The organism is Bradyrhizobium erythrophlei, from assembly GCF_900129425.1.
Classification (GTDB): Bacteria; Pseudomonadota; Alphaproteobacteria; order Rhizobiales; family Xanthobacteraceae; genus Bradyrhizobium; species Bradyrhizobium erythrophlei_C.
Map to the genome: position 1 here is coordinate 3,761,462 of NZ_LT670817.1, position 57,671 is coordinate 3,819,132.

The following is a 57,671-nucleotide window of genomic DNA, read 5'->3' on the forward strand; positions in this document are numbered from 1 at the left end:
TCCGACGCGCTCGCGTGCGCGACCTGGGCCGGCAAGGAATTGCCGACCGAGGCGGAGTGGGAATTCGCCGCGCGCGGCGGGCTTGACGGCGCCGAATATGCCTGGGGTGAGGAGTTCACGCCGCATGGCCGTCACATGGCCAATACCTGGCAGGGTGAATTTCCCCGCCAGAACACCAAAGCCGACGGTTTCGAGCGCACGTCGCCGGTCACCGCGTTCCCGCCGAACGGTTACGGTCTGTACGACATGATCGGCAATGTCTGGGAATGGACGGCGGACTGGTACTCGCCGCGGCACCAAGCCGATGCACCGAAAGCCTGCTGCATCCCGGAGAACCCGCGCGGCGGGCGCGAGGTCGACAGCTACGACCCAAGGACGACCAACGTGAAAATTCCGCAGAAGGTCATCAAAGGCGGCTCGCATTTGTGCGCGCCGAACTACTGCCGACGTTACCGGCCGGCTGCGCGGCATGCGGAGCCGGTCGACACATCCACGAGTCATCTTGGCTTCCGATGCATCCGACGAGCAGCCTCTGCTTCATGACGAAACGGGAGAATGACGCCATGCTTGATTGCAAACTCACAGATCCGACACCTGCAATCCCGTCCGCGCCGTGCAGGACGGAGGGATCGCGCAAACGATCCTGCGCCATGTTGCTTGGGACGACGATGTTGATGTCGCTGTGCGGACTGGTCAGCACGCCGGCGGTGGCGCAGCAACCGCCACAAAAACCCAACATCGTCTTCATCATGGGCGACGACATCGGCTGGATGCAGCCGAGTATCTACCATCGCGGCCTGATGGTGGGCGAAACACCCAACATCGACCGTATCGGGAACGAGGGCGCGATCTTCATGGACTATGTCGCCATGCAGAGTTGCACCTCCGGGCGCAACGCCTTCTTCACGGGCATGTACCCGCTGCGCACGGGCATGATCCCTCCGCAGCTTCCCGGCAGCCCATCCTACCTGCGGCCCGGCACTCCGGCTCTTGCACAATTCCTGTACGATCTCGGCTACACCACCGGCGAGTTCGGCAAGAACCACCTGGGCGACCATACCGCGGCCCTGCCGACCGCGCACGGCTTCCAGGAATACTGGGGCTACCTCTATCACCTCGATGCGATGCAGCAGGTGAGCTTCCCCGACATCAATACGACCCCGCTCGTGCAGGGCGTCGCTCCGCCATGCAAGAACACGCCCATCCCCGGTATCGCCGAAGTTCCTGGCGCCGTGGATCCCACGACAACGTTATGCCTGACGCCTCCGCGCCCGGTGCTCTGGTGCAAGTCGTCCGACGGCACGGAGAAGAACCAGATGTGCACGGACGAGGGCCCGCTGACGCTGGAGCGGTCGAAAACGGTGGACGAGGAAATCTCCACCAAGGTGGTCGACTTCATCGACCGCAACGACCCGAAGAAGACCAACAAGCCTTTCTTCGTCTGGTACAACCCGGCGCGCATGCACGTCACGACCGTATTGTCGCAGAAGTACATGGACATGGTCGGACAGCCGGGCGGCAAGGACTGGGGCGTCAACGAAGCCGGCATGAAGCAGATGGATGACAACATCGGCGTCGTTCTCAAGAAGCTGGAAGACATTGGCCAACTCGACAACACCATCGTCGTGTTCACCACCGACAACGGCGCCGAGGCGATCAGCTTCCCGGACGGCGGCGTCACCCCGTTCAAGGGCCAGAAGGGCGAGGCCTGGGAAGGCGGCTATCGTGCTCCGATGGTCGTGCGCTGGCCGGGCCACATCAAGCCGGGAACGGTCAAGAACCAGTTGTTTGCCGCGCTCGACTGGGTCCCCACGTTTGTCGATATCGCCGGTGGGCCCAAGGGCGATGGGCTGAAGACTCAGATCGAGGCCGGTTCGTACCCCGGCATCGTCAAGACCACGCTCGACGGCTTCGACCAACGCGCCTATCTCGAAGGCACCTCGGAAAAGTCGGCGCGCGATCACTTCTTCTATTTCTCCGGGGCGACGCCGTCCGCGGTGCGCTACAAGAACTGGAAGATGTACTACACGATGTCGCAGCCAGGGCCGGCCGGCTGGATCATGCCGCTCGTCCCCTTCCACTTTACCTTGGTCCAGAACATCAAGCGCGATCCATTCGAGCAGGCGGTTGGCATCGACCAGAAGACCGCCATGAGCCTCGGTGGTGCGCTCGGCGGTCCAGTGACTGCCTTCCAGTATGACTGGAACATGTTGCCCATCGGTCAGCAGCTGTGGCTGGGCCATCTGCTGTCGTACGAAAAATACCCGCCGCTGCAGGCTCCCGAGAGCTACAACCTCAGCGGGATCCTGGAGCAGGTCAAGAAGGCGAACGCCGGTCACGCGAGCGACTAGCCGAACAACGCAATTCGAGGACGCGGGCGCCCGACATAGGGCGCCCGCGGATTGCGCGGACACGGTTCTGAGAATGTATGAGTTCCAACCGTCGGAATATGCCGTCTAACATGATCAGCTTCCTCCGGGATCACCTCTTCACCATGCCCGTGCTTGCGAAGTTCGCGGTGGGGATGGTGATGCTTGTCATCATCCCTCGGTTTTCCCGCCGAGTGCATGTTCCTGTACCTGTAGGTTTGCTGCTTAGCGGCGTTATAGTCGGGCCGTATGTTCTGGACATCTTTGGCACGGTCCGACCGATCGCAGACTTCTTGGCGGAATTGGGCAAACTGCTGTTGATGTTTTTTGCGGGCCTGGAAATCAATCTTGAGCTGTTTCGGCGCGCCCGAAACCGCTCGATTGCTCTCGGCATCGCCACGACCGCATTTCCTCAGGTGCTCGGCACCATCGTTGGGCTCTCATTCGGCTACGCTGCGATTCCGGCGATCGTGATCGGGTCGCTGCTGGCTTCGCATACCCTGCTAGGGTTAAGTATAGTCAATCGGCTCGGCCTGGGCAGCCTGGAGCCGGTGACAGTAGCGGTTGGTGCCACGGTGATGTCCGACACTCTGTCGCTCGTGGTGTTCGCTATTTGCGTCTCGATTTACACCACCGGCTTTTCTCCGTCTGGTCTGGTGCTCCTGCTGGCCGAGATCGCTGGCTATATCGGCCTGGTTCTGTTCGGCCTAAGCCGCCTCGGCGCCTATGTGCTCAAGCGGGTCGAGGATGAGGAGGACGCTTACTTCGTTCTCATGCTAAGCATCATGGCAATCGCGGGCGTGCTTGCGGATGCGATCCAGCTGCCGGGCATCGTGGGCGCTTTCCTTGCGGGACTAGCCATCAACGCCTCGGCACAGAACGCGCCGGCTAGCGTCAAGCTTGAGTTTCTGAGTAAGTCGCTGTTCATTCCGATCTTCTTTGTCGTTACCGGATTCCTGATCAACCCGATCACCTTTGTTCACGGGATTTTCGACAACTTCTTGCTCGTTGCCAGCATCATCGGTGCACTGCTCGTCGGCAAGTGGATAGCCGCCTGGCTGGTGGGTCGCGCATTTGGCTACAACCGGAATGAACAGCTCACGATTTGGTCGCTCACGCTGCCGCAAGTTGCCGCCACGCTCGCCGCGACGCTGGTCGCGCATGACACGCTCGGCGCGGCCGGTCAACGGTTGCTCGACGATCGAATGCTCAATGTCGTGCTTGTGCTTGTGTTTGCAACATCAGTCCTTGGTCCGGTGTTGACTGAGCGGTTTGCGGCTCGTCTGACGACCAGCACCCCCAGAGCTGAACCCAATCGTTCGATCGGGTCTGCACCAAATGTAACCGCCGGCTAGTTTGATCGCGCATTCTTGCGCGTCTTGCGCCGGAAGAACATAGCCGACGGGTGGCCGACCGCCTGTCAGCCGTGAAATGGCGAAACTGAAAAGTGCATTTGGAGCCGATTTCCCGGTAGCGGCTGGTTGGTCGCCTTGAACGGAGCCAACTGCATCAAAACAGAGAGGAGAATGCCATGAGTGATAAGCATCCGCCTGGAGATTCCCGCGACGTCGTGCCGCAATCGGGCGGTGGAATGAAGCGACGCGATCTGTTGCTGAGCGGCACTTCGCTCGTCGCTGCTTCGGCGCTCACGGCCGTCAGCTTGGCAACCCCGGCGCAAGCACAACAGCCTGCAACGGCGCCGGCGGCGGCGGGCCAGCGGCCGAACATCGTCGTCATCATGGGCGACGACATCGGCATGTGGAATATCGGCGCCTATCACCGCGGCATGATGGCCGGGCGGACGCCGAACCTCGACAAGCTCGCCGCCGAAGGCATGCTGTTCACCGACTACTACGCCGAGGCAAGCTGTACGGCGGGTCGCGCCAACTTCATCACGGGCGAGCTGCCGATCCGCACCGGCATGACCACTGTCGGCCAGGCCGGCGCAGCCATCGGGATACCGGCGGAGGCGGTGACGATTGCCACCGCGCTGAAAGGCTTGGGCTACGCCACCGGCCAGTTCGGCAAGAACCACCTCGGCGACAAGAACGAATTCCTGCCGACGGTGCACGGCTTCGACGAATTCTTCGGCTACCTGTACCACCTCGACGCGATGGAAGATCCGGCCCACCCTGGCTATCCGCAGGAGCTGTTGAATGTAGTTGGCCCGCGCAACATGGTCCATTCGTACGCGACCGACGTCGACGATCCCACCGTGGATCCACGCTGGGGCAAGGTCGGCAAACAGAGGATCGAAGACGCCGGAACGCTCTATCCCAAGCGGATGGAAACCGTGGACGACGAAATCCGCGACTTTGCGCTGAAGTTCATTGACAAAGCCAAAGCCGACAACAAGCCGTTCTTCCTGTGGCTCAACCCGACCCGCATGCACATCGTCACGCACCTGTCGCCGAAGTACCAGGCGATGCGTAACTCCAAGAACGGCTGGTCGATTCATGAAGCCGGCATGGCGCAGCTCGATGACGATATCGGCATCGTGATGCAGAAGCTCAAGGATATGGGCGTGGATGACAATACCATTGTCATCTTCACCACCGACAACGGCACTGAGGTGTTTACGTGGCCGGACGGCGGACAGACCCCGTTCGCGCAGAGCAAGGGCACGGTCATGGAGGGCGGCTTTCGCGTTCCGGCCATGATCCGCTGGCCGGGAAAGGTGCCCGCCGGCAAGATCGAGAACGGCATCATCTCCGGGCTCGACTGGTTCCCGACCTTGTTGGCCGCCGCCGGCAACCCCAACATCGTCGAGGAGCTGAAGAAGGGCAAGCAGATCGGTGACCGCACCTACAAGTGCCATCTGGATGGCTACAACCAGATGGACATGATTACCGGCAAGGGATCGTCCAATCGGCACGAGATCTGGTATTTCGGCGAAAGCGAGCTCGGCGCCGTGCGCATCGACGACTTCAAATATCGCTTCATCGATCAGCCCGGCGGCTGGGTAGGCGACAAGACCAAGCCTGACGTACCCTTCCTGATCAACCTTCGTCTCGATCCGTTTGAGCGCACGGGCTGGCCCGATAGCGGGACCAAATACGGAGCCCAGCAATACTTCGACTGGTTCAAGTACGAATTCTGGCGTTTCGTGTTTGTCCAGCAACAGGTCGAGAAGCTGGCCATGACTGCCGTTGAATTCCCGCCAATGCAGAAGGGCGCGAGCTTCAACCTCAGTGCCGTGAAAGAGAAAATCGATGCCGCGAGGGCCTCGATCGGCAAATAATGGTCTGACCTAGTCATGCGGGCAGCCCGCATGTCGGCTGCCCGCTGTGAACCCCAGAGCGTCAATAAGAGGACGCAACCATTAAACTCACCCGCACACAAAATGCCTTCGCCGCCGCGCGGACACGGATCAAGGATCGATTCGAGAGTGAATCGCTAGGAGCGCTGGAGATCAAGGGTAAGGGCACCATTCCGGTCGTTGCCGTGCGGCGGGAAAAGCCTCGACCATGATGACAGGCGAAAACGCCGATTAATCAATGTATCCATTTGTGACAAAGGATGCAGACCGACTACCGCCTTTGGCATGAAGCCGCCGATCCGGTCGCTATCGGGGCTAAACCGGGCATGGCTCGGACATCGTCAAACCGTCGAAAATGCCCCGGATTCAGAGGTACATTTTATTAATGTCCACCGACGACTCGACACCCAATTTGGCGAAGTTTTTCGCGAGCCAGTCGCCCGCACATTTTCGCCCCTGGTCGCGAAGAAAAATGAGAAAGTCCCAATCGGCGTTGTACTTGCTTGTCGAACTGAGTGCACCCATGAATTCGTCGTCCGAGATGCTGTGGATCAGCACGTGTGGCAGCTCTTCGCCAACGATACGTTTTTCCCTGACAAGCCTGGTAACGAAGCTGACCGCCCGCATCTCCCGCATCAGGGAAGAATTGAAGCTGATCTCGTTGATGCGGTTCAAGATGTCGCCTGCCGCGCGCGGCACCTCCTTGCGGAACAGCGGATTGATATGAACGATGACAATGTCGGTGCTCTTGCAGTTGTAAATTAACGGGAAAAGGGCGGGGTTACCCATATAGCCGCCGTCCCAATAGGCTTCGCCATCGATCTCAACCGCATGAAACATCGTGGGGAGACACGCCGACGCCATCACGGCGGATACGCCAATTTCCTTTCCGGCGAAGACCCTCATTTTGCCCGTACGCACATTTGTCGCAGAGAGAAACAGTTTTACCGGGCAGTCCGGTCGTTGCAGCACGTCAAAATCGATCGATTGCTCGACCACATCGCGCAGCGGGTTGTAGTCCGCCGGGTTGAACTGATATGGGGATAGCACGCGCGTCACGAAGCCCATCAGGGAGAAAACCGGCGACCAGTTCAATGTGTGATCGCCCAGCAACCGGTCGAAGGGGCTTGGCTGCAGGGGCCCCAAGCTTGCCGCATCGCTCACGCGCTTCCAATAGCCGGCGAGCGCCTCGCGAGCTCCATCGCGTCCGTCGACCGCAAGTCCATAGGCAAAAACCGCCGCATTCATCGCTCCGGCGCTCGTTGCGCTGAGACCCTCGAAGCCGAGATCTTTCTCTTCCAGGAGCCGGTCGAGCACGCCCCAGGTAAAGGCACCATGCGCTCCACCTCCCTGGAGCGCCAAGTTGATGGTTCTGACTTGGTTTGAGAATGCCGACCCCTGACCGAAGCCGCCAGACGCCTCCGGCTTTCGCGCCGGCCTCCGCCCCGAAGTCATTTTCATGGCCGACTCCCAACCCGTTCGCCGCATGCGCAAAGCATTCGATGACAACAATCGGATCAGTCGGAGGTAAAGGAAGTAATTCTATCCACGTCAATTCCGTGGGCATGTATAACACAACAGGGCCAGGGCTACATGCACGTATTTCCACCTACCCGGGCACGTGTTGTCAGTGATGGTGCGACGCCGTTCGTCTTTCTAGTATCAATTGCCTGAACCACGGGAGCAACGACCAGCCAAGGGAGAACGACCATGAAACTTACGACGATAGCACTAGCTTCTGCTTTCGCGCTCTCAAGTACGTTCGCACTTGCATACACAAATCATCATAGGACGCACCACCACCGCTACCACGGCTACCACGGTACGGTCGGCATGAGTTCCGCCCCGACGTATAGGGGTTCGACGAACTACGGTGGGTATGGTGCAGGCAACCCGAATAACAGAGGCGGCTTGGTTGGCGGCGGCGACTCCGGTACCTACAGGCCCTAAGAGTAAGCGCCGCATTTCTGCGGGGCTTGAAGTAGCGCGGCGCCTTACGGTCCAGATTAACACCGCGCGGACCGATCCCGTGAGACCGGCGTTAAGTATTCACTCTTCACTCTTCAAATCATACGGAGGCGTAAATGAGTAAGCTTGAACGTTTTTCAGCAGCACTGATCGCCGTGGCCATGTTCGCTACTCCGGCCATGGCGCGCCAGCACCATGCGAAGTCGTGGCACGACAAAAACGGCGCAAACATCCAAGCCTCCCAGGTCGTTAACGTTGGCGGGAAGCACTGCATCCGGGCTCCAGACGTAGGCGCATTTGCCTCAGCTCCGTATGCGCAACCTCCGTGCGAACCGGCATACCGGTACTGATACATCGCAGTTCGGCGCCATCTGCTATTCGAAGCGCCGCGAGGTAGCGGACTCGGATCAGTATTGGCATGCCCCTGCGTGGCGGTGCGACGGACCTCAATGAGACGGGCGGGACTAACGTTCCTCGCTTCGCCGCCCGATCTCGTCGCTCCACTGCTATTTCGTAACCATCCGGGTCGTGGCGGGTGGAGGCGCTGCCGCGGGTGAGATGGCAAATGTCAGCCACGTGTTCCAGCCGGTGGGCCGATCCGAGCCGCCAAATTCTGCGTAGGCCTTGAGATTGATGTAACCCTGAAGGTCTTTGCTGAGCGGGATGACATAGCCAAACTGCGGCCCGATGCCGAACACCTGCGATTGGAAGCAACCGACGTGATCGCCTGAGCCGCTGTCGCAGCCGATGTCTTTGTACGCGTAGCCTACCAGACCCACCTGAATCTGTTTGGTCAGGAATTGTGATGCGCCCCAATCGAAGTGCAGGTCGACGCCACTCTGATACTGTGTTGCGGTATTGATGAAATTATAGGTAAACCCAAGTACACCCGAGAACTCGTGACCGGTCGCCGGATTGAAATAAGTGTAGCCGCCGCCGGCGTCGATCGCGCCGTGTCCGATGCCTATATTCGACAGGCGCGTGGATTGGTAGGCGCCAACAGGTATGTCGCCGGTGATATAGGTCATGTAGTTGTTAACGCCGGCATTCCAACGCAAAGCAAATTGCGGGATCAGATCGCCAAAACCCCACGTCGTATCGTTGATGCTGTCGGATCGCATGAACGGGATGCTACCGCCGCGTGGTCCGGTTATGCTCCCGGCCAATTGGCCTGCCAAAGTGGTGCTGACGACACCGTAGGCACCTATAAGGGACGCGGACGCCTGGCCTCCGAGTACCGGCGTTGCAAAGACATAGCTCGGAATGACAAAGCCGAGATCTCCGGTGGCATTCACGGTTGCATTCAGACGCGCCGTCGCCGTCAGATTGGCTGGGATCTGTCCAATTTGAAATTCTCTAGCCAAGGCAACGTTGCCACCTGCCTGGACCGAGGTATGATAGTAGATGTTGGCCAGCGACCAACCCGGCTGCTGAGGTGTCGCCGCAAGGCTTCCAAAGAAACCGGGGACCCAGAAACTCACGCCGCTTTCGTCGGCCGACGCACACTGGGAAAAGAGAACCATCGCCAACAATAACGGGCTTGCTGCAAGGCAGTGTCTGCGTCGATGACCTGAGATTGGCCGCCCGCTTTTCGCGGCGGCGAGTGCAGTTCTCGCTGTCATATTGCGCCCCGTAAGTGTGTCGCCTCCTGATGCACTTCGGTGAGATCGTACCCCCCGAGCCGCCGGGGCTCACCATGTAAATTCACCAAAGGTTCAATTGCCGCAAAGAAGATGAATACTGCGACCAAAGAGCCACAGTCGCTACAGCAGGGGATATGGGGGTCTGGGAACGTCCGCTCCGGCGTCCGTAGGTGATTAGGCACCGTCGGCAGGAGGTTGTGATAGCAGGCGCAGCGCCGAGTTCGGATGAGTGTCACGGCGGCTAATTGGTGGGTCCGGGATAACCAAGAGCAAAGTCGCCAGACCATGAGCGCGCGATCGCCGTTTGCAACCCCCACAACGTCGTGCGGTCAACTCCCCCTGGAAGCGGTATGGTACCATCGGCCACCTCAGTAGCTGACAAAGATTTTATTGGTGACGGCGCGGTTGTCTCTTATCTAAACAACAAAGGAGACAACCATGAAATTTACGGCAATAGCACTCGTCTCTGCGTTCGCGCTCTCCGGCACCTGCGCATTTGCCCACACAGTTCGTCAGGACTCGAACGTCACCATGTATAGGGATGCTGCGCCGTCAGTCGTCTCGCATTCTAAATATGGCAATCCGAACGGCAATTTCAGCGAGTATGGGAACCGCGATGTGTGGGGCCACTGGGGCGCCTACTATGGGCCCATGATTCCCGCAGGCGCCGGCGGTAGGTGAGAGCGCTCATGCGTGCGAGACAATAGCCGCCGCCGAACGCACCTGCACCACCAAGCACGGCACGACCGCGAAGAAACGCTCCTCGCGACCACCGACGGGGTGCTCGAATGAAGCGGTCGACGTCCGTTGTTGGCACACGTTGTTTTGGATTTAAGGGCTGTACTCTCAATGGAGGCTGCCCCGTCACGGCATTCCGCCTGCGTTTTTGCGTTGTGATGATAAAGTCCGGAATGTTCATCGTTTAACGCTCCCGTCCGGCAAGATCAGAAACACCGGCTTTCCCAGCTTCCGCGCGAAGCGACCGTCGTCATCGGCGCGGGCGCCGCGGGCCTCATCGCGATATCGACCAACCTTTGGCCTACAAGACCTACGGCAAGCTGAATGCTGCCAAGGACGATGTGATCGTTTATCCCTGCTGATATTCCGGCACGCACGCGGAAAACGAATGGCTGATCGGTTCCCCGCCTTTGTGCGCAGTTTCTGAACTGGAGCAGCCGCGGACGCGTCAACGTCCAGCGAGGAGCGGGTTTCGAATTCAAGCGGCACGGTCGTCTCGTTCTTCACCGGGGCCGGGCAAATAGCCGCCTTGCGCAGACACGGCTTTGCGATCTCGCGGCGTGAGTTGCCCGAGGTTTGCCGCTTATTTTCCTTGCCCTCCAGACAGAGGGCGCAGGGAATACCGGGTGCACGCTGCACCCGCGGTCTCGCGTGCAAAGGGAGAAGAGAAAACGCACACGAGCATACAGGTCAGCGGAGGCAATCCGGCATTCCCTGCGCAATGGTTTTACGGCTTATAACGCGCTCTCCCCGGCGATCGGGCTTTTTTGTCACCGTCGCCGGCGGTGTCTTAACCGCCGACTTGACGCCAGCATCGAGACGTCAGGACCACACGACTTTGCCGTCCGCGTTGGCAACGCCCGTCAAGCGCGCCGTCGCGTCCACCGCACCCCGCTCCGCGTTCGTGACGTTGCGCAACGCCCCTCTGTGTGGGGCGGGATGCAAATCATATAGCGCGATTTTATTTTCGGAAAAACAGAAATATTTTTTCAGATAGGGCTGGACAGGCGGTTAGCGGGGGGTGTCAGGTGATTTGCCCGCCGGGCGCGGTTTGACGCCATTCGTGGGCCGTCGGTGCGTTGGGGCTCGCCATGGTGCAGGATGGGCCGGGGGGTTCGGCAAGCTCATCGACAGCGAGAGCGACAAGTGGGGCAGGATCATTCGCGAGGCCGGAATCAACAAGCCGTAAGCCGTCATTGTCGACGCGTGAGGCCGCGGGCATGTTCGACCTGACCTTCCTCGGGACGTCGGCCAGCGTTCCCTCGGCCGAACGCAACCACCCGGGCCTTCTGGTGGAGGCGGGCGGCGACCGCATCCTGGTGGATTGCGGGGAGGGCACCCAGCGACAGTTGCTGCGGAGCGGGGCCGGTTTCCGCAGGCTTGATCGGCTGCTGCTGACGCACGGCCATTTCGACCACGTGCTCGGCATTCCCGGACTGCTTTCGACCCTGCGCTTGCAGCAGAGCGCCGACGTCATGCGGATTCATGGCGGTCCCGATACCCTCGACGTCGTGGCCCGGATGCTCGCGGGCCTGTGGGACCAGGGCAGGGCGCCGATAGCGCTCGAACTGCTGCCGCTGGCGGAAGGACGGGTGATCGACACCGGCGAATTCACCATCGACTGTTTTCCGGTTCGCCACCGCGACACCGACAGCTTTGGATTCTGCTTCGAAAGCCAGGCACGCCGGCATCTCAGCTCCGATCGCCTTTCAGCCCTCGGTATCCCGGACGGTCCGATCCGCAAGGGGTTGGCCGAGGGAAGGCCGGTGACACTGGAGGACGGCCGGACGATCGACTCGGAGGACGTTTTGGGACCACCTTCCGGGGGCAAAAAGCTCGTGGTCATTGGCGACACCGAAACCACGGAAGGGTTGTCCGATCACGTAGGGGATGCCGACCTGTTGGTGATCGAGGCGACTTTTCTCGATCGCGATTCCGCCATGGCGCTCGACTACGGCCATCTGACTGCGGCGAAAGCGGCCGACCTGGCGGCCAGAAGCAACGTCAGGCAACTGGTTCTCACGCACGTTTCCGGCCGGTATCCGGAAGAGGAGATACTGGCGGAGGCGAGGAAGTCATTCGCGAACAGCCGGGTTGCCGCTGACTTCGATCGCATCGTGGTCTGAGGCGCGTAGGGCCGTCTTGGCCTTTCCCGGGGAGGAGGACTATGCCTTTGGCGCGCGCTTTTAGATCCGGAACGGCGGATCGCGATCCGCCGGGGCTGCATCTATCCGGGCGGCGTCATCAACCGGACAAGTTGCGGATCATTCCGGAAGCGGTCGCCTTCGCCAAGGCCTTCTTCGGCGCCGGCAAGCCGGTGGCAGCGATCTGTCATGGACTCTGGACGGTGATCGAGACGGGGTTTACTCACGGCCGACACATGACGTCACTGCCTCGCTGAAGACCGACATCGAGAACGCCGGCGCCGACTCGGACTCTCAGGATGAGGCCGGTGCAAGCCTAATGGATCTCGCCGCTCGAACTCAAATCTATCACGCCCTGGGTGTCGCGTGTCCGTCTCCAAGGCCGGCATTTTCCGCGGCGAGCTGGGCCAGGGCGGACCAATCGCGATCGCCATGACCTTGCGCGATGGCGGTGAGGAAATGATCGTGAATTTGGCTCGCCAGCGGCAGCGGTACGGCAAGTGCCTCGGCGGCCGCCAGCGCCAGGCGGTTGTCCTTGAAGCCCAGCGTCATCTTGAAGCCGGCGGGCTCGAACTTCTGGTCGGCGATGATCCCGCCATAGGTCTTGTAGATCGGCGCAGCGAACAGACTGCTGGTCAGGATGTCGAGAAACTTGTGCGGATCGATGCCCGCCTTGCGCGTCAGCGCGACGGTCTCGCCCAGGCTCTCGATCACCACGGTGATCAGGAAGTTGCCGCTCAGTTTGACGAGATTTGCCGCCGAGGGCTTCTCGCCGAGCTCAAACGTCTTCTGCCCCATCGCGTCGAACAGCGGCTGGCATCGCGCGACCGTCTTTGCAGGGCCGGCCGCGACGATGAACAGCTTGCCCGCGGCGGCAGCATCGGGTCTGCCGAACACGGGAGCGGCGATATACGCGCGGCCGGCTTTCCCGTGGGCCTGCGACAGGCGGTCGGACAGAGCGACGCTGATGGTGCTCATCGAGACGTGAACGGTGTTTTGGCCGAGCGAGGCCAGGATATTGCCTTCGCCAAAGGTGACGCCTTCGACCGCGCCGTCGTCGGCAAGCATGGTGATGACAGCATCGCCACGGCAGGCGTCGCCCGGTCGATCGACGACCACGGCGCCCTCGGCGGCCAGCTTCTCCGCCTTGTCACGGCTCCGATTATATACCTTGAGCCGATGGCCGGCCTTGAGCAGGCACCGCGCCATGCCGCTCCCCATATGACCAAGTCCGATAAATCCGACGTCCATGTGTGAACTCCCTTCGGGATCAGGTGCGATAGACTACAGCAGCAGCTCGAAGACCCGCGTGGCGAGTTCCCACTGTCTGGTCTGCGGATTTTTCAAATCCGGCTCGATGATCTTCAATGTCCGTGCGACCGCGACGCCAAGTCCCCCGGCGAGGTCGGGCAGCATCGCTTCGGTCTCGTCGCTATAGCTGAATTGCAACGGCGGCCGATTGGCCAGACGATCGAGGATCGGCTCCAGCTCGATCGTCTCGTCCATTTTCCTGAATTGCTCGATGCATTCCTGCAGGCCGGCGGTAATCGGCAGGTTCCAGGGCTCGATCAGGACGTCGCCGCCAGCTTTGGCGTTGGCCTCGGCGCGCAGCAACAGCAGATAGATCCTGTGATCGATGAAATCTTCGTAGCGTTTGAGGTCAGCCTTGTCGAAGTTAAGACCAGCCGCCTCGCGAAATAATCGCTGGAACCGGGGAATGCCCTCGGGGCGAGGCGGCGGCATCCTGTCAGGAGGGAGTTGCGCGATCATAAGCCGTGTCTTGCATCTTGCGCCGCCGATCGCATTGACGGGCGTCATATGCGCGGCAGTTCGTTCGTCTCCGGCCGATTTACGACTGTCGAGTTCCTAAACGGGGCAGATGAAGACCCGAGCATCACCACGTCCAGCGAGCTTGCCAGTCCCGATTGCCTGAAATGCCGCCAGCCTATGCGTTTGGTCTATATCGGCGCGAATGGACAGTATCGCCGCAGCAACTGATCTCATCGCGATTTCCCTCCTGCCAGCGCGAGGAGAGATGATCTTGAAAGTTCATTCGACCATCAGTTTTCGATCCTATTCATGATCTCAATCTCAGTAGCGCCCGGAGGTAACAAGGTTCAAGCCGCGCTCCCGACCGGGGCTCCGCTGTTTGAAACCCCGAATTGGAAGCCGCCAGTGCGCCCCCGATGAACTCGATCGGGACATGCGCGACTAATTGCGTGACGGAATCAGGGAGCCGGAAAATGAAGGGCGGGACTTCCTGGATCGGCCTGTTCGTTGCCTGCAGTATCGGCATCTGCAGCGGGGCGGCCGCCGCGCCGCCGGAGGCTCCGCCCCCAGGTTACAAGATCGAAGAGAAATACACCCGGACATCGCCTGAAGGCGCGATAACGGTCGAGCAATACCTGGACGCGAGGGGCAAATCAATGGACGGGCGGCCCGATATGGACGAGCCACAAACGCCTTAAGCGTGGATAGCGGCGCCGACGTTTACGCCGGCAAGCGATGTTGGCCACCCGATTACCCCTTCTAGCTCATTTAGATCGATGAGAAATTCACAGCAGCGCTCATGAAGAAACCCGACGTGCGACGAATGCGCGCCGAGGCCCTCCCTTGGAGCATTGCGGGGATAAACGCTCCACTCGCCCTCTTTCCGCACCCAGGCGACCTTACGACGATCGCGCAAGGAGGAAGTCTCGCAACGCACAATCCTAGTTGCGCCGCACAATGGCAGCCTGAACCGAGTCTTTGTCATTTTTAGATCCCGCCTGGTCGCAAGGTGGTAGTCTTGCAGACCTAGCCAAAACTCCTGGTACGGACCTGACAACCACTAGGGGAAAACATGGCCGACAAACTGATGCAGCCCGGATGGGACCCGCTCGTCCTTGCGGCGCAATTGCAGAATATCGCGAAACAAAGCCAGACACTAATGCAACGTTTCGTGTCTAATCAGCCGGACGCGATCAAGCTTGGCATTGGTGACACGTCGAGCCTCGGGTTCGATTTTTTCGAGCTCATGACGAAGATGATGACCAACCCCGCGGCGGTCGCGAGCGCTCAGATTGATCTATTTTGCGGCACTTTGAGTGTTTGGCAAAAGACCGTCGAACGGATGCTCATGCTGCGCGCACAGGAAGCCGATGCTCCGAAAGATAAACGCTTCAAACATCCGGAATGGAGCGAGAATGCCATCTTCAGCTTTGTGAAAGACAGCTATCTCGTTGCTGCGAAGTCGATTCTTTCGGCAGTCCGCGAAGTCCAGGGCATGGACGACGCCACCGCTCGCAAGGTGGATTTCTACACCCGCCAATTCGTCGATGCTTTGTCGCCCTCCAATTTCGTCGCAACAAATCCGGAGGTCCTCACCGCAACCCTGTATTCTGGCGGACAGAACTTGCTGCGTGGCTTGGAGAATCTTCTCGTCGATCTGGAACGCGGCAATGGTCGCCTTTCGATTACGATGACTGACATGAAGGCTTTCCGCCTCGGCGAAACTATCGCAACCACGCCAGGAAAAATCGTCTGTCAGAATGAGCTCATGCAATTGATCCAATACAGGGCATCCACGCCGGAAGTCCGAAGGCGGCCACTGCTCATCGTGCCGCCGTGGATCAACAAGTTTTATGTTCTCGATCTGCAGCCGAAGAATTCCTTCATCAACTGGGCTGTCGATCAAGGCCATACGGTCTTCGTCATCTCCTGGACGAATCCCGACGAGAAGCTCGCTGAAAAGAGCTTTGAAAACTACATGATCGAGGGAACTTTGGCGGCACTGAACGCGATCGAGACCGCAACCGGAGAGCGCAACGTCAACACGATCGGCTATTGCCTCGGCGGCACTCTACTCGCCTCGACGGCCGCCTATTTGGCCGCGAAGGGCGACGACCGGATTGCAAGTGCCACTTATTTCGTGACGCTCGTCGATTTTACCGACGCGGGTGAGATGGCCGTCTTCATCGACGAAGCGCAATTAGCGTCTCTCGAAAGACGGATGCGCGAGCGCGGGTATCTGGAAGCACAAGATATGGCGACGGCGTTCAATATGTTGCGCGCGAATGACCTGATTTGGTCGTTCGTCGTCGACAATTACCTGCTCGGTAAAGAGCAAATGCCCTTTGATCTTCTGTTTTGGAACTCCGATTCGACGCGCATGCCAGCGGCGATGCATTCGTTCTATTTACGTAAGATGTATCAGCAGAATCTCCTTGCAAAACCCGGCGGTATTACTCTCGCCGATACCCCGATCGACTTGTCGAAAATTTCGACGCCGACCTTCATTCTGTCTACGCGCGAAGACCACATTGCGCCATGGAAATCGACCTATGCGGCGACCCATTTGTATTCCGGGCCGGTCAAGTTCGTTTTGTCGGCTTCGGGCCACATGGCTGGCGTGATCAGCGGACCAGGCAGCAAATACGGTCACTGGACGAACGACAATTTGCCGCCAAGCCCTGACGAATGGTTTGCTGACGCTACGCCTCATCGAGGGTCATGGTGGCCGGTCTGGGATGAATGGATAACGCAACTTGACTCGGGCCGCGTTCCTGCGCGCGAACCTGGCGGTGGCAAGCTCACGATTGTCGAAGACGCCCCGGGCTCTTACGTGCGGGTGAGATCGGCAGCGTAGAAAACAAAGTTACGGCTTACCGATTTCTCAGACGGGTCATGAACTGTCCAGAAGCGACGTCCGTGCCGAGTCCGTTTAGCCCTTGTTTATCTGCAGACATGCGTTCGACGGGACGGCATGTCAAGTTTGGGCCATTAGCGGAAGTGGCCAGGCTCATTCAATCGACCTCTTTCATCCAACGCACAATCCTCGGCCAATACTCTTCAAGCGCCTGCCTCCCCATGAACAGACCTAGATGATTGCACGGGGCAATCTCGTGGCGGAGATACTCCGGCTGCGTTCCGACCAGCCGCTCCACTGCAAGCAATTGTTCCGGGGCAACCACTTCGTCGGCGCTTCCAGCAAGAAGATACATTGGAACCCGCAGGCGCGAGAGGTCGATCTTTTGCCCCAGGGCGACGAAGCTTCCGCTGGCGAGTTCGTTGCGCTTGTATAGTTTCTCGATAACTTCGAGATAGTATGTTCCGGGAATGTCGATTGTCCAAGAATTCCAGTTTTTGAAGATGGCTTCGAGCCGCGTGAATTCCGGCGAGCCGATCGGCTGAAGCGTCTGCAGAGATTCGCGAATAGCGTTTGCGTCAGTGTCGTTTCCCCAGAACTGCGCGATATTGCGGCCGATAATGCGACCACCGCCGAGATTAACCAGGCTCTGAAACATGATCAGGGGAGTCGCCTCGGCGATAGCCGACAATCCGGATTGCCGCGCAGCAATATCAACCGGCGCTCCGGCCATAACAAGTTTGCGCACCTTGGCTGGGAATCGTCCGGCATAGATCAGGGATAACCAGCCTCCCTGGCAAAGCCCCATGAGATCAACCAAGCCACCGACACAATCGACAAGGACATTGAGATCGGCAAGATATTCGTCAATTCCGAGAAATCGCATGTCAGCGCTGGCCGAGCGCCAATCGGTCATGAAGAGGCGTTCAATTCCAGCACCACAGAAGGCGGCAACAAGACTGTGTCCGGCTGCAAGGTCGGCTATAGCGGCTCCATGCAGCGCGAGCGGTGTGCACAGCAGGGTGGGAACGCCGCTTTCGGCAATGGTAAAGTCACGTAGCCGGACTGCTTGCAGCTCGAGCGCGATCTTGCTTGGCGTTGCTCCTTCCGGCTCTTGCGGAAGGCGCAAGCCATCAGCTTCGCCTGAGAGTTCCAGGAAATGTGCCGCTATGGACGACGCAGTTTCAGCGGCTGATGCAGCGACGAGCGCCGGCCAGAAGAACGCCGCATACGGGAATTGACCTCCTAGATACCGATCCATTTGATAAATGCCCGGTTCGTCCCTTCCTGCCTTGAGCTAGGTCGAGTTCACCCCAAGAACAACCCTGGAACCACGTGGACGCCAACAGACAGTAAGATTCGCGACATGTCTCAGTTGGGTCAAACTGAGAAGTGGCGCCGCATTCGTCGAGAGTCCGTTCGACCCCAAACAACGGACATCGAGCGGGTTCGTGCAAAAATCATGATTTATGCACAAAGACGTTGACCCATATAAAAGCGGCTTTATGCTGTGCATATTATATGTGCGAAATGGAGGGCGATGTGACCGTCTATGGATACGCGGGGGTGAGCACCGACGGCCAATCCTTATCTGCTCAATTAGCCGAACTTAAAGCCGCGAAATGCTCGAAGATATTTCAGGAGAAGATCAGCGGTGCTCGGTCCGACCGTAAGCAGCTAACTCGTCTGATGGCGGTCCTAGCAAAAGGGGACGTGCTGGTCGTTACCCGGCTCGACCGATTGGCGAGGTCCACCCGCGACCTCCTAAATCTATTGGGGACGATCGCTGAAAATGGGGCAGGATTCAAATCGCTGAGAGATACCTGGGCTGACACCACGACGGCGCACGGTCGCTTGATGCTGACCGTCTTGGGCGGTCTCGCCGAGTTTGAGCGCGAGCTGATCCGGACGCGGACCGGCGAGGGGAGAGCACGGGCAAAGGAGAGGGGGGTAATACTCGGTCGGAAACCTAAACTGACCAACCATCAGAAAAGGGAAGCAATCGCTCGCCGGGAGGCGGGAGAGGTGCTGACAGACATTGCGCGATCCTACAACGTAAGCCATTCGACGATCAGTCGCCTGAGCTAACAATCAAGAAATCAGGTGTCGGGGGCAAAGGTTTTGTCGCCGAATTGGCCCCCCGAATGTCTGATATTGGGAATAGCGGACTACATTTAGTCGGAATGAGTATTTCGCCTTTTGACCCAGGCGGTGTGAAAACGTGCACGCGCAGAGAACGCGCAGAATTGTTTTCTCTCTTTTCTTCTTCCGACGGTGACTGGCAGATCGCCTCTTTTCTTATTGAACGCAATCGAGACAAACTTTCTGCGCGCAAGTTCGACGTCGGAGTTTTTACACAGCCTGGACCCGGAGCGGACATTTGCGCTTCCTGGCGGGGCCGATACTATGGTGTTCCTCGGTGCAGGACTCATTTATGAGACGACGTGAATTTATCGGACGATGGCACCTTCTCGCGCAGCGACTTTAAATATGACCCGACCAGCGACGTCTACCACTGCCCGGGCGGAAAGTGGCTCGGGACCAGCGGCACGGTGCACAATGACAAGACGCTTCTGTATCGCGCCAGCAGCCGCGATTGCGGTACATGCTCACTCAAACGTTGCCGATCCGGTCGGTAGCGGCTTCGTACGCAACCTGGCGCGGCGCCTTGCAAGCGCGTTGAAGTCTGCCGTCTGCGATGACGGACGCAGCAAAGCCTAGCGAACAGCCGCGAACCGAGTCTTGCGTGGCGTAGGCCGGAACGACAGTGAACGGGAACATAGCCCCGAAATCGATCGTGATCGGAGTAGCCGACCCTATCCCGCAAAGCGAGTTCAACACATCTGGTCACATCCCCATTCCCCGGGTCGCTGCGGCCGGAGATCCTTCATATTCACCGCCCTGCGGATTTCCTCGATGTCTACGGTGGGATCGGCTTTGACAGCCGTCCTTATGATGCAATTTTTGACGTATTTCCGGTGCTTCAACAAGTGCCAGCTGAGCTTCATGCCCTTCGCCTCCTCCTTGCATGCAGCGGTCGCCTTTTCTAGGGCAACCCTTTCAGCTTTGGACAGCTTCGCAGCCTCCGCGGGGATAGACATGGCAATGCCGCTAACAAGTACCGTGGCGATAATGCCGGCGATTAAAGCTGTGGCGCGATGATACATGATACGCTCCTTTGAGCTGATACGCTCCCTTGAGTCGCTTGTGCACTATTAGTCGGTCGAGATCGGGGCCGCGACGCCTAACCGACGCAAGACCCGGGCTGAGTTTGAACCGACGAGGACGCGGCCTGACTCGACAGCGCTCGCCTTGCGCACGTCGAGCGGATCGCGGCCAAGATCGTCGCCGTTCGGTTCGATCAGGTCGCTAGAGCCGCGCATTGCGGGGCTCTGTACGCCTACGCACAACGCACACCAGACAGACACGAACCGATAACATCGGCGACCGTACGCACCAAGCGCGCAGACGCGCTTCGGTCTCTCTGGGGAGGCTGGCGGCGAGAACCACGACTGCTCTCAGTGCACTCGCTTCGCGGTTGACCTCCCTGTTGGCCCGTTCGTTATCTTGCCATACCTGTGCAGCGGTGAACACCACGAACAATCCGAAGATAATACCCAACGGCGATAGCATACCGGCGGAGATCGCCTTGAAAGAGCGCGCCCGCTGCCCCACCGCGAGGACCATTACAACTGCGTAGATTGCAGCCGCGACCAAGTACGTCACGCCGAAAACCACCAGTGCCATCCATCACAGGAAGATTGTGCAGCCAGTCGCCCATGCTGTTGTCCCTTCGCGGTTTGCGGGTCCTAGTCTCAGTCGGGTTCGCGGACGACCGCCGGTTCGTCCGTAATGTGACTGACACAAGCGCCTGCTGCGCGCGCGCCGCAAGCGGCCAAGCCACTGCCGCACCGAGAAGCGTGATGAACTCGCGCCGTCGCGCGTCGAGCATTGGTTCCTCCCATGTCAGCAAAATCAATCAGGCGGCGAACTGCGCAGTCGGCGACGGCCCTCGCCATCCGCCGGCACTCTAGCAGTATAACGTGCTGCAGAATGCCCGGCAGGTCCTTGAGACGGACCTTAATTCTGCTGAAATCGGCGCCAAGGGCGGCCGGTCCCCCATCCCTCGGGATGTCTGCTCGTGTGACGAAACGGACCTGCTGCCGAAGTGCCCGCATGTCCGTTGTTTGGGGTCGAACGGACTCTCGACGAACGCGGCGCCACTTCTCAGTTTGACCCAACTGGGACATCGAACCTTGTCGGGGCCTGCCTCTATCGGCGTGCAGGCCGGCGGCACGGCGCAGGCCCGGTTGGCCATCCTTGGTTGCCAAGCAAAAGTTGTGCTGGCATGCGTATTAATTAACTTAGGTAGACGCGACTACGCACAGACGTTGAACAGGCTTTGTGAGGCGCGATGGCGCTTGGCGTCGCGCACGCGCTCACGGATGCGATCGCGCTCGTTCTTCGCCAGTTAGCGCAGGTACTTTGTTGTGGCGAACCGCGGCCGCTTGGGCGCGACGCCGACGGTCTCACCGCTCGGCCACGGGCCCGAGCTCAGCCCTCCGTTGCGCCGGTAATTCGGGTCGGTATAGGGGTTGCCTGGACCCTTGTTCTGGCAATTGGCATATGGATAAAAGAACGCGCAATAAGCGGGCTCGGACATCACCTGCTGCGCTGGAGCTGGTGTGAAGCTTAACGCGGTCAGGACTGCCGCCGCGCCGAGTTGCTTGGGGATGGACATTGTGCTTCTCCCACTGCGGAAGATGTGCCGGACGCGCAGAGAATAACACCCGAGACGGCTGGACCCATCCGCTCAGCGCGATCACTCCACCGTGAGCGTTACCCGCAAGTCTCCAGAACTTCGCATCGTGAGATCGATGTTTAAGGTGCGCAAGCTCGTGGACGACGACGTATTGGAGCACCCTTTTAGCCTCGAATACGAAGCCCATGGGGGCGGCTGTGGTCGACCAGGTGCGAGCCGCGGGGTGCTCTCTTTCAGTTTACGATCCCCGCTGACTGAGCCGCCATCCGTGATCAATGTCGCTTATTGGCACGAAACGGACCAGTCGGGGCGGTCTGATGATGTCCGTTCATCGGGGTAGAGCGGACTCTCCGCGAATGGCTCTCCACTTCCGAGTTTGACCCAGGCGTGTGAAAACTCCGACGTCGAACTTGCGCGGGCAGTCTTGGCGGTTTCATCGTCATGTGTGCCCTCGGCGTCGGAGCCTAGACTGAAAAACCGGCGGCACCCATGAGGCCCTTGGTTTCTCCGAGAGAATCTGATGCTTTTGGGCTTGCCATGAAACCTTCCAAACCAATTAGACGATATGCCCTCAAACCACCTAACGATGACGCCCCCGACGGTCACTATAAGCCCGGCATCCTTAATGAGGGATTTGCCGCGCTGTTCGGGAGGAATATCTCAATATGGGTTCATGTTGAAGATTTGATGATCGGAATATTGCAAGACCTCTTGGGCGGTGGCAAACGCGCGCCGGCACGACAGATTTTTCATTCGATCGTTAGCAACCAGGCGCGAAAGAGCTTGTTGCTAACCTGCCTGCAACGCTCAAAAATAAACGCCAAGAAAACCGATATTTACGAAACTATAATCCAGCAATTTTCGAATTTGAATACGAAACGGAACACATTTCTGCACGGGCTTTGGTACACGCACGAAAGCGGACGAGTTTTCCTGTCGGAAAACGCTGTCGACGATTTCCATTACTTCAACTCGCGCGAGGTGAAAATCGAAGAGCTTGAGGAAATGGACAAGGCAATGGGCCTTCTATCGAGCACGATCATGATGCGCCGGTCGCCTTCTCTAGCGAAGCTGATTGCATCGCCTTAAAAAACCTCAACAGACATCTGTTCGAAGAAATAAGAAAGAATATCGTCAATCCACCCCCACAAAACGGAGCACCCCGCCTCAATCATCTGAGGAGTGACTTCGATAGGGCGGTCGGTAGACAGGTGCCGACCGGGAGGCCGGCTTGGGGTGTCATCCTCGATTACAGGGGGCGATGGCATTGCTGCAGGCGAACCAATGGAGTGCTTCAATCCTGTCGCGGTCGTGATGCGCGCCGAGGCGCTATCGCGCAAGGAAGGTCACGTTCGCGCGGTCGCATTCAGGCGCACTGGTGACCCTGCTACAGGCGATTTCAGCGATGCCAAGGTGATCAGGAAGTTCGGCGACGTGCCGGACGATTTGAATGCTTTGTGATCATACGAATGCACGCGAGATCGCGCCTTACATTTGGGTGCATCCGGCCGGATGATGATGATCGACGGTAGCGGTGGTCGCAGATCACGGCGAAGCCTTATGCTTTCAAACGCTACCGACGTATGTCCGTTATCGGGGGGTGAACCGGACTCCTTGGGTGCATCGCGGAATCGACGCGAATGACAGCCGGCTCAACCGGTCGATGCAACACAGGCGTTAAATCTCTCTGCTGGGGTTTCAAATTGCATGGTCTTACGCGGCCGTTCGTTAAGCTGGCGAGCCACTTTGTTCAAGTGGGCTTGCGAGTGCACCGACAAGTCGGTGCCCTTCGGGAAGTATTGTCGCAGCAGGCCATTGGTGTTCTCATTCGACCCGCGCTGCCACGGGCTTTGCGGATCGCAAAAATAAACGTCGATGTTGGTCGTCAACGTAAATCGTCGATGATCCGTAAGTTCCTTGCCCCGGTCCCAGGTTAGCGATTTATACAGTTCGGTCGGCAGCTTTCTAGCTTGCTTGATGAGCGCGGAGACGACCGATTGGGTGTCTTTGTTGGCCACCTTTGCTAACATCACGTAACGGGTATGACGCTCGACCAAGGTCGCGATATAGCTGTTCTTCGAACCGGACAGCAGATCGCCTTCCCAATGGCCAGGCACCGCTCGATCTTCAACTGCTGCCGGGCGCTGACGGATCGAGACGGGATCCTTGATTTGTCCCCGTCCATCGCCGTGAAGACCTGCCTGTTTCGATCGACGGATCGTGCGCTTCGATCGAAGATGGCAAAGTAGCTCTTTCTTAAGCACTCCGCGAGCTTGAACAAAGAGACTGCGATAGATCGTCTCGTGTGACACCTGACAATTCTCATCTTCAGGATGGGCTCTCTTAAGCCAGCCGGCTATCTGCTCGGGTGCCCAATTTAATCTCAGCTTGCTGGTTACCGCCTGTCGCAACCCGGGATTAGTCGCCAACTTGCAACGTTTCGGACGGCGGGCTCGGGCCCAGGCCTGGTCATCCGCCAGAGCCGCTCGGTATCGATCATAGCCGCCATTCCGGCTAATTTCTCGGCTCACCGTCGAAGGCGAGCGGCCCAGCATCTTGGCTATCGATCGGGCTGATCGATGCGCTGTAATCCCTCTGGAAATCTCCTCCCGCTCCGAAAGCGCCAATGCCAGCCTTGAGCGATGCCTTGCTGCAGGACGGATGCCCCCGTGCGGGGCCACCTGGAAATAAATCGACGATGACGGCTTCCCAAACGCTCGCCCGATCCCCTTCAAAGACTCCCCGCGTTGCCAGCGATCCCATAACTCCGTCTTCTCGGCCGTTGTAAAACCTCGACGAAATCTCTGTTCCATCGTCTCACTCCATCTTTTCCCTCTAAGATAAAGTGTTGCATCGACCGGTTGAGCCCACCACCCAAACCGGACATTGGCCGAGGAGCTCCCTGGTTAAGCTAGTCCAGGCAGAATTCAACGACTTGCGTGGATGAGATTCGGCTTGATTCGGTGAAGTTTGACCAAGGTGACCGGAAGCAAAATAATATGAAGAACAAGCACTGGGTAGATGTGGGCGCACAAGCCGTAGAGAATGAAGAGGACGTTGCTTAAGAGCGCGAGAGTTCTAATTGCCACGATCGTCGTCATGCAAAAGCTAGCAAGGACGGTGAACGCTGCCGAGAAGCCGATGAAATCGATCCAGGACACTCCTTCACTCCCGCATTCGGCCTTGGTGTGGACGTCGTATGGTGGCCGTTGAAGCGATCGAGGGGTTGGCCGGCACCCCGCGCTTATCCGAGCCTCCATTGCGGTCGCAAACCAATCCGATCCCGGACGCAAGAGATGTCCACCTTGGGCCAGGAGTTGGAGGGTGGTTCTAGGTTGGCCGGGTCATGCGGCTCGCACCTCGGGCGTTGCAGTCACGGCCTTCACACGCGCCGACTCCCCGGGCGTGAGCGCGTCCTCGATGATCGCGTTGAAAGAACGCGCCGCCGCCATGGCGCGGGTCGGCGCGTCGGGTTCGGCATCAGGGCCGATCAGGCGGAACGAGACCGGCGACAAAGGGCCGAACCACAATGCGCGTTCGAGCGCCGGCCATGCCGCGGGACGCGGCTCAACACCCGCATGGGTAGCAAAGAGCGTCGCCAGGGCGTGCATGGGAATATCGCGCGGACCACTTCGACGTGCTCTTGCCGTCGAAACGCCCTCTTGCATCGTTTCAATGGACGGCATCGGCCGCAGCCCCGCCCACAGATAAGCAAGCCAACGCGCCTGCAATTCGAGCACCGGGAAATAGGGGCCGACCAGTGGATAAAGACCGATGAAACCGAGACCATTCAGATCGGGATGCAGCGTGTGGTCGTGCAGGTCGACGTGGCTGCCGTCGAGACCGAGGGTCGCCGCGATCGTCTCGCTGACGAACGGCAGCGTGAGCTTGAAACCGGTGCCGAGAATGATCGCATCGAAGGCGTCGCTGGATCGGTCGGCAAAGCGTACGGTTTGGCCGTCGATCGCTTCGAGCCATGGCCGCGGTCGGATTCGTCCTTCCGCCACCAATGCCAGATAATTCTGCGACTGGGTCAAGCCGGCGGCGAAGACGTTGTCGTCTGGCTTCGGAGCGCCAAATTGCTCGGGGCTTCCGCAGCTCTTCAGGACCATTTGTTTCATCCCCGCCGCGATCGCCTCCGGCGGCAGCACCCTTTCGGCCTGCGCGGCAAAACGCGTGAAAGCAACGTGATCCGTCGGCACCCCGGCAAGGAGCTTTTGCAGGACGTAACGTTGGCGACGCATGGCGACGCAAACCTTCGCGCCCGATGCCGCCAATTCGCTCGCGATTTCGAGCGCGCTGATTGAACAGCCGGCAACGAGCACAGATTGCCCGTGATACCGCTCGGCCCCTTTATATTGGGAGCTATGGATGGCGCCGCCGCGGCCGGCGAAACCACTCAGCCCGGCAATTGTGGGTAGGTCGGGTCCCGTGCAGCAGCCTGTCGCGACCACGACGCGCGAAAAGAGTTCCGATACAGTGCTCTCGCCGCGTCGCGAGCGGACGATCCAGCCCGCCCCGGCACCCTGATCCAACCCTTCGACACGGGTCGACAGACGGAGGTGGGGCGTGAGGCCGCCCTTCTCGGCATATTGCTGCAAATAGGCCAGCATATCGAACTGGCTCGGATAGACACTGGTGCCTGCAGGATGATCGAGATCGCTGAAGGCCGTCAGTACCCGGCTTGTATTGGTGCGCATGCCCGGCCAGACGGCGCTCAAAGGCGAGCCCGCATTCCATTGCCCGCCTACCACCGCCGCAGCCTCGAAGACGACCGGATCGAAGCCGTGCTTTTTGAGGAAGCGGGCCGCGACAAGGCCGGCCGGGCCGCCGCCGATAACGGCGACGGTTCGTTCAGGCATATGGGTCGGATCGAGAGAAGCATTCATGGTGCGAGTCCTCCGCATGGTCGGCCGGAACTCTACGCTTCTCTGGATCGCGGCTTTCCTAAATGATTACTAAGCGCCTGGTCCCTTTTACTAAATAATAGCTAACCGCTAGAGTAGTCTTATGCCGGGAACAGACCGCAACCCGATCGACGCTGCGCTGGCTACCTTCCTGGAAAGCCCGGTGATGATTATCGTTGGGAGCTGCGACGATGGCTTGCTACCGCAAGTTGCCCGGGCAGCCGGCTCTGTCGTTGATCGTGCCAAAGGTCGAGTCGACCTCATCGTCTCGGGCTGGCAATGGCCGCAGACCATCGCCAATGTCGCGCGCAACGGGCAACTCGCCGTCACCTTCGCGCGGCCCGCCGACTATGTCTCCTACCAGCTCAAAGGTCGCGCCGCGATCATTCCAGCTTCCACCGCCCATCGACAGCGCGCGCAGCACTACATCGAGGTGATGATCGAGACGTTCGCGGGGCTCGGCCTCGATCGGGCGGTCGCGGCGTCCTGGCTCGTCGACCTGGAGCCGCAGGTCTTGCGCCTCGCGGTCGAGACGATTTTCGTGCAGACGCCGGGCGAGAAGGCCGGAAGTATCCTCGAGCCGTCTCGATGACAATCCGCCTGCGTGACCTCCAAGCCTGCTTCGAAGGCGTCATTCCTTCGATCATCGCGACGGCTTCGCAAGATGGCGTTCCTAACATCTCTTACCTATCGCATGTAGCGCTTGTCGATGACGAGCACGTAGCGCTCTCGGACCAATTCTTCTCGAAGACCGCCGCCAATATCCGCGCCAACAACAACGCCGCCGCCATGCTGGTTGATCCGCGTGATGGCAGCCAATACCGGCTGTCCGTGATCTTTGAGCGCTCGCTCGACAGCGGCGCGCTGTTCGAAATCATGGCGGCTGAACTCCGCGCCAGCAGCGCACAACTCGGGATGGCTGACGTGATGCGCCTGCGCGGCGTGGACATTTATCGCGTTGCCTCAGTGGAGGCCATTCCGTCGCCGGGCGCGGCAATCGCAACCTCGTCGCCGGCGGCGAGCCCTTATCTCGTCGCGGCGGCGACGCTCTGCGGCCGCATTTCCGAAGCGCGCGAGATCGACGCGATCGTCGACGCGTTGCTGGATGGACTACGCGACAGCTTCGGCTGCTCCAACTCCGTGCTGCTTGTGAAATATCCCGCCGGTGAACGTCTGGTGACCGTCGGTAGTCGCGGCTATTCGTGGACCGGCATCGGCTCGGAAGTGACGATTGGCGAAGCGATTATCGGAACGGTAGCCGCCGAGCGCCGTACCATACGTATCAGCGACATGAGCCGCATTCGCCGGTTCGGCGACGCCATACGCGCATCGGCGGTTGACGAAAACCGGACGCGCACGATCGCCTTGCCGAGTTTAGCCGACGCCATGAGCCAGATGGCGCTTCCTATGATCGCGGGAGGCGCCTTGCGCGGAGTGCTTTTTCTCGAAAGCAAGGAGCGTCTCGCTTTCCCGAAGGACCTCGAAACGGCTCTCTCGATCCTGGCAAGCAACGCGGCGGCAGTCCTTACGCTTGCCGACAATACCAGTGGCAGCGAGCAATCGCTGGTCACGTCCCAAGGCAACGGCGCCTTGGCGGGACGACCATTTAGCGTTGTTCACCACCTTTTTGACGACAGCGTGTTCATTGACGGCGAATACTTGATCAAAGGCGTTTCGGGTCGGCTCCTGGTTCATCTACTGGGGCTGCATCTGCAAGAGGGTCGTGCGGACTTTACCAATCGTGAGATGCGGCTCTCCGACGAATTGCGATTGCCCGATTTCAAGGACAATCTGGAAACCCGCCTGCTCCTGCTCCGACGGCGGCTGGACGAGAAGGCTGCTCCAATCCGGCTACTGAGAACGGGTCGCGGAAAGCTCAGGCTGGAAATTGCCGGACCCGCGCTTCTCGAGTCGCGGTAAGGAGCAGGATTGGGGGAACGGCCGTTGTTGGCACGAAACGGAACTGTCGACTGCATTGCGCGATGTCCGCTCTCAGGGGGCAAAGCGGAAAACATATGCTCGCATTGAGCTTTTCCGGTTTTGACCCGACTGAGACATCGGGCCTGATCGCGTCTGAGGCCACTTGCGTGCGATATCCGCTCAGGTCGTTCCGCGAAGGTCGAGAAGCACCTTTCCGCCCGCTCATGACTGGTGCTTTTGCCGCAGAAGTTGCGGCACCGGTCTTTGAGATCGGCCATTTCGAATTGCGCGGCTTCCGTCAGCATCAGTCCTTGTACGGGTTGTGCCAAGACGGCGAGGTGCCTGCTGCGCCCACGTGGACGGATGGCGCGTAGCAGGCTGTACGGACTGTTGGGGGTAAACTTCTGCTTTTGGCAGGGCTGAGCGGACAAGCCCCGCATCGAAAGAACGCCCCACCGTAGCTTTTGACCGTAGCTTTTCGACGTGCGTTAAGAAAAGCCAATACAATTAGAGCTGTAAGGAGGAGCGATGTTCCGCCAGCTAGCTTGACCTCAACCCGCTTGATCAACTTTGATCGGCGCCCATCCGTTAGAAAGCAGTACCGAACCTATTCCCCATCAGTATCCCACCTGCGCGAACAGTTTCTTGATTGCTGGCGCCGACGGCGATGGAGTCCTGCGATAATACTGCCGCCTCTAGAGTATTTGAAGGCCGGCAACGTTTCACACGCCGGCCTATTCCTCCAGAAGCTTTGATGCAGAGGCCCTTCGCGATCCGGGCAATATCGTCGATCAGCCTATGGCAGAGGTTGGCGCAGATGACCTCGGCATTTTGAATTTCTGCGTGTTCACTTGAAAAGCCACCAATCTGCGACAAGAACGTGAATAATTTGGGGGGGTGTGTTATTGGCGGACTGCTGTCTCAGATCCGCTCGGCTGTTCCGATTCACCGGTGGGCATATGATTACCCCTTTTTTGGAACAAATGGCTCGTTTGGGAGGAGTTTCAGATCGGACGCATTGTCCCGGTATACGCGGACAGGCGGTGGCTTAGCTGTTCCAATCGATTGTTTTCGATTCAGCAAGTGAAACACTTGAACGGCATACGTTGCCGAATCAAGAGGCCACCGGTACGGAAGTGGTGGCGACAGAAGAGGGGCATCGCCCCTGACGCGGGTCACGTGATCTCATCGGTTCGCCAGCGACAAGCCAACGGCTGAAGTCGCCACAGGGAGACCTCGACATTCATCGATGGCGATGGCTCAAGCTGTCTCAAATCAGTGCGACGTTGTGATTCGGCAAATGACACGGTGGAACGGCCTGCCTGCCGGTTGCAAGAACGTTGTGCGACACAACCCTTGCCGGCGTTCGGAGGCGGTGCCAAAACCGGTTCTTACAGCACACCACCAGCACCGAACTCCTTCCCTTGCGAGTGTCGTGGGCATGGCATCGGAAGCCCCCCGAAGGGAGAGTCGATGGTCAGCTTTACCGGGCGAGGTGATTTCAAGTAGCGGCGTAAATTCCGACCATTTGCTCGCGTTGGGCTAGACAGCTGAGGCTCATGGAGACGGTGTGGATGAGCGACTCCCGACCAGCCCATAGCAGGAAGGAGACCAGGCACAAGAAGATGTCTCTCGGATAGCGGTACGCGAGGCGGCGCAAAGCGCTGATTAGCCGGGGTTCTGGAAGTGGTTTACCGCACTTTCCTACTAACCTGCGTGCGACGAAGACTTCGGCAACTGGCCTAGCAGCATCGCCAACTCGGCTTGACGCGAGGTACCGGTCTTTTCGAAAATGGATTTCAGTCGACTGCGCAATGTTTCCTTGGAGACGCCGATAGCTGTCGCAATTTCGGGCAACGTTTTGCCAATCGCGATATCCGGGGCAAGCTTGGCCTCGGAAAGAGTTAATCCGAACGCTTGCTGCATGGCTGAAATCGGGGGCCCAACCGGCTCAATCTCAAGATCGATGACGGTTACAATCGCCGAAACCAGATTCAATATGTCATGCGCGGCGCCGACGACGGGAACGATCGATGCAATCATTGGGCGCGCTCCATTGCGCCGAGGCAAAATAACCGGCGCGAGCGGCTTGCGCAGATTGCCGTCATATTCGAGGGCCTGCTTGACTGCCGCCGCAATTTTTCGGCCCGCGTCAGGATGCCAGGATGCCAAACGCCGATTTTCAATTGTCACGCCGTTGCGCGTCAGATTTTCAAAGCTCTCGCTGGCGTGGAGAATGCGACCGTCATTGCCGAGCAGAGCCAACGGCCGTCCATCCGAGGCAAAGGCGTCTGCGATCCGCTGCGCTGAGGATATGCCGATCCGCAGGGCCAGGCTGCCGACCAACTGCAATTGCGACGCCAGCGCATTGATATTCTCGATTTCAGATGGTGAGTACGTCCCTTGATCAATTCGGCGAATGATGGAAGTTGAAAGGACCGAACCGGGCGCCTTCGCCAGGATCACTCCGGCAAAGGATGAATAGCCAGCACTGACAAAGAGCTCCTGATGAAATGGATCCCGCTCGAGTTCGTGCGCCGTAAAGCAGTCTTGTTCGGTCAAAGCCCCTCGCCAGCCGCGAAAAACGAGCTCCAGCCCCCGAGCCCGGTGCGAATTCAGCTGGGGCGATCGCCATTTCTTAACAAACCCGGAGTGAAGTTCGCCGACACCCACGGAGCCAACGGTCCCCAGGGTTTGAAGGCCGCTCGATAGGTTCAAGGCGGCACCTTCCGCGCCGCAGGCTTGCGCTAACTCGTGGAGTGCATTCGGCAGAAGTTCGGGAAGAGCGGCTGCCTCGTAAAATTGATGAACAACACGGTCAAAAGCAGCTGAGCGAACCCCGCTCATTGCAAAAATCCTCTTTCAAAAAAGGTCACTCTAGGGGCAATAACCGGGCGGGACAAGATTTCTTGCCAATCAAGGTATACCGCCTCGAGGCGCCGGTCTGTCCGCAACCCCCGCGGTTTTTCAATCCGAAGTCGCTCTACGACGAACTTGCTCTGTGTGATTGAATTTCGCGATTATCTCTCCCCAAGCCCATGTGTTCCGACGGGGCCTCGCCGGTTAGTCGCCGGAACCATTCAGGTTAATCCCGGCGGTCGCGGCATTTTTTTCCAATTTGACCCGTTCGGGTGAGGCGGCCGCCACCACGCCCAATATAACTAGTTTTTTAGTGAAGCCTGGCAGGGGGTTTCCGATCTCACCGCGCGCTGCCGGATCCGGTTTCGTTTTGGCGAAGCCGGACGCCGCGGGTTTGCGAGCTTGGAAGCTTCGGTCATTTGCGACGCCTGCAAGGCAATGAGTTTGGAGAATTCAAAAGTTTTTATTTGGGGGGACCAATGTCGAACGACGGTGTGACCAGCATTATCGGCAACCAGAACGCCGCGGTAACCGACGGCAACAACAGTCTGATCCTCGCTGGAAACGGCAATGACACGCTCATCGCAGGAGCAAGCAGCATTGTGACTGCGGGCAATGGTAGCGACAAAATTACGGTCGGCGCCAACGGCATCATCATTGCCGGCAACGGCAACGACACCCTGACGAGCGGCGCCAACAGCCTGATCACGGTCGGCAACGGCAACGATACGATAACCGCGGGAGCCAACAGCCTGATCGTCGCCGGCAACGGCAACGATACCGTCCATCTCGGAGCCAACAACATCGTCACCGTCGGAAATGGCAAGGACACGTTCGTGCTTCCGTCATCCTCGCAGGTGACGCTCTCGACGCCCTCAAGCCTTGCGGTCAACGAGGATGGCGCGGTCGCGCTGGCGATCGGCGTCGGCTCATCGGGTTTTGGCTTCGGCAATGAGGCGATTCTCGGTTTCAACGCCAGCAACGACAAGCTTCAGTTCAACACCTCGCAGTTCGCGAATTTCGCGGCCGTCATGGCGTCGGCGAAACAAGTCGGTAACGACGCCGTCATCACCGGCGACGCCTCCGATACGATCGTCCTGAGCGGCGTGCGTCTCTCCAGCCTGACGGCAAGCGATTTTTCCTTCACCAGCACATCGAACATATCGGTGACGATATCGGGAATACCGGCCGGCGTGACGCTGAGCGATACCGCGGGCACCGTCGCCGTGACGAACGGCAGCGCGACATTGACCCAGGCTCAGCTTGCCGGGTTGACGCTGAAGGCCGGCGAGGTGACAGCCGCGACGTTAACGGTCACGGCGACCGACGCATCGACAGGCCACTCGGTTTCGAAGACAATCGCGCTCTCCGTCAATCCCGTCGCTCCGACGCTGATGGGCCCGGCGTCGTTGACGGTCAGCGCTGGCGCTGCCATCGCTCTCGGGATCACGGAAACTCCGTTCGACGCCCGCGACACCATATCCCTGACCATCAAAGGCGTGCCCGCGGATGCGTCGCTGTCGGCCGGGATCAAGAACGCGGATGGCACTTGGACGCTTTCGCCGCCGCAGCTCGCGGGCCTGACCCTGCAGGCCGGGAGCGCGACAACGGCCGCCCTGACGGTCACGGCGACAAACACGCTCGGGCAAACAGCATCAACCTCGGAAACTATCCAGCTCAACGTTGTAACGCCGCTGAAAGTAACGTTCGACACTGTGTCGTTCACCGACACGGGCGTGCAGGGTGACCATATCACCAACAACAGCAGCGTCACGCTGTCCGGTACGGTGACCGATAACTTGACGGTATCGCAGGTTCGGGTTTTCAACGGCAGCACGCTGTTGGGCACGGCGACCGTCGACAACGTCCACCACACCTGGTCGCTGACCAAGATGCTCGCGGACGGAACCTACAACCAGCTGGTCGTCAAAGCGACCGATAGCGCAGGCACCACAGCCGCTGCGAGTACAACCCAGTATGTTGAAATCGACACCACAGCTCCTGCGCTCGTTTCGCAGTCTGAATCCGTCTCGGGACTCACACAATCGAAGATCGACGTCATCACCGTGAATGCGACCGACGCCAACGGCGTGGCGTCGGTGGCGATCTATGACGATGCGACCGGTCATCTGCTGGGCAATGCAACGCTGAGCAACGGTACCTGGAGCTACAGCGCGACCGGACTGTCCGACGGCGCCCACAATTTTTACGCCGTGATCACCGACGCGGCCGGCAACCAGACCAGGACGGCCGACCTCGCGACCGTAACGGTCGATACGACGCCGCCGACGGCAACCATTTCGGCCTCCGTGACCGGGGCAACCAACGTCACGTCCGATGTCATCACGATTAACGCCGCCGATGCCAACGGCGTCGCCTCGGTCGCGATCGACGACAATGGCAACTTTATCGCCAACGCGACACAGACCAGCCCGGGCGTATGGAATTACGTGGCGACTGGTCTTGGTCAGGGCAGCCATGACTTCACGGCTGTGGTCACCGACAACGCGGGCAATTCATCCACCACCGGCCATGCGTCGGTATCGGTCGATACAACCGCGCCTTCGGTCACATTTGATACGGTCTCCTATGACCACACCGGCGCCGCCAATTTCACCAAGGACGGAACGGTTACGCTGTCCGGGACGACGGCCGACAACGTCACGGTATCGCAGGTCCAGGTATTCAGCGGCACGCAGTTGCTGGGCAATGCTGTTGTCGACAACACGAGCCATACCTGGACTCTCACCGAAAATCTGGGGCCGGGCATTTACACCAATCTCAGCGCGACGGCGACCGACGAGGCCGGCAATACCAGCACGGCCAGCAATGCCGATGCCACGCAAACGCTGCACGTCGATCAAACGGCCCCCTCGGTCACGTTTGCAACGGTGTCGTTCGTCGACACCGGGACCCCGAACGACGGCATCACCGGCAACAACCTTGTGACGCTGTCCGGCTCGGTCACCGACGACGTGACGGTGTCGCAGGTTCAGGTGTTCAACGGCTCCCAGTTGCTGGGCAATGCCGTCGTCGACAACAACAGCCACTCCTGGACATTGACGACGAATCTCGCGGACGGAACCTACGCCAATTTGAATGCGACAGCGACTGACGAGGCTGGCAACACGACAAGCGTCGCCAACGCCAGCACGACCTCGAGCCTGCAGATCGATACCGCCTCGCCCACGATCACGTTCAACAACGTGACACTGACCAATCCGGCGGATACGTCCGGAACGCTCTCGTCGGATGGCGGAGTAACACTGTCGGGTACGGTGTCGGATAATGTCAGCCTGTCCCAGGTTCAGGTGTTCAACGGGACCGAGCTGCTGGGAACGGCGAATGTCGTGAACGGCGCCTGGACCCTGACGACGAGCCTGGCGCAGGGCAGCTACAACCAGTTTCACGCAACCGCGACCGACGAAGCCGGCAACGTTGCCGATGCCGGCATCAACCACGTCGTGACCGTAAGTCCCGAGTCGGGCTATGTCATTGACGGCTATATCCAGGGCGCGACTGTTTTCGCGGACACCAACCGCAATGGGAAGCTCGATCCCGGCGAGGCTTCGGGTGTAACAGACGCCTCGGGTCATTTCGTTCTCGGGCCCGGAACGACGTCGGGCACGTTGGTGCTGACCGGCGGTGTCGATACCGCGACCAATCTCCCATTTACGGGCGTGATGACGGCTCCGACGGGGTCCAGCCAGGTGACCCCGCTTACGACGCTTGTTCAATCGGTCGCGGCAGCCAATGGAGGAGACGTCGCATCGGCTTCGCAAGCGGTTGCCAACGCGCTCGGCCTCGATCCGACGGTCAATCTGACCAACCTCGATACTGTGGCGGCCGCCTACGCCGGCAATAGTCAGGCCTTCGTCGCGGCCAGCGAGGTGCTGAACACCGTCTCGATGGTTGCGTCGGCGGTCGCAGGCACGGGAGCTTCAGACTTCTCCTCTGCCGCCAGCGGCGTGTTTTCAGCCCTTGCATCGCAAATCGTCGCAAATGGGTCTCTGGATCTGAGCAGCTCTTCCGTGGTCTCGGCGGTCGTCAGTGACACCATCGCCTCGGTCACCTCGGGAACCTCGACTTTGACGAGTGACCAGACCTCGGGCATTGCCAGTGTGGTGACCTCGGTCAATCAGGCAACGGACCAGGCGGTCGCGGACAGCGGCGGTAGTTCCACGGCGGTGCTTCTCACGAATGTCAGCGCCACCTCCATCGTGGCGCAAGGCAGCGCGTCGGCGCAGCTTCAGCAGGCAACCTCCGGCGCCGTCGATTTGTCGACGGTCGTCGCCAACAACACCGGCAGCAGCCTGAGCAATTCCGTGGGAGCCGCGGTTGGTCAGGTAGGAAGCGTCGCTCCCGCCGCGCCGACCGTGATCGGCCTGACCCCGACGGATAGCTCGCCGAACAATGCAAATCTCGTGCATTACCTGCTGACGTTCTCGGATCCGGTAACCGGCGTCAATGCGAGCGATTTCAGCCTGTCGACGACCGGGCTGACGGGCGCTTCGATCGCAGGTGTTACGCAGGTCAGTGGCAGCAACGGGACCCAATACAGCATCGCAGTCAATGCCGGGTCCGGCAACGGTACCCTCGCGTTGAACTTCACCGGCACGACCGTCCAGGATCTGGCCAACAATGCGCTGGCTGACCAATCCACTCATGTGGGGTCAACCTATGTGATCGATCAAGATACCAATGAACAAGCCGCGTTGTCTCTGACGGTCACGAATACACAGGTTAATACGGCGGGTTCTGCGGTCCTCAGCTTCGCCATCGCGGGCCTCGGACCCGAAGATACCGGCGTGGTCACCTTTACCGATGGCCAGAACAAGGTGACGGTCAACATCTCGGCGGCGCAGACGAATTACACCGCCAATCTCAGCACGCTGACGGACGGCACCATTACGTCGTCGCTGGCGGTCAACACCGATGCGGCCGGCAATTCGTTCTCGCCGGTTGCCGGCACGAGCGCCGTCGCGTTGAGCGGCTTCAACGTCTCAGGCAGCCCCTTCCAGATCATCCAGAACGGGACGGGCGACATCACGCTTGATCCGTCCGGCAGCGTCGTCGGGCAGGCCGGCGACGGCGTGATCGCGGAGCAGAGCAGCAGCGGGACCGGCAACATCATCGTCAACGCGTCGGGCAGCCTGACCGGAACGGGCAGCGGCTCGACCGGCCTGCTCGCCGAGAACCTCAACGCGGCCAATGCCGGCAACATCACGGTGACCGCCACCGGCGGCGCCAGCGGCGCGTTTGACGGGATCGACATCGTCAATCAAGGCAGCGGCAATATCGCGCTCGAAGCAGGGGGAGCGATAGCCTCGACCGTGCAGTTCGGCATTCGCGCCGAGGCGCACGGTACCGGCAGCGTGTCGGTGGTGACGGACGCCGGCAGCACCATCCATTCCGGCGGCGCCGGCGTCAGTGTCCTCAGTTTCGCTACCGCGATTGCGGCCTCCGCCAACAGCACGCTCACGGTTACGACCAACGGCACCATCAACTCCGGGACCACCAACAATCCCAGCGGCTCGGTGGCCCAGGGCGTGGCCGTCGGCTATTATGGCGCCAACGGTACCGCCAACACCGGCATCAGCGGCACCGTCGTCGTCAACAACAACGGCAACATCACGGCGGCGGCGGGCTACGGCATCGACGCCTACAATTACGGCAACGGCAATGTGACGGTGAACGAGGGGGCCGGCACCTCGGTCTCCGGCGCGCAATATGGCATTGGAGCGTTCGGCAACAGCTTCGGCACCGGCAATATCGCGGTCAATGTCGCGGCCAACGCCACGCTCTCGGGCGGCTCGATCTTCGGCATCCAGGCGTTCGAGAACGAGGTCGGCAGCGTCAGCGTCATGACCGCGGCCGGCGACGTCATCACCGGCGGCAGCAGCGGCATCAACGCCCAGAGCCAGGCGGGCTCCGATGGCGCCAGCAGCAGCGTCACGGTGATCGCCAACGGCACCATCCATTCCGGCTCGAACCTGACGCCGAACGGCTCGACGCCCGGAGGCATCGTTGCCGGCTACTCTCCCAATGGCCAGAACGTGGCCAACGGCAACGTCGCCGGCAACGTGTTGGTGCAGAGCAATGCCACCATCGTGGCGGCGGCGGGCGCCGGCATCAACGCCTACAACTACGGGACCGGCAACGTGACGGTCGCCACGGGTGCCACCTCGTCGACCACCGCGGCGACGACCGGCACCCAAGCCGATGGCATCAATGCCAATGCGCTCAATGGCGGCAATGTCAGCGTCACCAATGGCGGAAGCCTGACCGCTGGAACCGGCATTTTCTCCAGTACCAACCATGGCGGCTCCATCACCCTGGAGAACGACGGCCTGATCACCGCCACCGCACTGTCCGGCATCAACGTCTCGCAGAACAGCACCGGCTCGACCGGATCGGTCACCATCACCAATACCGGCACCGTGGTCGGGGCGGCCAGTCATTCCGCGATCAACGTCACGGAGAATCCCACCGGCACGGTGACGATCAACAACTCCGGCACTATCGGCGCGGTCGCGACGGCGGCCTCGACCCCTGCCATCACCGAGAACGGCGGCATAGCCGTCGTGATCAACAACGCCGGCCAGATCGACGGCGGCGTCCTCACCAACAGCACCGGCGGCTTTACCGGCACGTTCAACAACAATGCCGGCGCGAGCTGGCAATCCGGCTACATCGACGACGAGGGCACCATCACCGCATCGGGTGTTGGCTCGGCGATCGCGGTGCTGGGCACATCGGGCGGCATCACTGTCGCCAACAATGCCGCCGGCAGCCTGACGGTCGCGGCCGGTGCTGCCCTGACCGCCGATTTCCTCAACATCGGGCAGCTGCTCGGCAGCTCGGGAACCGTTACCGTCACTGGCGCGGGCACCACGGTCAACACCACGGCCGGCCAGTACCAGAACATCCTGGCCGGCAATGACGGCACGGCGTCGCTGACCATCTCCAACCAGGCGGTAGTCACGACAACCAATATGGAGGTTGCGAACAATTTCGATGCCGGCGTCACCGACACGCTGATCGTCGACGGCGCAACGCTTAATGCCGTCCAGAACCTGACCATTGCCAATGCCGGCACCGCCAACGCCACGGTTGAAAACGGCGGCACGATCTCGACCGGCTTCCTTTCCATGTCCAGCCAGGCCGGCAGCGCCGGCAGCCTTACCGTGACCGGTGCAGGCTCCGTCGTCACGGCCGGTGGAATCGGCTTTGGTTCGTCCGTCAGCTCGGCAACCTTGAACGTCAGCAATGGCGGCGCCGTCGTCATCGGAACCGGCACCACGGCGATCGCGGGCGCCGTCCATGTCGGCAGCTTCGCTTCGCTGATCGGCGCCGGCACCATCAATGGCAATGTGGTGGACGACGGCAACATCACGGCGCTCGGACTTTTGGACATCACGGGTGTCCTGAGCGGGTCGGGATCGATCAATATCAATGACGGGGGGACGCTCGAGCTTGCCGGATCCGGCGCCGAGAGCATGTTCTTTGCCGGCGGCAACGACACGCTGAAGCTCGACAACACGCCGGGCTTCACCGGGACGATCGCGGGGTTCTCGGGAAGCTCCGGCAACTTTACCGTCACCGGTCTGGGCAACGTCACGGCGGCAACGGGAGACGCGATCGACTTCACCTCGTCGGGAGGTGTCGTCGGCAGCCCGGCCAATGTGATCGTCACGACCGGCGGGGCAATCACCGGCGCGGCGAACGGCATCAACATCATCCAGAACGGGGTCGGGGACATCACGGTTGACCCGACCGGGAGCGTGACCGGTCAGGCCGGCGACGGGCTGATCGCGGAGCAGAGCAGCAGTGGGACCGGCAACATTGTCGTCAGCGCGTCAGGCAGCCTGGCCGGTCAAGGCACCGGGTCGGAAGGCCTGCTCGCCGAGAACCTCAACGCGGCCAATGCCGGCAATATCACCGTCACCGCAACCGGTGGCGCCAATGGCGCTTACGGTATCGACACTCTGCAGGACGGCAACGGCAATATCTCGATCGAAGCGGCAGGAACTGTCAGCGGCAGTGTGCAATACGGCATTCGGGCCCTGAGCTACGGCTCCGGCAGCCAGACGATCCTGACGGACGCCGGAACCAACATCAATTCAGCCAGCAGCGGCATCAGCGCCGCCAATCGCGACACCACGATCACAGCATCTGCCAATAGCTTCATCACCGTCACCAACAATGCCACCATCAATTCCGGAACCACCAACAACCTCAGCGGCTCGGTGCCGTTCGGCATCGGCGCCGGATATAACGGCATTGGCGGCCTGACCAGCATAGCCAACACCAACGTCAACGGTACGGTGACCGTCAACAACAACGGCAACATCACCGCGGCGGCGGGCTACGGCATCGACGCCTACAATTACGGCAACGGCAATGTGACGGTGAACGAGGGGGCCGGCACCGCGGTTTCCGGCGCGCAATATGGCATTGGAGCGTTCGGCAACAGTTTCGGCACCGGCAATATCGCGGTCAATGTCGCGGCCAACGCCACGCTCTCGGGCGGCTCGATCTTCGGCATCCAGGCGTTCGAGAACGAGGTCGGCAGCGTCAGCGTCATGACCGCGGCCGGCGACGTCATCACCGGCGGCAGCAGCGGCATCAACGCCCAAAGCCAGGCGGGCTCCGATGGCGCCAGCAGCAGCGTCACGGTGATCGCCAACGGCACCATCCATTCCGGCTCGAACCTGACGCCGAACGGCTCGACGCCCGGAGGCATCGTTGCCGGCTATTCTCCCAATGGCCAGAACGTGGCCAACGGCAACGTCGCCGGCAACGTGTTGGTGCAGAGCAATGCCACCATCGTGGCGGCGGCGGGCGCCGGCATCAACGCCTACAACTACGGGACCGGCAACGTGACGGTCGCCACGGGGGCCACCTCGTCGATCACCGCGGCGACGACCGGCACCCAGGCCGACGGCATCAATGCCAATGCGCTCAATGGCGGCAATGTCAGCGTCACCAATGGCGGAAGCCTGACCGCTGGAACCGGCATTTTCTCCAGTACCAACCATGGCGGCTCCATCACCCTGGAGAACGACGGCCTGATCACCGCCACCGCCTTCTCCGGCATCAACGTCTCGCAGAACAGCACCGGCTCGACCGGATCGGTCACCATCACCAATACCGGCACCGTGGTCGGGGCGGCCAGTCATTCCGCGATCAACGTCGCGGAGAATCCCACCGGCACGGTGACGATCAACAACTCCGGCACTATCGGGGCGGTCGCGACGGCGGCCTCGACCCCTGCCATCACCGAGAACGGCGGCATAGCCGTCGTGATCAACAACGCCGGCCAGATCGACGGCGGCGTCCTCACCAACAGCACCGGCGGCTTCACCGGCACGTTCAACAACAATGCCGGCGGAACGTGGCAATCCGGCTATATCGACGACGAAGGCACCATCACCGCATCGGGGGCGGGCTCCGCGATCACGATCGTCGGTGCATCGAATGGGATGACCGTAGGTTATTCGGGCACCGGTGCTCTCACTGTCGAAGCCGGGGCTGCGGTGACGGCCGGGTCTCTGAACATCGGACAGTTGGTCGGCAGCCATGGCGCGGTCGACGTCACCGGCGCAGGCACCACCCTCAACACGACCGTCGGTCAGTACCAGAACATTCTGGTCGGTCTTGACGGTACGGCATCGCTGGCGATTGCCGATCATGCGGTGGTTACCACCACCAATATGAACGATGCGGTCAAGTATGACGTGGGCGTAACCGACACCATTGACGTCAACGACGCGACACTTAATGCCACGCAAAATATGTCGATTGCCGGGGCCGGTACTGCCAATGCCACCGTTGAAAACGGCGGCACGATCACGGCCGGCTTCCTCAATATTGGAAGCCAGGCCGGCGGTACGGGAAGCCTCACCGTCACCGGCGCTGGTTCAGTTGTCACTGCCACCAACTTTTTGGGGGTAGGTTCCTCCCAAAGCTCTGGAACGCTGGCGGTTAGCGGCGGCGGCTCGGCTATTTCGGATGGCGGTATTGACGACGAAGGAACGATCACTGCGTCGGGGACCGGCTCCGCCATCACGGTCGTTGGCGCTTCGAACGGAATCAATGTCGGCTATTCCGATACCGGCAACCTGAGCGTTGCGGCTGGCGCGACACTGACGACCGATTTCCTGAATATCGCGCAGCTTGCGGGCAGCACCGGGACGGTCAACGTCACCGGCGCCGGCACCACCCTGAACACTACCTCCGGCCAATACCAGGAGATCGCCGTCGGCTTCGATGGCACGGCTGCACTGACGATTGCCGACCAGGCAGTGGTGACCACCACCAATATGGACGTTGCGGTCAATTTCGACGCGGGTGTGACCGACACCCTGGTTGTCAACGGCGCCACCCTCAACAGCCAGTACCTCAACATCGCCGATGCCGGCACGGCCAATGCCACCGTCGAGAACGGTGGCATCGTCGATGCCGGTTCCATCACCATCGCCAGCCAGGCCGGCAGCACGGGCAGCCTCACCGTTACCGGCGCAGGCTCCGTGGTGCAGACCTCCGGCCTGACGCTGGGTTCGTCGCAGAGTTCGGCGACGCTGGCGGTCGCCAATGGCGGCGCCGTCGATATCGGAGCCGGCACCATTACGATTGCCGATGCTGTTCATGTCGGCCTTGGCACCGCGCTGCAGGGCGCCGGCATCATCAACGGCAACTTGGTCGACGATGGCAGCGTCATCGCGACCGGCGGGCTTCTGGAAGTCACCGGCGAACTAAGCGGGACCACCGGTTCGGTCACCATCGACGATGGCGCGACGCTCGAACTGGCCGGATCGGGCGCCGAGATATTTACCTTCGCCGGCGGCAGCGACACGCTGCAGCTCGACAACGCGCTCGGCTTTACCGGCACTCTCTCCGAAGTCGCCTCCGCCGCGGGTAATTTCACCGTCACCGGCCAGGGCAATGTCACCAGCGCCACTGGCGACGCGATCGACTTTACGTCGTCCGGCAATGCCGCCAACATGATGATCACGCTGGGCGGCACCATCACCGGCGCGGTCAACGGCATCAATGTCATTCAGAACGGCAGCGGCGACATCACGCTTGATCCGTCCGGCAGCGTCGTCGGGCAGGCCGGCGACGGCGTGATCGCGGAGCAGAGCAGCAGCGGGACCGGCAACATCATCGTCAACGCGTCGGGCAGCCTGACCGGAACGGGCAGCGGCTCGACCGGCCTGCTGGCCGAGAACCTCAACGCGGCCAATGCCGGCAACATCACGGTGACCGCCACCGGCGGCGCCAGCGGCGCGTTTGACGGGATCGACATCGTCAATCAAGGCAGCGGCAATATCGCGCTCGAAGCAGGGGGAGCGATAGCCTCGACCGTGCAGTTCGGCATTCGCGCCGAGGCGCACGGTACCGGCAGCGTGTCGGTGGTGACGGACGCCGGCAGCACCATCCATTCCGGCGGCGCCGGCGTCAGTGTCCTCAGTTTCGCTACCGCGATTGCGGCCTCCGCCAACAGCACGCTCACGGTTACGACCAACGGCACCATCAACTCCGGGACCACCAACAATCCCAGCGGCTCGGTGGCCCAGGGCGTGGCCGTCGGCTATTATGGCGCCAACGGTACCGCCAACACCGGCATCAGCGGCACCGTCGTCGTCAACAACAACGGCAACATCACGGCGGCGGCGGGCTACGGCATCGACGCCTACAATTACGGCAACGGCAATGTGACGGTGAACGAGGGGGCCGGCACCTCGGTTTCCGGCGCGCAATATGGCATTGGAGCGTTCGGCAACAGCTTCGGCACCGGCAATATCGCGGTCAATGTCGCGGCCAACGCCACGCTCTCGGGCGGCTCGATCTTCGGCATCCAGGCGTTCGAGAACGAGGTCGGCAGCGTCAGCGTCATGACCGCGGCCGGCGACGTCATCACCGGCGGCAGCAGCGGCATCAACGCCCAAAGCCAGGCGGGCTCCGATGGCGCCAGCAGCAGCGTCACGGTGATCGCCAACGGCACCATCCATTCCGGCTCGAACCTGACGCCGAACGGCTCGACGCCCGGAGGCATCGTTGCCGGCTATTCTCCCAATGGCCAGAACGTGGCCAACGGCAACGTCGCCGGCAACGTGTTGGTGCAGAGCAATGCCACCATCGTGGCGGCGGCGGGCGCCGGCATCAACGCCTACAACTACGGGACCGGCAACGTGACGGTCGCCACGGGTGCCACCTCGTCGATCACCGCGGCGACGACCGGCACCCAAGCCGATGGCATCAATGCCAATGCGCTCAATGGCGGCAATGTCAGCGTCACCAATGGCGGAAGCCTGACCGCTGGAACCGGCATTTTCTCCAGTACCAACCATGGCGGCTCCATCACCCTGGAGAACGACGGCCTGATCACCGCCACCGCCTTCTCCGGCATCAACGTCTCGCAGAACAGCACCGGCTCGACCGGATCGGTCACCATCACCAATACCGGCACCGTGGTCGGGGCGGCCAGTCATTCGGCGATCAACGTCACGGAGAATCCCACCGGTACGGTGACGATCAACAACTCCGGCACTATCGGGGCGGTCGCGACGGCGGCCTCGACCCCTGCCATCACCGAGAACGGCGGCATAGCCGTTATCATCAACAACAGCGGCCAGATCGACGGCGGCGTCCTCACCAACAGCACCGGCGGCTTCACCGGCACGTTCAACAACAACGCCGGCGCGAGCTGGCAATCCGGCTTCATCGACGACGAGGGCACCATCACCGCATCGGGTGTTGGCTCGGCGATCGCGGTGGTCGGCAACTCGATTGGAATGACCGTCGGCAACAGCGCCACCGGCATCATGACCATCGAGGCGGACGCCATGCTGTCGGCCAGTTTCCTCAACATCGGCAATCTCGCCGGCAGTCACGGCACGGTCGACATCACCGGCGCCGGAACGACCGCCAATTTCACCTCCGGCCAATACCAGAACATCGGCGTCGGCTTCGATGGCACGGCGTCGTTGACCATTGCCGACCATGCAGTGGTGACCACCACCAATATCGATGTCGCGGTTCACTTCGATGCGGGCGTCACCGATACGCTCGATATCAACAACGCCACCCTGATCAGCCAGAACATCATTATCGGCGATGGCGGCACGGCGACCGCCACAGTCGAAAACGGCGGTACGCTTACGGCCGGCTTCATCTCGCTCGCCCTTCAACCCGGCAGCACGGGATCGCTGACCGTCGATGGCGCAGGCTCGCTTGTCACCGCCACCGGCCTGAATTTTGGCTCTTCCGCCAGTTCGGCGACACTGACCATCACCCATGGCGGCGCTATCGACATCGGCACAGGCGCCACCAGCGTTGCGGGCGCCGTCCATGTCGGTAGCTCCGCCGTACTGATGGGGACCGGTACGATCCATGCCGACCTCGTCAACGACGGCAGCGTCGTCGTTACCGGCGCTACGCTCGATGTCTCAGGCTCCGTTACCGGGTCCGGCGGCTTTACGATCGACAATGGCGCTCACCTGGAATTCGGCTCGTCGGTCGCGGCGACCGACACTGTGGTGTTCCAGGCCTCCACGGGATCCTTGATCCTGGATCATTCCAGCAGCTTCGCGGGCCTGATCTCGGGATTCACCGGAGACGGCACGCTTGCGGGTTCGGACCAGATCGATCTCACGGACATCAGCTACACCTCCAGTTCGTTCTCGGAGACCTACGATCCGGTCCATGACACGCTATCGGTCAGCGATGGAACAAACTCGGCGTTGCTCCACCTTGTTGGCACTTATGTCGCGCAGAATTTCAGCTTCGCAAGCGACGGGGGCACAGGCACGATCGTCTATGATCCGCCGGTAAATTCAGGCGCGCCCGCCAGCCATGGCTCCTTACCGGAGGTGGGCCGGGGAAATACCAACACGGCCGCGGGTGACGCCTACGCGATGAGCAACGGCAGCGGGTTCAGCTTTGCGCACCTTGACCATGGCAATTCCGCCGGCTTCCATCCGCTGGATTTGTCCCAACCTGACAGTCACTGGTTAGCGACATCGCCGATCACTTCTCAAGCGCCGGATCCGGGATTGGGAGCGGGGGTGCACCCGGATGGGCATTATCTGGCTTCCCCGTTTGCACCTGCCGGCGCGGAGCTGCATTTGACACATTTCCACCTCGTCTGACGGCGAGAGGCTTCCTTCTGCCGATCGAGCTTTAGCTGCAGAGCTGAAGTCCGACCGCCTCGACGAACATGAAACTGGTGAGAGGATCCTGACCGGTGAACTCTGCGCTCGAGCGTGCGTCCATCGGGACGGTGGATAAACCCTCTCGGCCTGAGCAATTGCGCATGCCCGCCTTGAACCAGACATCGTGGTCGGACACCATTGAAGGTTCAAGGCCGGTCCTCTGACCTTTGACGGCGAGTTCTCCAACACCACCTGGAGCTACATCGGCAAGAGTGTAGCGCGAGACGCCTGGTAACGGTGTCGTCCGTTGTCGGCACAACAGACTCTACGCCCGCTGTCGAGACGTTGTGCAAAAATCATGATTTATGACGTCCAGCGGTGATTGTGACGGTGCTGCCGGGTCTATAGATAAAGCTTATCGTCGCCTATAAATCCTTATCCAACATATCATTCAGTCCAAGCTCCCTGAGCGCGCTCCGCGTCTCTTCAACCTTTTGCCCGGACACGCCGCCCTCGGGCGCAATCTCCACTCTCACCGTCAAACGCAGACCCGTACCGGTCGCAAATTTCGAAAGCACACGAGTATAAAAATTCATCCATTTCTGGGAAGGCACTTCTCCGCTCCAACGAAGGGCGCGAAGGCCGCCGGTGGCGGGTTTGGATTTTGCCGGCGACTCAGTAGCCGAGGTCGTCGGAGAAGCAGGTTCTGTAGAGCTAGGCGACGCCGGAGGGTGACCACCCTCGATGACCGGGGGTTCAGAAATCACCGGCTTCGCCTGTCCATCACGATAGGCGAGCGCATCCTCTCGCGTGATAATGAACGTCTCATCCGAAATTTCAACTTCTGATGGATCGATGCTGCGCTCGAAATGGAAGGGAACAAACCTTCCGTCCCTGCTCTTGCCGACATAAGCCAAGAGCCCGTCCTGCACACCTCGTACTACAGTTTGCTTGATAGCCTCAGCGTTTAACAGCCGCGGGAAAACAGGCGAGGCATAAAACGCGTCTCTGATCGAGCGTGTGCTCCACTCTTTGAAGGCGGGTGACCAATTACGCCTTAGGAAGCTTGGACTCTTGATCGACGTAAAGGGGATTCTTGTCGGCGCGGCAGGCAACTTAGCCGCTACCGGCGCAATTGCCACCCTCAACGCCATCCTAGGCACCGGCGTACCAAGGCCATGATCGTTCATCGGCCTTCCAAGCGCGCCTCCCCGACGAGGAGAGGTGAGGGCTGCCCGGCCCCCAAACTGGTTCTTCGTTGCCGGTCGATGCCAAAGACGTTGCGGGTCGATGCAAAGACAAAGCGGGCCTAAGTAGCGGCAGGAGGAATCGATCCTGCCACCACCAAATAGGTAGGAGCGCCGAGATTGGCAAAGAGTCTGATGCTAACAAGGGCGTAGTCAACGCCGTTGCCAACATACCGGCTGAGCGTCAGTTCATGGAGATTTTCCGAGACCGCATCGTTCCGCATTCCACCGATCAGATCGTACCGCGTAGCGCGAGCCTCTTCCTTGATCACATCTAAGAGCATGGGCCTAAATTCATCGCCAAGCATGTCAACAGCAAAGCAGTGCGCAATTTTCGCGAGAAATTGGCAGAATTTGTAGGTATCTAAAATCGGGGAGGCGAAAGCCTCAAAACCTGCAGGCACCGGCGGACCCGAGGTTAGATGCGCAACCCAGGCACCCTCCATCTCCGCAACGTCGGCCGGCCTGTTGTTCAAGATTCCGGGCGGCCCCAATCTCAAAAGGAAAAGCAGGACCGGGATGTTTTTGATGGGTAGGAAAATCTCCACGTCCTTGCCGGCTACCTTGCCCTGCACCTTGATCGTGTCGTGACCGCGCTTTCTGCGTTTTCGACGGATCCCAAGATGGACTCGCGGCGCATAAAGTATCGTTTTTAGTATCGATTGTTCGAAATCATTTATCCTGCGCTCGCATTGCTGACACGCGGCTTCTTCGATGATCAGGTTCCCGCCCAAGGCTTCCGCGATGACGTGTTCGTCTCCAAGCTTTCGATCGTTTGCTTCTCGGTAATGACGCTCACCGCAATAAATGCATCGCCCCTTTGAGGGGCGCCTGGCTGCTGGATCGTGATTTTTGATTTCAAACGTGCAGGCCATGGAAACAATGAGCCCCCGCGGGTGAGGGGGCTTCTGAGAACAAAAACTGAAACGCCACGTACCATCCGTGTACCACGGACTAAGCGGGACTAAACGGGAAAGCCTGATATCAAAGGGTTTTCTTCATTTCGGAATGGTACACGAATTTATTGAGAACAGAACACGCATCCCCTTGAAATCGCTGGCGATCCCAGCAGGATTCGAACCTGCAACCCACGGAGTAGAAATCCGTTCCGACTGTAGCAATAACAATATGTTAGCGGAGCCGTGTTGCAACGGTGTTGCGCCTACGAACCGAGTAACTTTGCTTGCACGTTGTCAGCGGCGCGCTGGTCCGCCTCGCTGTCGACGAACAGGTGGCCGTAAGTGTCGAAGGTCACCATGATCGACGAATGCCCCATGAGGGTTTGTATCTGCTTCGGGTTGTGCCCTTGCTCGATCCACAGCGAAGCGCAGGCGTGGCGTAGGGCGTGCAACCCGTATCGGGGGGCTTCCCGCATAACGGGTTCGCCAGCGTTGTTGATTACAGGTTTGCCGGCGTCGTCCGTGACCGGCACGAGCTTGGTGACGTTTGCTGCGATCTGAATAGGGCCAAAGCCGTGCTCGATCAGGTTGGCATAGGATTCGACCTTGCCGATCCCGTTGGGGAAAACCAGATCAAGGTCACCCTTGGGGCAGGCCAGTTTCCACTCCCGCAGCGCGTTGAGCAGCAGCGATGAAAGCCGCAGCGACCGATAGGCTAGCTTGGACTTGAGCCTGCCGATTTTATGCGATGCGTCGGCGCGCTGGGTGACATTGATCAGGCGGGCCTCGAAATCGACGTCAACCCAGCGCAGGCCGCGGAGCTCGCTGGCGCGCAACCCGCAGAAGATGGCGACCAGCACCAGCGCGCGCCAAAGGCGGCTCTTTCGCGCGGTGGAGGCCGTAATGATTGCCTGGAGCTCGGCTTTTGTCGGAATGACGGGGCGGGGATCGTCGCGTTCGGGAAGATCCAAATCGAGGCCAATGGTAGGGGCCACGTTGGACAGCCCGCGCCGACGGGCTTCTTTGAAGATCGCGCCGAGGGACCGGACGACGCGCTTTATCATTTCGGACGACCGGCCAGCGTCGCGGAGTTGGTCTGCGAACGCGTTGACCGCCGGCACCGTCAGGTCCGACAGCTTCTTCGCGCCAATGAACGGGTAAATGTGCAGTGCGCAATGCTCCTCGTAGCCCTTGATCGTCATGGCCTCGAGCTTCTTTTCGTTGCAGCGCTTGATCCACAGCGCGCCGGCTTCATTGACGGTCGGCGAAATGCTGCCGGGGGTGTGAACCCCACGGGCAACGTCGTGACGCGTTTCAATGAGCCAGGCCTCGCCATCGGATTTGCGGTCGAACATCTTGAAGCGGCGCTCGCCGGCGCCGTCGACATAGCCTGCCTGCCATCGAATGAGGCCAGACGGAAGTTTGCGCTTGCGGACGGTTGCCACGTTAGAACGCCTCCTTGTCGATGACGCTAGTCGCGAGTTGCTCATACCGCTCATGCGTCCGCGGCGATGCATTCGGCTTAATGGGCCGCAGCCAACGGTCAGTGAACTGCGACAGCGTGAGCTTGGAGGGCTCTACGTAGGATCCATCCTTCATTTCTGAGATCAGGCGCGCCCATTCGACCTGAGCCTGACGCTTGATACCTTTGGAGCTGTGCCATTTCCGTTTGCGTTTGCCAGTCGCCGCGTCACACTGTTCGAGCACAATGGCCCAACTCCCGGCCGCGCGTTCTCTAAGATGTCCCTTCACTATTTGTCTCCCGAAGCAAGTTGGATATTTCGGACAGCAACTGTGATCGGATCAGCGAACACATTTTAGAACGACTCTGTGGCAGTGGTTTCGTGGTTCCAAACAGGCTCAGCTCGATTTCGCCGTCCTCGCGGCGATAGTCGATTGTTGCAAGTGGATATTCGTGATGGACCACGATATCGCCCGTGCGGCCCAATAAATGTAGATCAGTGAGGATTACAGCGAGCGCCCCCCGGAGTTTTTTTTGGTTGGTAAAAAGGCACTTTCCAATCGCAGATTGGGCTTCGCAATATTTGATAATTCGACTGTCGACTTCGGAAAGGGACGACGCCGCCCCCACGGAGATGAGCAAGGCTGCAATAGCATCCGCTGAAAGCTCGACACCGCTACCCGGACCTCGCCCGACTAAGGGTTGCAGGACGCCTTGGCGCACGAGCGCTCGCTGCCTTTCATAAAGAGCCGCAGGTGTGCTCCCGATGACATCGGCTAATTGGGGGAGGAACGCCTTTAAACTAGACATGACTGGACGGTACGGAATTTAGTGGTGGATGTACACCTTTTTCATTGCGCAGCATGATCACCAGTGCATAATGGTGGTGAACTCACACCATTGAGGTTCCGCTATGCCCAGCCGCCACGAAAGCAAACGAGATGATCGGCTTGTCTACGATGTGCCAGAGGCGGGCGCGCTGTTGGGCTTGAGCCGCAACGCTTCCTATGAGGCGGCCAAGAGGGGACAACTTCCTACCATCAAGGTAGGCAAACTGCTCAAGGTCCCCAAAGCGGCACTGATGAGGTTGCTTGAGCAGGCTGGGATCACGAAGGGGGGCACCGCATCATGAGCCACCCCACCAGCGACGCCCGCGTGGGGGCTCTCTCGAATGTCCCGCCCGCACAAGCGCCGGCAGGAGCTGCTGCTGGCTTCGACTACGCCGCCCTCCGGCCAGCAGACGCCGAAGACCTGCGCGACCGCGCAGGACGGCTTCGCGGCTTATTTAAGAAGCACACCGCAGACATCGTCGTCATCGGTCGCGACCTGATCGCGGTCAAGGATCGCCTGGCGCATGGTCAGTTCGAGAGCTGGATTGAGCGCGAGCTCGGCGTCGGCATTCGCGCGGCGCAGTATTACATGACTGTGGCTAAATTTACCGAGGGCAAAAGCGAACACGTTGCGCTTTTGCCTCCCGGGACCCTGCGCTTGTTGGCCGCGAAGTCGGCGCCGGCGGAGATCGTCGAGCAGGTCATTGCCCGTGCTGCCTCCGGCGACATCGTGCCCGACGATACCGTCGCGGCGATGATCCGCACCGACAGGATGGAGAAGAAGTCGCAGGCGGACCGGGAAGCAGAGGCCGCGAAGCGCAGGTCCAAAGGGGGAAGGGCAGCCAGGACCAGGAAGGCTGCACTCGGATCTAACATCGTCACCTGCAATGGCAAGCGCACCGAGGCGCAGCCGATCACTACCGAGCCCGTCATCGATGCGGAGCCGGTCGTCAAGAGGGTCGGGACATCCCACCACGAACTGACCAACCTGCTTGACGGTTACTGCGGTCGCCTGGAGGCGTTCGTCGAGAACCATCCCGATCTCGACGATGAATGCAGGCGGTGCCTCATGCAGGCGCTCGAACTGAATGCTGACCGGCTTCAGCGGTTGGCGCAGCACCTCCACAGCAGATAGGTCGAGGTGTGCATCATGTCCAATTCCAACAAGATGTCACAGAGGGCCAAGCTCATTGTTGATCGTTGCCGTCAGGACGGTCAGCGATTGTGCAAGTCCTTCCGCGTCAAGACCACCGGGGACGCCGAGGTCATGTACGTGCTGGAGCCGAGCGGCAAGCGAGTCGGGCCGAAAGGTGCGCAGGAGGTTATCGATAAGGGACTTTTGAAGCCACTCGATGATGGTCTGTTCGGCGGGTCGACCGCGCAGACTTGGATCGCATGAACGTCACGTTCGCGGAGACCAGCAAGGTCTCCGCCGCACACAGCGGAACCCGTATTAACCGCCAAAACAGGAGACTCCTATGACGACCGTCGAAGACAAATTGACAACCGAAGAATGGCTCGCGATCCGCAAGGAAGCTGGTCTTCGAATTGATCCTGCAACCGCCCACGTGACCTGGAGGTACGCACAAGTAGTCGACCCCTATGGGGTCTTCCCGTATGACCCAGAAGCTGACTGCGTTGGGAGAGAGTATTTCGCTCGCTCTCCAGAGAGCGACGTGTGGGTCAGCTTCAGCGATCTTCCCAAGGCGACGTTAGATGCCCTGTGGAATAGGGCAGACGCTATGTCGATGACGATTTGCCTTTCTAGCTCAGAGTAACGTTGCGCCGGGCGTTCAAGTATTGAACGCCGGCGCTTCCGGCGTGGTGCCGATCTATGTAGCCGCCAACTAATACGTCGCCCCCGAGGCAGCCACATGGGGTGTGACCAGCGGCAGCGAGTCAGACAAAGCCGATGGACGGCACCCGCGATGTGGATGGAGGACTAATCCGTGAGCTTAAGTAGAAAAGCATGGCACCGGCAACAACTCGAAATCCTGATCAACGAGGCGGAGACCCTTGATGATCTGCAGGTGCGCCGGGTTCCGACCAAGCTGCACATTCGGTGCCCGTGCGGCCATCAGGGCAGCGTTGAAGTATTCCTGGACAAGCCGCCGCGATTGCGATGCGTGAAATGCGGCAATCGCAATCCGATCATTTGCAGCCGCGACAGAAGCCGCGTGTGGTCGGCGCAACGACGCGGCAGATAGGGGGACTGCAAAACGAGAGTACGGAAACAAAACGTTTCTGGAACAAGTGTCTAACCTTTTGGAGCCCTTATGGCCGGCCTCAATGTGTATAACGCCCGCAGCGGATCACCCTCGCAAGTCTGGAACTCGTGCCAGGAGCGACGGAGGTGACCGTGGCGGACATCGTACCGTTCCCCCTCGCGCGCAGGCGCGCTTTTATCGACCGGCATGCCCGGCTGATCGCCGCTATGAGGCCGGACGCCGGCCAGCGCCACCTTGAGCGGCAATTGGCTTTTCAATTTGAAACGCTGCGTAGAAAGAACATCGATGGCGGGGCCATCGACCGGGAGGTTTCCAGCCTGCGCGCGGCAATTCACGCGGCTATTGCGCACGGCATGTTCAAGTCGGGAGACTTTGCGTGATGGCCGCAGCCACAAACGCCTTACCCGAGGTTGGGCTTGTTCAGCCCGCGCGTCGGCGTCGTCAGTTTATAGACGAGAACGCGACTCCCCTTGGCGCGCTTGTTTGGCGCACCGCTCGTCAAAAGGCCAAGCTATTTGATCAATGGCGGGTTGCGATCGGAAAATTATTTCCGTCATCGGCTCGGGTGCTCCGCGTCGCGTGGGCCTTGGAATGGCTCTTCGGTCAAGAAGGGTTCGCCTACGCAACCGACTCTTACTTGAGTCGCAAACTGGGTATCCCCGTCAATAAAATTCAGGCCGCTCTTCAAGATCTTGAACGGGCAGGGGGCATCATTCGCGCTTCGGTCTTCGTGCAGAATAAGCCCCAGCGTCGCATCTGGCCGTCCTCTCAAATCGTCCAACGTTCACCCCCTTCCGTGGGGGGTAGGGACACCCCCCACAAAGACGCGCAAACTACCCCCCGCGCTGGGGAGACAGAATACTTAGGAAAGCACTCTTCGTTTCAGAAACCTCGCATCAGCTCCACGGCGCAGGCTGCGCGCAGAGAGGCAGAGTCGCGTGATGCGCGCGCTCGGCTGCGGGAGAACCAGCAATGAGGGCATTTTCTTTCTCGCAAGCCACGTTCTGGTCACATGCGGCGCGAGCGCCGCCATTGGGGTCCTGGCCGCATCCAACCGTTCTCGCTCCGCAAGTCTGCAAAGCAAAAAAGGTAGAAAGCTATGGAACATAATTCGCTCATCATCGAGCAAGCCATTAATCGGGCATACACTCACGATGTGCGGGAGTGCGTTCACCGCTCGTGGCTGAGCATGGGGTCCGATCCCCGATGGCACCATGAGAGTGTCTGGACCTTTAACGACGGCACCGAAGTAAACGTCAGGGGTCATGGGCGAGGCGCAGCGCTGCCCGCCGAACCCGGTTTCGAGGTGCTTTTCGTCGACTACCAGCAGAACGAGGATGATCCGACCATTGTCCGTCAACCGGTGATAGGTTGGCAGGTGGCTCCGAGCGATTTTGCCGGCACGGAACTTGAGCCGGTTGTCCAGCATGTCACGTCAACTGCGGAGCCGTCGCAATTCCGCGGCGTTGTTCAACCTGACGGACGAGTACTATGCCGGCGCACGTGGCTTCCCAACGAGGAGGCCTTCCTCAAAGCTACAAAAGCCGAGTGGCTGGAAACAAAGCAGGAGCTGGAGCATGAGCGCCAGCTGAGGAAGCGCTACAGCGACTGCCCTTACTGTGCGGAGCACCGTCGCAAGCTGCACGACGACGATATTCCCTTTTAAGAGAGATAGCTGCGGATCAGCCAAGAGACCAGCGCGCGACGCGCTGGTCTTCACAGCGGGCAAGGCCGTGCTTGTCACCAGCTTATCAACGAGGCGGAGACCCTTGATGATCTGCAGGTGCAGCATCTTCCTTCGTACCGCCAGATCAAATGTGCGCACTGCGGTCACACCGGTCGCGCAAGCATCCCGCACCAAACCAAGGCGCCCTCGTTCAGGTGTTCACGGTGTGCGCGGCGAGCTTAAACACCCGTGATCGCCTACGGGCAAAGTGTATGGAGGTTTAGATTGCTCATCGAACAACCAGGGTCTGCCATGATCTTCAGCGCCGTGCGATCCGGCGCCACCGTCGTTCCATTCCCACTCGCACGCCGCAAGGCCTTCGTTGACCGTCACGCTCGACTGATCTCGACCATGCGGCCAGAGGCCGGGGATCGCCACCTGGACCGCCAACTCTCGATCCAAGCCGAAAACCTGCGCCGAAAAGGAATCCCCTTGGAGACCATCGAGCGCGAGGTCGCCGCGTTGGGAGCCGCGATTCGCGCGGCCATGTGGCAGGCGGCCTGGATGAGGGGGACTGCACATGAGCGGTCGCCAGAAACACAAGAAGCTCACGGGTCAATTCGCCCCGCGACCGATTGATCTCCTTCGCAGCCCTGCGTATCGAGTGCTCAGTCTTTCCGGCCACCGGGTTCTGGCCCGCATTGAAATAGAGTTTGCAGATCATGGCGGCACCGACAACGGCCGGTTGCCGGTCACGTACGTCGACTTCGAGGACTTTGGTATCGACCGTCATGCCATCGGGCCCGCCATAAATGAGTGCGAAGCACTTGGCCTGATCGAAGTGACGGAGCGAGGCCGCTCTGGGAATGCAGAATTCAGGACGCCGAGTCTTTACCGGCTGACATATCGGTACACAGACAAGGCCGGCCCGAGCGATGAGTGGCGAAGGTACGACACCATCGAACAGGCGAAGGCTGTGGCAACCGTCGCTCGGCAGTCCAGCGTCGAGCGCAGCCGCCGCAAGCGCGGTCACCGCATGCCGCCGCCGCTGCGCGAGGCATCATGAAAACAGAAACCCAGTGGGGGGAAGCCCCACGTAAAACCAAATTCCCAGTGGGGTTAAGCCCCACTACACGACGAGGGGAAAAGCCCCACTACTTTCTATATCTCGGGTACCAGTCCACCGAACTGCATTCGCATTTTGCCGCGATGTCGCCTATGATGCTCACATGACTGACATCACCTCACCTGAAGATCGTGATAGCAAGACCGGCCGGTTTCTACCGGGCAATTCCGGTTTCGGCGGGAGGCCGAAGGGCTCCCGCAATCGACATAGCGAGGTATTTTTGTCAGCGTTCGCCGCCGACTTCGAGCAGCATGGCGCCGCGGTGATCGAACGGGTTCGCCAAGAGCAGCCGAGCGTCTATCTTCGCGTCGCCGCCGATTTGTTGCCGAGGGAAGCTACGCTTGGTGTCGACGTGTCCGTGGTCCACGAAGTCGGCGGAGTTCTGAACGCATTCCGTGTGATGTCTGATTTGCTCGGCACCGATCCAGAACTGGCCCGGCGTCGGCTTCGTCGGCTCGCGCCTCAGATTGAGCATGACGATGTTTCTCCTGGAAGATGATCGGTCGAACGCGGACCCCGACTCCATTGCGCTCGCGCAATGCGAAACGGTCTGTGAAGTTATTGTTGTCACACACCATTGGCTCGGGCTTGAAGGCGTCGACAAGCTGCTCGACCGGGTCTTGCCGATCTCCACGCGCGAACAGCTTCGGGGCGAAGCCGACGAACTAGCTCGGGTAGGGCTCACACCGTTGGCCCAACTTATCCGCAGGCGTGCTCGGAAGGCACGCTCTGAGCCGGAGCGCAACTGGTGGACCATACCCGACAAGGACCGGCGCAGAGCGGCGTTCGAGCGGCAGGGCGGCACGCGGTCGATATCCGCGAAGCCAGGAACGTTCTGCAGGCGCTGAACTACCCGCGATACCTGTGCCAGCTATTGACCAGGCTGGCGCGCCGAACGCCGCCTCGGCCGCCGCCGTACTTTAGGGGCGCCGGCCACCAATGCGCCAGCGCGCTGCACCGGATCGAACACCGGCGGGCCGCAACGGGAGAAGGCGGCTGTTGATGCTGGCTCGCCAGCGGCAAAGGCTGCTGAAGCCGAGAAAACCAGCTCTTGACGCTCTGACCCAAGCCGTTACATATATCTCAACCGAGGTTGACATACACGTAACGGGGCGAGCATGGCGGACGGGAAGTGGGTTTCGTATCTCAGGGTCAGCACCGGCAGGCAAGGCAAGAGCGGCTTGGGCCTGGAAGCGCAGCGCCAAGGGGTCGCCGACTTCCTGAACGGCGGACAGTGGAAGCTGATCAAGGAATTCGTCGAAGTCGAAAGCGGCAAGCGCGCTGATCACCATCGCCCGCAGCTTGAAGCCGCACTCGCCACCTGCCGACTTCACGGGGCCAAGCTCGTGATCGCCAAGTTGGACAGGCTGAGCCGCAACGCCCATTTCCTGCTCGGTCTCGAAAAGGCTGGCGTTGACTTCGTCTGCGCCGACATGCCGAACGCCAACCGGCTCACGGTCGGCATCATGGCGATGGTGGCCGAGGAGGAGGGGCGCATGATCTCGGCCCGCACCAAGGCGGCGCTGGCTGCGGCCAGGAAGCGCGGCACGGTGTTAGGCGGGGATCGTGGGCGCAAGCCAACTGCGAAGATGCGCAAACAGTCTGCAGCGGCCCGCCAGCAGGCCGCTGCGAAGCGGGCGGCCGATCTCTCGGGGACCATCGCCGAGCTGCGGGCGGGCGGTGCTACGTCACTGCGGGCCCTTGCAACGAAGCTCAACGAGATCGGTATCCCAACCGCGCGCGGCAGCGGGACTTGGTCTGCGGTGCAGGTGCAGCGCGTGCTGGAGCGGCTGGAGGCCTGACGAGATCGCGCCCGCCCGGCGCGAGCTGGGTCCGGTGCATACCCCGGCATCCGAGGAGAGGCCATGGGGGTCTGTTAATTGAAGGGCCTTGACCCCGTTCTCCTCCATTTTTTTCCCAAAATATTTTTCCCGGAAATTTCCATAAACTAAGTCCGAATTTGGACTTCACCCGCCTGGCCTGTTTTTCTCGGGGGACCCAAGTTCCGGGCAGCGGTTCTATTTCGAGAACTGCGTATGGGACCCGCCGTTTTTTTGAAATTTTCCGAGGACCCGTGTGCGACCGCGCCGTGGTGACGATGGGGGCCGTGGAGCGGCGTTGATCGGGGATGGGTGGAGTAGCGGCCTCGTCGCGAAAACGAATGCCGCCGCCCCCCGCCGACCGGGAAACATCCTCCAAGACGCGAACCTCGGTTTTGGTCTCGAAGACTGTGCGATCCGATTTCCGTTTCGCGTTTTTAATTTTTGGCAATTTTTCCGTGAGCCTCATCGCCGAGGGACCCAACCGCACGGACCTTGGATCAGACGTACCACAGGCACGGTCGCTCGTCGGATTGGGGGTGGTAGCCGCCCCTTCGGAAAAACGAATGTGGGTGGCCTCCATCGCCCTCCGCGCCGCCTCCCAACGCGCGAACCTCGGTCTGACTTCGTCGACTCTGAGTCCGGCGGCGGTCGCGAGCCGGGTCGGCACCGTCGATGACGACGCCCGCACCTCGCGGGTCATCGAGACCAAGGTGGTGTACCGGTTTTGAAGTTTGACGCACGACGCGTCGACTTCGGTCAGCGAGGCATCGAGATATTCACCGCAACTTTTTGAAACCTCACGACGCATCGTCAATTTTTTTCGCGGCGACGACGTCGCGATGCTCAATCAGCGCCACGATGAGTCGTGCTGCGGTCCGGTGGCGGCGTGGATGCGTTTGCCGCGCTCGCCGCTGTCAGACACCGGCCATCGGGTCGGCGCATCCACGGCGGCTTCGCCACCCCGGCAAACCGCGAAAACAAATTGTCAGCACGATGTTAGCGCGCGATCACGTCGTCGCGGCACAGGGTGAATCA

Annotated in this window: 44 protein-coding genes and 1 pseudogene (1 of these 45 cut by a window edge); 28 read left to right on the plus strand and 17 right to left on the minus strand. The window is 60.2% G+C overall.

Annotation, left to right across the window (positions count from 1 at the left end; all coding sequences use genetic code 11):
- The 4 genes from B5527_RS17895 to B5527_RS17910 form a co-directional block, all read left to right on the plus strand.
- Positions 1 to 543, plus strand: partial view of a formylglycine-generating enzyme family protein gene (locus tag B5527_RS17895; protein WP_425305102.1) — the 3' portion only. The gene continues 381 nt to the left of window position 1, outside the view; the window shows 543 of its 924 coding nt (coding positions 382-924); the start codon falls outside the window, past its left edge; its stop codon occupies positions 541 to 543.
- A gap of 107 nt (positions 544 to 650) precedes the next feature.
- Positions 651 to 2,351, plus strand: coding sequence for an arylsulfatase (locus B5527_RS17900; RefSeq protein ID WP_425305079.1), 1,701 nt, complete (start codon positions 651 to 653; stop codon positions 2,349 to 2,351).
- 110 nt (positions 2,352 to 2,461) lie between these two features.
- A complete protein-coding gene (locus B5527_RS17905; protein ID WP_172842581.1) occupies positions 2,462 to 3,724 on the plus strand; it encodes a cation:proton antiporter in 1,263 nt (420 codons plus the stop codon).
- Positions 3,725 to 3,960: 236 nt separating this feature from the next.
- Complete coding sequence (locus B5527_RS17910) at positions 3,961 to 5,610, plus strand: arylsulfatase (RefSeq protein ID WP_079602702.1); 1,650 nt, start codon at positions 3,961 to 3,963, stop codon at positions 5,608 to 5,610.
- A 384-nt stretch (positions 5,611 to 5,994) separates the two neighbouring features.
- On the opposite strand, the gene B5527_RS17915 is transcribed toward B5527_RS17910, so the two are convergent.
- Positions 5,995 to 7,083 (minus strand): patatin-like phospholipase family protein, encoded by a 1,089-nt coding sequence (locus tag B5527_RS17915; RefSeq protein WP_079607356.1) that lies wholly within the window; start codon positions 7,081 to 7,083, stop codon positions 5,995 to 5,997.
- Between the two features lie 1,019 nt (positions 7,084 to 8,102).
- Positions 8,103 to 9,119: a SphA family protein gene (locus B5527_RS17925; RefSeq protein ID WP_245332736.1), complete on the minus strand. Its 1,017-nt coding sequence runs from the start codon at positions 9,117 to 9,119 to the stop codon at positions 8,103 to 8,105.
- A 558-nt stretch (positions 9,120 to 9,677) separates the two neighbouring features.
- Here B5527_RS17925 and B5527_RS44070 point away from each other — a divergent pair.
- From B5527_RS44070 to B5527_RS47115, 3 genes are all read left to right on the plus strand, one after another.
- Positions 9,678 to 9,920, plus strand: coding sequence for a hypothetical protein (locus B5527_RS44070; RefSeq protein WP_154072323.1), 243 nt, complete (start codon positions 9,678 to 9,680; stop codon positions 9,918 to 9,920).
- 1,277 nt (positions 9,921 to 11,197) lie between these two features.
- Positions 11,198 to 12,103: a ribonuclease Z gene (gene rnz, locus B5527_RS17930; protein WP_079602705.1), complete on the plus strand. Its 906-nt coding sequence runs from the start codon at positions 11,198 to 11,200 to the stop codon at positions 12,101 to 12,103.
- Between the two features lie 41 nt (positions 12,104 to 12,144).
- On the plus strand, positions 12,145 to 12,378 hold the full coding sequence (locus B5527_RS47115; RefSeq protein WP_276329335.1) for a DJ-1/PfpI family protein: 234 nt from the start codon (positions 12,145 to 12,147) through the stop codon (positions 12,376 to 12,378).
- 91 nt (positions 12,379 to 12,469) lie between these two features.
- Here B5527_RS47115 and B5527_RS17940 read toward each other — a convergent pair whose 3' ends face one another.
- Both B5527_RS17940 and B5527_RS17945 read right to left on the minus strand, forming a co-directional pair.
- Positions 12,470 to 13,372, minus strand: a complete 903-nt coding sequence (locus B5527_RS17940) for an NAD(P)-dependent oxidoreductase (protein WP_079602706.1) — start codon at positions 13,370 to 13,372, stop codon at positions 12,470 to 12,472.
- A 33-nt stretch (positions 13,373 to 13,405) separates the two neighbouring features.
- Positions 13,406 to 13,891 carry a DUF1931 family protein gene (locus B5527_RS17945; protein WP_154072324.1) on the minus strand — a complete coding sequence of 162 codons (486 nt, stop codon included), beginning with the start codon at positions 13,889 to 13,891 and terminating at the stop codon, positions 13,406 to 13,408.
- Positions 13,892 to 14,364: 473 nt separating this feature from the next.
- Between B5527_RS17945 and B5527_RS17955 the strand changes: the two genes are divergently transcribed.
- Together B5527_RS17955 and B5527_RS17960 are read left to right on the plus strand one after the other, a co-directional pair.
- Entirely contained in the window at positions 14,365 to 14,589 is a 225-nt protein-coding gene (locus B5527_RS17955) for a hypothetical protein (protein WP_079602708.1), read from the plus strand.
- A 374-nt stretch (positions 14,590 to 14,963) separates the two neighbouring features.
- Positions 14,964 to 16,748 carry a PHA/PHB synthase family protein gene (locus B5527_RS17960; protein WP_172842582.1) on the plus strand — a complete coding sequence of 595 codons (1,785 nt, stop codon included), beginning with the start codon at positions 14,964 to 14,966 and terminating at the stop codon, positions 16,746 to 16,748.
- A gap of 157 nt (positions 16,749 to 16,905) precedes the next feature.
- Here the strand turns inward: B5527_RS17960 and B5527_RS17965 are convergent, their stop codons facing one another.
- On the minus strand, positions 16,906 to 18,009 hold the full coding sequence (locus tag B5527_RS17965) for a DUF3141 domain-containing protein (protein WP_079602709.1): 1,104 nt from the start codon (positions 18,007 to 18,009) through the stop codon (positions 16,906 to 16,908).
- 281 nt (positions 18,010 to 18,290) lie between these two features.
- On the opposite strand from B5527_RS17965, the gene B5527_RS17970 reads away from it, so the two are divergent.
- A complete protein-coding gene (locus B5527_RS17970) occupies positions 18,291 to 18,836 on the plus strand; it encodes a recombinase family protein (protein ID WP_245332635.1) in 546 nt (181 codons plus the stop codon).
- Between the two features lie 746 nt (positions 18,837 to 19,582).
- Here the strand turns inward: B5527_RS17970 and B5527_RS17980 are convergent.
- The 4 genes and pseudogenes from B5527_RS17980 to B5527_RS47650 form a co-directional block, all read right to left on the minus strand.
- A complete protein-coding gene (locus tag B5527_RS17980) occupies positions 19,583 to 19,915 on the minus strand; it encodes a hypothetical protein (protein ID WP_079602711.1) in 333 nt (110 codons plus the stop codon).
- Positions 19,916 to 19,963: 48 nt separating this feature from the next.
- On the minus strand, positions 19,964 to 20,131 hold the full coding sequence (locus tag B5527_RS44075; RefSeq protein ID WP_154072325.1) for a hypothetical protein: 168 nt from the start codon (positions 20,129 to 20,131) through the stop codon (positions 19,964 to 19,966).
- A gap of 1,088 nt (positions 20,132 to 21,219) precedes the next feature.
- On the minus strand, positions 21,220 to 21,489 hold the full coding sequence (locus B5527_RS46350) for a hypothetical protein (protein ID WP_245332636.1): 270 nt from the start codon (positions 21,487 to 21,489) through the stop codon (positions 21,220 to 21,222).
- Positions 21,490 to 21,601: 112 nt separating this feature from the next.
- Positions 21,602 to 21,697: pseudogene (locus B5527_RS47650) on the minus strand (YgjP-like metallopeptidase domain-containing protein); the annotation flags it as partial.
- A gap of 302 nt (positions 21,698 to 21,999) precedes the next feature.
- Between B5527_RS47650 and B5527_RS18000 the strand changes: the two are divergent.
- Both B5527_RS18000 and B5527_RS18005 read left to right on the plus strand, forming a co-directional pair.
- Entirely contained in the window at positions 22,000 to 22,599 is a 600-nt protein-coding gene (locus B5527_RS18000) for a hypothetical protein (protein ID WP_154072326.1), read from the plus strand.
- Between the two features lie 195 nt (positions 22,600 to 22,794).
- Positions 22,795 to 22,971 carry a hypothetical protein gene (locus B5527_RS18005; protein WP_245332637.1) on the plus strand — a complete coding sequence of 59 codons (177 nt, stop codon included), beginning with the start codon at positions 22,795 to 22,797 and terminating at the stop codon, positions 22,969 to 22,971.
- A 191-nt stretch (positions 22,972 to 23,162) separates the two neighbouring features.
- On the opposite strand, the gene B5527_RS18010 is transcribed toward B5527_RS18005, so the two are convergent.
- The 3 genes from B5527_RS18010 to B5527_RS18020 all read right to left on the minus strand — a co-directional run bounded on the left by B5527_RS18010 (position 23,163) and on the right by B5527_RS18020 (position 26,399).
- Positions 23,163 to 24,323 (minus strand): IS30 family transposase, encoded by a 1,161-nt coding sequence (locus B5527_RS18010; RefSeq protein WP_079602719.1) that lies wholly within the window; start codon positions 24,321 to 24,323, stop codon positions 23,163 to 23,165.
- 114 nt (positions 24,324 to 24,437) lie between these two features.
- Complete coding sequence (locus tag B5527_RS18015) at positions 24,438 to 24,671, minus strand: hypothetical protein (RefSeq protein ID WP_079602721.1); 234 nt, start codon at positions 24,669 to 24,671, stop codon at positions 24,438 to 24,440.
- Positions 24,672 to 24,854: 183 nt separating this feature from the next.
- Complete coding sequence (locus B5527_RS18020) at positions 24,855 to 26,399, minus strand: flavin-containing monooxygenase (protein WP_079602722.1); 1,545 nt, start codon at positions 26,397 to 26,399, stop codon at positions 24,855 to 24,857.
- Positions 26,400 to 26,520: 121 nt separating this feature from the next.
- On the opposite strand from B5527_RS18020, the gene B5527_RS18025 reads away from it, so the two are divergent.
- The 3 genes from B5527_RS18025 (at position 26,521) to B5527_RS18035 (ending at position 28,711) form a co-directional block, all read left to right on the plus strand.
- The gene (locus B5527_RS18025) at positions 26,521 to 27,009 is read left to right on the plus strand and encodes a pyridoxamine 5'-phosphate oxidase family protein (RefSeq protein ID WP_079602723.1); all 489 of its coding nucleotides are present in this window, start codon (positions 26,521 to 26,523) and stop codon (positions 27,007 to 27,009) included.
- Complete coding sequence (locus B5527_RS18030; RefSeq protein WP_079602724.1) at positions 27,006 to 28,337, plus strand: GAF domain-containing protein; 1,332 nt, start codon at positions 27,006 to 27,008, stop codon at positions 28,335 to 28,337. The genes B5527_RS18025 and B5527_RS18030 overlap by 4 nt, the downstream gene beginning before the upstream one ends.
- Positions 28,338 to 28,432: 95 nt before the next feature.
- On the plus strand, positions 28,433 to 28,711 hold the full coding sequence (locus B5527_RS18035) for a hypothetical protein (protein WP_154072327.1): 279 nt from the start codon (positions 28,433 to 28,435) through the stop codon (positions 28,709 to 28,711).
- A gap of 1,333 nt (positions 28,712 to 30,044) precedes the next feature.
- Here B5527_RS18035 and B5527_RS18040 read toward each other — a convergent pair.
- Entirely contained in the window at positions 30,045 to 31,184 is a 1,140-nt protein-coding gene (locus B5527_RS18040; RefSeq protein WP_154072328.1) for a helix-turn-helix transcriptional regulator, read from the minus strand.
- Positions 31,185 to 31,675: 491 nt separating this feature from the next.
- Between B5527_RS18040 and B5527_RS18045 the strand changes: the two genes are divergently transcribed.
- The gene (locus B5527_RS18045; RefSeq protein WP_079602727.1) at positions 31,676 to 45,352 is read left to right on the plus strand and encodes an Ig-like domain-containing protein; all 13,677 of its coding nucleotides are present in this window, start codon (positions 31,676 to 31,678) and stop codon (positions 45,350 to 45,352) included.
- Between the two features lie 428 nt (positions 45,353 to 45,780).
- Here B5527_RS18045 and B5527_RS18050 read toward each other — a convergent pair whose 3' ends face one another.
- The 4 genes from B5527_RS18050 to B5527_RS44085 all read right to left on the minus strand — a co-directional run bounded on the left by B5527_RS18050 (position 45,781) and on the right by B5527_RS44085 (position 49,253).
- Positions 45,781 to 46,545, minus strand: coding sequence for a hypothetical protein (locus B5527_RS18050; protein ID WP_154072329.1), 765 nt, complete (start codon positions 46,543 to 46,545; stop codon positions 45,781 to 45,783).
- Between the two features lie 119 nt (positions 46,546 to 46,664).
- On the minus strand, positions 46,665 to 47,477 hold the full coding sequence (locus B5527_RS44080) for an HNH endonuclease (RefSeq protein WP_154072330.1): 813 nt from the start codon (positions 47,475 to 47,477) through the stop codon (positions 46,665 to 46,667).
- A 287-nt stretch (positions 47,478 to 47,764) separates the two neighbouring features.
- Positions 47,765 to 48,856, minus strand: coding sequence for a tyrosine-type recombinase/integrase (locus B5527_RS18065; RefSeq protein WP_172842583.1), 1,092 nt, complete (start codon positions 48,854 to 48,856; stop codon positions 47,765 to 47,767).
- A gap of 91 nt (positions 48,857 to 48,947) precedes the next feature.
- Positions 48,948 to 49,253 carry a hypothetical protein gene (locus B5527_RS44085; RefSeq protein ID WP_245332638.1) on the minus strand — a complete coding sequence of 102 codons (306 nt, stop codon included), beginning with the start codon at positions 49,251 to 49,253 and terminating at the stop codon, positions 48,948 to 48,950.
- 623 nt (positions 49,254 to 49,876) lie between these two features.
- On the opposite strand from B5527_RS44085, the gene B5527_RS18075 reads away from it, so the two are divergent.
- The 12 genes from B5527_RS18075 to B5527_RS44095 all read left to right on the plus strand — a co-directional run bounded on the left by B5527_RS18075 (position 49,877) and on the right by B5527_RS44095 (position 57,364).
- The gene (locus tag B5527_RS18075) at positions 49,877 to 50,095 is read left to right on the plus strand and encodes a helix-turn-helix domain-containing protein (protein WP_079602732.1); all 219 of its coding nucleotides are present in this window, start codon (positions 49,877 to 49,879) and stop codon (positions 50,093 to 50,095) included.
- The gene (locus B5527_RS18080; RefSeq protein ID WP_079602733.1) at positions 50,092 to 50,928 is read left to right on the plus strand and encodes a hypothetical protein; all 837 of its coding nucleotides are present in this window, start codon (positions 50,092 to 50,094) and stop codon (positions 50,926 to 50,928) included. The genes B5527_RS18075 and B5527_RS18080 overlap by 4 nt, the downstream gene beginning before the upstream one ends.
- 15 nt (positions 50,929 to 50,943) lie before the next feature.
- On the plus strand, positions 50,944 to 51,192 hold the full coding sequence (locus B5527_RS18085; RefSeq protein WP_154072332.1) for a hypothetical protein: 249 nt from the start codon (positions 50,944 to 50,946) through the stop codon (positions 51,190 to 51,192).
- Positions 51,193 to 51,271: 79 nt separating this feature from the next.
- Complete coding sequence (locus tag B5527_RS18090) at positions 51,272 to 51,571, plus strand: hypothetical protein (RefSeq protein WP_079602735.1); 300 nt, start codon at positions 51,272 to 51,274, stop codon at positions 51,569 to 51,571.
- Positions 51,572 to 52,152: 581 nt separating this feature from the next.
- Positions 52,153 to 52,401, plus strand: a complete 249-nt coding sequence (locus tag B5527_RS18095) for a DUF6074 family protein (RefSeq protein ID WP_154072333.1) — start codon at positions 52,153 to 52,155, stop codon at positions 52,399 to 52,401.
- Between the two features lie 719 nt (positions 52,402 to 53,120).
- Complete coding sequence (locus tag B5527_RS18105; protein WP_079602739.1) at positions 53,121 to 53,687, plus strand: hypothetical protein; 567 nt, start codon at positions 53,121 to 53,123, stop codon at positions 53,685 to 53,687.
- Positions 53,688 to 53,999: 312 nt separating this feature from the next.
- Positions 54,000 to 54,326: a DUF6074 family protein gene (locus tag B5527_RS47655; protein ID WP_079602741.1), complete on the plus strand. Its 327-nt coding sequence runs from the start codon at positions 54,000 to 54,002 to the stop codon at positions 54,324 to 54,326.
- On the plus strand, positions 54,268 to 54,753 hold the full coding sequence (locus tag B5527_RS18115) for a hypothetical protein (protein ID WP_154072334.1): 486 nt from the start codon (positions 54,268 to 54,270) through the stop codon (positions 54,751 to 54,753). Before B5527_RS47655 ends, B5527_RS18115 begins: the two co-directional genes overlap by 59 nt.
- A gap of 163 nt (positions 54,754 to 54,916) precedes the next feature.
- On the plus strand, positions 54,917 to 55,312 hold the full coding sequence (locus B5527_RS44090; protein WP_154072335.1) for a hypothetical protein: 396 nt from the start codon (positions 54,917 to 54,919) through the stop codon (positions 55,310 to 55,312).
- A complete protein-coding gene (locus B5527_RS18125; protein WP_079602744.1) occupies positions 55,287 to 55,661 on the plus strand; it encodes a hypothetical protein in 375 nt (124 codons plus the stop codon). The genes B5527_RS44090 and B5527_RS18125 overlap by 26 nt, the downstream gene beginning before the upstream one ends.
- Positions 55,662 to 55,931: 270 nt before the next feature.
- Positions 55,932 to 56,615: a recombinase family protein gene (locus B5527_RS18130; protein WP_079602745.1), complete on the plus strand. Its 684-nt coding sequence runs from the start codon at positions 55,932 to 55,934 to the stop codon at positions 56,613 to 56,615.
- Positions 56,616 to 56,974: 359 nt separating this feature from the next.
- The gene (locus B5527_RS44095; protein ID WP_154072336.1) at positions 56,975 to 57,364 is read left to right on the plus strand and encodes a hypothetical protein; all 390 of its coding nucleotides are present in this window, start codon (positions 56,975 to 56,977) and stop codon (positions 57,362 to 57,364) included.
- The last annotated feature ends 307 nt before the right edge of the window (positions 57,365 to 57,671 follow it).

What these genes read in the sequence shown, in the direction of transcription:
- B5527_RS18020 (WP_079602722.1), bottom strand. Translation starts at nt 26,399, where the DNA reads ATGAATGCTTCTCTCGATCCGACCCATATGCCTGAACGAACCGTCGCC.
- B5527_RS18025 (WP_079602723.1), top strand. Translation starts at nt 26,521, where the DNA reads ATGCCGGGAACAGACCGCAACCCGATCGACGCTGCGCTGGCTACCTTC.
- B5527_RS18000 (WP_154072326.1), top strand. Translation starts at nt 22,000, where the DNA reads ATGAGGCCCTTGGTTTCTCCGAGAGAATCTGATGCTTTTGGGCTTGCC.
- B5527_RS18130 (WP_079602745.1), top strand. Translation starts at nt 55,932, where the DNA reads ATGGCGGACGGGAAGTGGGTTTCGTATCTCAGGGTCAGCACCGGCAGG.
- B5527_RS18010 (WP_079602719.1), bottom strand. Translation starts at nt 24,323, where the DNA reads ATGGAACAGAGATTTCGTCGAGGTTTTACAACGGCCGAGAAGACGGAG.
- B5527_RS18035 (WP_154072327.1), top strand. Translation starts at nt 28,433, where the DNA reads ATGCTCGCATTGAGCTTTTCCGGTTTTGACCCGACTGAGACATCGGGC.
- B5527_RS47655 (WP_079602741.1), top strand. Translation starts at nt 54,000, where the DNA reads ATGATCTTCAGCGCCGTGCGATCCGGCGCCACCGTCGTTCCATTCCCA.
- B5527_RS17940 (WP_079602706.1), bottom strand. Translation starts at nt 13,372, where the DNA reads ATGGACGTCGGATTTATCGGACTTGGTCATATGGGGAGCGGCATGGCG.
- B5527_RS18115 (WP_154072334.1), top strand. Translation starts at nt 54,268, where the DNA reads ATGAGCGGTCGCCAGAAACACAAGAAGCTCACGGGTCAATTCGCCCCG.
- B5527_RS44095 (WP_154072336.1), top strand. Translation starts at nt 56,975, where the DNA reads ATGCCGCCGCCCCCCGCCGACCGGGAAACATCCTCCAAGACGCGAACC.
- B5527_RS17905 (WP_172842581.1), top strand. Translation starts at nt 2,462, where the DNA reads ATGATCAGCTTCCTCCGGGATCACCTCTTCACCATGCCCGTGCTTGCG.
- B5527_RS17910 (WP_079602702.1), top strand. Translation starts at nt 3,961, where the DNA reads ATGAAGCGACGCGATCTGTTGCTGAGCGGCACTTCGCTCGTCGCTGCT.
- B5527_RS18050 (WP_154072329.1), bottom strand. Translation starts at nt 46,545, where the DNA reads ATGAACGATCATGGCCTTGGTACGCCGGTGCCTAGGATGGCGTTGAGG.
- B5527_RS44080 (WP_154072330.1), bottom strand. Translation starts at nt 47,477, where the DNA reads ATGGCCTGCACGTTTGAAATCAAAAATCACGATCCAGCAGCCAGGCGC.
- B5527_RS17915 (WP_079607356.1), bottom strand. Translation starts at nt 7,083, where the DNA reads ATGACTTCGGGGCGGAGGCCGGCGCGAAAGCCGGAGGCGTCTGGCGGC.
- B5527_RS17960 (WP_172842582.1), top strand. Translation starts at nt 14,964, where the DNA reads ATGGCCGACAAACTGATGCAGCCCGGATGGGACCCGCTCGTCCTTGCG.
- B5527_RS47115 (WP_276329335.1), top strand. Translation starts at nt 12,145, where the DNA reads ATGCCTTTGGCGCGCGCTTTTAGATCCGGAACGGCGGATCGCGATCCG.
- B5527_RS18080 (WP_079602733.1), top strand. Translation starts at nt 50,092, where the DNA reads ATGAGCCACCCCACCAGCGACGCCCGCGTGGGGGCTCTCTCGAATGTC.
- B5527_RS18075 (WP_079602732.1), top strand. Translation starts at nt 49,877, where the DNA reads ATGCCCAGCCGCCACGAAAGCAAACGAGATGATCGGCTTGTCTACGAT.
- B5527_RS17925 (WP_245332736.1), bottom strand. Translation starts at nt 9,119, where the DNA reads ATGGTTCTCTTTTCCCAGTGTGCGTCGGCCGACGAAAGCGGCGTGAGT.
- B5527_RS18040 (WP_154072328.1), bottom strand. Translation starts at nt 31,184, where the DNA reads ATGAGCGGGGTTCGCTCAGCTGCTTTTGACCGTGTTGTTCATCAATTT.
- B5527_RS44075 (WP_154072325.1), bottom strand. Translation starts at nt 20,131, where the DNA reads ATGCGCGGCTCTAGCGACCTGATCGAACCGAACGGCGACGATCTTGGC.
- B5527_RS17900 (WP_425305079.1), top strand. Translation starts at nt 651, where the DNA reads ATGTTGCTTGGGACGACGATGTTGATGTCGCTGTGCGGACTGGTCAGC.
- B5527_RS18105 (WP_079602739.1), top strand. Translation starts at nt 53,121, where the DNA reads ATGGAACATAATTCGCTCATCATCGAGCAAGCCATTAATCGGGCATAC.
- B5527_RS18045 (WP_079602727.1), top strand. Translation starts at nt 31,676, where the DNA reads ATGTCGAACGACGGTGTGACCAGCATTATCGGCAACCAGAACGCCGCG.
- B5527_RS44090 (WP_154072335.1), top strand. Translation starts at nt 54,917, where the DNA reads ATGACTGACATCACCTCACCTGAAGATCGTGATAGCAAGACCGGCCGG.
- B5527_RS18065 (WP_172842583.1), bottom strand. Translation starts at nt 48,856, where the DNA reads ATGTTCGACCGCAAATCCGATGGCGAGGCCTGGCTCATTGAAACGCGT.
- B5527_RS17955 (WP_079602708.1), top strand. Translation starts at nt 14,365, where the DNA reads ATGAAGGGCGGGACTTCCTGGATCGGCCTGTTCGTTGCCTGCAGTATC.
- B5527_RS17945 (WP_154072324.1), bottom strand. Translation starts at nt 13,891, where the DNA reads ATGATCGCGCAACTCCCTCCTGACAGGATGCCGCCGCCTCGCCCCGAG.
- B5527_RS17965 (WP_079602709.1), bottom strand. Translation starts at nt 18,009, where the DNA reads ATGGATCGGTATCTAGGAGGTCAATTCCCGTATGCGGCGTTCTTCTGG.
- B5527_RS18125 (WP_079602744.1), top strand. Translation starts at nt 55,287, where the DNA reads ATGACGATGTTTCTCCTGGAAGATGATCGGTCGAACGCGGACCCCGAC.
- B5527_RS17980 (WP_079602711.1), bottom strand. Translation starts at nt 19,915, where the DNA reads ATGTATCATCGCGCCACAGCTTTAATCGCCGGCATTATCGCCACGGTA.
- B5527_RS46350 (WP_245332636.1), bottom strand. Translation starts at nt 21,489, where the DNA reads ATGTCCATCCCCAAGCAACTCGGCGCGGCGGCAGTCCTGACCGCGTTA.
- B5527_RS18030 (WP_079602724.1), top strand. Translation starts at nt 27,006, where the DNA reads ATGACAATCCGCCTGCGTGACCTCCAAGCCTGCTTCGAAGGCGTCATT.
- B5527_RS18005 (WP_245332637.1), top strand. Translation starts at nt 22,795, where the DNA reads ATGGAGTGCTTCAATCCTGTCGCGGTCGTGATGCGCGCCGAGGCGCTA.
- rnz (WP_079602705.1), top strand. Translation starts at nt 11,198, where the DNA reads ATGTTCGACCTGACCTTCCTCGGGACGTCGGCCAGCGTTCCCTCGGCC.
- B5527_RS18085 (WP_154072332.1), top strand. Translation starts at nt 50,944, where the DNA reads ATGTCCAATTCCAACAAGATGTCACAGAGGGCCAAGCTCATTGTTGAT.
- B5527_RS44070 (WP_154072323.1), top strand. Translation starts at nt 9,678, where the DNA reads ATGAAATTTACGGCAATAGCACTCGTCTCTGCGTTCGCGCTCTCCGGC.
- B5527_RS18090 (WP_079602735.1), top strand. Translation starts at nt 51,272, where the DNA reads ATGACGACCGTCGAAGACAAATTGACAACCGAAGAATGGCTCGCGATC.